Raw genomic sequence first — 57671 nt, 5'->3', positions numbered from 1 at the left:
TGTGCTTCCAATACCTTAGCTTCGTCTTGAAGTTGATTGCGCAGCTTTCTTGCCTTTTCCGCTTTGTCACCATAAACACCCATTATAGGAACCGCGACCAACGGGAACCAAGCGTAAGTAACAGCAGTAGATGCGACTGTTACGTAATGGTTATAATCTTTGTTTAGCTGATTAATACGGTTGTTCAAGTCATTCACGCGCTGTTGAAGTTCGCTGCCATCGTCATCTAAGTAACCACTATGTGTGCTCTTAAGTACTTCTAACTGGAGCTTCTGTTCTTCCATTTTCGCGGCGAATGCAAGTAGATCCTCGCTGGCTTTTTCTACTTTCTTGTGGTTTTCTACAGAAAAGTTCTTGAGAGCACTTAGGTAAGCAATGGAGAGTTGACGAGCTTGATCGACAGCTTGCACATCAGCAGGCAGTGGCGAAAAGGATTTTGACAAGATTGTCGTTAACTGATTGCTTAGTGGCTGAATCATATATTTCTGAATATCGTTGTAGTTAGACAGTGACAGCGCCAAACCTACAATGCTTGGATAGAGATCTTTTTTCCAGTAAAACGCTTCAGAATGTACTTTGCCATATTGTTCAACAAGTGCTTTAAAATTTGAAAACGGTATATCATCAGAAATGTCGAAAGCAGACTTCATACTTGCTTCCGTAATGGGGAGTGATAGTGCCCCCTCGACGTAAGTTTGAATTTGGAACCACTCTTTCTGATTCAATACAAATTCGTCTGTCTCTAGGTCAATAAATGCACCGTTGTCCCCAATAATAGTGGAGTAACTGATTTGTCCGATTTGTTGTTCAGCCGAATTTGTTACTAGCGATTGACTAGACGTTGAAGCCTGTACTCCAGCAGCGATTAAACTTAAACAAATTGTGGATAAAAGGAGTGGCTTTTTTATGTACTTCATTCTAATACCTTATATTTATTCGCGCTCGCGCCTACCAGTTTATATTGTTTGGTAATGGTGAGGCTTATATTTATAGCAAGCTGTATGGTTTAATAGTTATATATTATTTGTGGTTTTTATAAATTCTCCCAATCAATGTTTTGGCTAAATTTATAGCAATAAAACTGAACTAAATGAGCTGTTCGTCACATAAGGGATAATTTGTTGATCAATATTTAAGCTGCTGATATTTAGTAATATTTAAATTAGTAAAAGTTAAATAAGTCGCAAGGGGCGTGACTAAAAGCTTTTGAGTGATCTTTATAATAAAAATATTATTTTATTTGATAGATTTGTTATTTTTAAATTAATGATGTTTTTTTGGAAAACGCACGTTTTAAATGGCTGTATGAATAAAGATAAACTCGAATGGAATTAAATCGACTTTAGACTTACATGGAGGGAATGACTCAAAACTGCCCCATGTAATATATATAACTATAAATAGCGATTTGAGTTATAGATATACAGGACAAGAGCAGTGAGATTGTTTAGGTCGTTGCGAACCATATTGATCTTTGTTCGCACAAATATGGTGCATTGCTAGGGTTTGTAAAGCCATAACCTATTGAATATAAAGATGAATATAACTGGCATCTTAATTGCTGACATCATTAAGTCTGGTATAACTAGACTACAAAATACATAACAACGTCACAGGCGATGAAGCCTCCTTCACTTATCCAGTGGAGGAGGCTTTTTATTTCAAGGAGTAAGTGATGATAAAGGAATGTACAAAAACAGCCTGTCCGTATTGTGGAGTAGGTTGTGGTGTTGAAGTTAATCAACTGGGCATTAAAGGAGACAAACAACACCCTGCTAATCAAGGTGCTCTGTGTGTAAAAGGTTCCGCATTAGCCCAGAGTTTAGACATGCCATCGAGACTGCTTTACCCGAAACTTGCTGGAAAAGAGGTCAGCTGGGAGCATGCGACCGACGTAATTGCGAATGCTTACAACAGAGCAATTAGACAGCGCGGCCCTAACTCGACAGCTATGTATGTGTCTGGTCAACTGCTTACTGAAGATTATTACGTTGCCAACAAGTTTATGAAGGGTGTTGTTGGTAGCGCTAATATCGACACCAATTCAAGATTATGTATGTCTTCAGCAGTCGTCGCTCACAATCGTGCGTTTGGGGAAGATGTCGTCCCTGTTAACTATGACGATATAGATGATGCGGAGCTAATCGTGATATGCGGAGCGAATACCGCATGGACGCATCCCGTCTTGTTCAGGCGTATTCAGCAGGCCCGAGAACGTAACCCTGAATTGAGGCTAGTGGTGATTGATCCGCGCGAAACTGTGACGGCCGAGCAATCCGACTTACATCTATCTATCCCTAATGACGGTGATATTGCGCTGTTTAATGGGCTGCTGCGTTACAGTGTTGAAAGTGGCTCTCTAGACGAGTCCTATATTGAGTCTCATACATCTGGGTTCGGTGCGTTAGTTGATCTCGTCATGAGCAAAGAGTTCGGCATAGAAGCGCTGTGTGAGCAGCTAGAACTGAGCCAAGAACAACTGAAAACCTTTTATCGCTGGTTTGCCACGACCAGAAAAACCATCACTCTCTTTTGCCAAGGGGTAAACCAATCGCAATATGGTGCAGATAAAGCCAACGCCATCATCAATGCTCATCTTGCAACGGGAAAAATTGGCAAACAAGGTACAGGACCATTCTCTATAACTGGGCAGCCAAACGCTATGGGAGGTCGAGAGGTGGGCGGATTAGCAAACCAGCTTGCCGTCCATCGAGGGTTTGATCAAGAGTCAGTTAAACTCGTTAGTGAATTTTGGCAAACAGACAACCTAGCGACAGAGCCAGGTCTAAAGGCCATCGATATGTTTGAGGCTGTTGAACGTGGCGATATCCAGGTGATTTGGATCATGGCGACTAACCCGGTTGTATCGATGCCAGACAACTCATTTGTAAAGCGTGCGCTAGAAAAGTGTCCATTGGTGATTGTGTCTGATGTTACTGCTGATTCTGATATTGCTAAGTATGCAGACTTGCTGCTTCCTGCCTCTGGTTGGGGTGAAAAACAGGGCATGGTGACCAACTCAGAGCGTATGCTCACTCGTCAGAGGCAGTTTATGCTCGCGAAAGGTGCAGCTAAGCCAGATTGGCAAGCGATCAGTGATGTGGGCGCAAGGCTGTGTGAGTTACAAGGCCGAGAAAATGCCTTTGATTTTGATCGTGAGGCCGACGTGTTTAGAGAATATGCGGCTATGACAGGACTGAATACGGGGAGCTCACTGTTACTTGATCTGTCCGAGTTCGCGAATATCACCGATGAAGAGTACCTAAACTGGCAACCTATTCAGTGGGGAGGAGAACGACCTTTACACAACGGCCAATTTAGCTTTGCCGATCGTAAAGCGAGGTTCGTCATCCCTGCACTGCCACCAAAACAGCAGGACCAATCATGGTGGTTAAATACTGGCAGACAAAGAGATCAGTGGCATACCATGACTCGTACTGGTTACATTTCCCATCTTGCGGCCACCGAACCAGAACCAACCGTGTATATGAGCAGTCGTTCCGCAGCTTATATGGATGTTAAGTCAGGCCAGTTGGTCGCCTTAGCTAGCTCAGAGACAGAGCGAAAGATTATTGCGAGAGTGGCAATTGATGATGGGTTAGGCAAAAGGCAACTGTTTATGTCGATGCACTGGGCAGGAGAGTATGGAGGCGAAAGTCAGGTTAATGCTGTAGTAAGCCGCATTGCTGACCCTTCTTCTGGACAACCAGCATTTAAATCTCAACCAGTAGAGTTGTTCCCGGTAAAAGCACAAACCTATGGCCTTTACCTCGGTGAGCGATTTGTTGAGCACGATTTTATTTACCAATCATTTCAATCTGAAGAGCGAATTGGCGTCTGGCGTTTTGCAGATAGGCAACGTTATGACAAGTCATTTGCGACAGAGCTTGGTGAAACTCCGCACAAACGCAAAGTCGTTTTAGAGCTTGCTGGTGGCTGGCTAACAGTTTGTTATGACGAAGTGGGAGAAGACAAAATCATTCGTTCTTTACTCATGATCTCTCAGCTCCCTATTGAGGTCGATGTGGCAAATCTTGCCAGTTTAATCGGTAAACCTCTAACTTTTTCAGCTTTGCTGTCTTTCTCTAGTCAGCAAGAAGCCAGTGAGCTGATCTGTAGTTGTTTTAGAGTGAGCGACAAGCAGATTCTCCGTGAATTGGAGAGTGGAGATTGCACAAGCGTCAATCAACTAAAAACTAAACTCAAGTGCGGCACTAACTGTGGCTCATGCTTGCCCCAAGTTGAGCGTCTTGTCACAAGCCACGAACAAACCATACTGATTGCGAAATAGGAGCGTGCTATGAAATTAGACAAGAGGGTTAAAGAGGGTTCGCAATTAGGGCTACGCGGCGCAGGTTTCATTGCTCATCAATATGTAAAACAGCCGATTCTTACAGGTAGTGATGGTGATTCAGAAGGCATCAAACGCGGAAAGGTGCAATTGGTTGGCGCAGGCCCCAATGACCCAGAGCTGTTGACAATAAAAGCGCTGAAAGCGATTCAACAGGCTGATGTGATTGTATTTGATCGTCTGGTAAACAGGGAAATTTTGGATTTTGCTGCAGATAAATGCCAACAAATTTATGTGGGCAAGCGCTGCGGTCAGCCGAGCTTAAAGCAAGAAGCGATTAGTCAAATACTGGTCGAGCTGGCGAAATTAGGTAAACGTGTCGTTAGGCTAAAAGGCGGTGACCCCTTCATATTTGGTCGCGGTGGTGAAGAAGGATTACTACTCGCAAAGCACAACATTGAGTTTGAGGTTATTCCTGGTATCACTGCTGCTATAGGTTGCGCGGCGTCTTCCTATATCCCTTTAACTCATAGAAAAATCGCTAGAAGTGTTACCTTTGTGACAGGGCAGGTGGTGACGGGAGCGTTGCCTGCTTGGTCTGAGCTTGTTAGGGCAGGACAGACTCTGGTTTTTTATATGGGGCTGGAGAAAGCGCAAGAGATTCAGCAAGGACTGGTCGAGCAAGGTCTAAATGCAGACTTTCCGCTTGCCATCATTACTCATGGCTGTAGCCGCCAGCAAAAGGTGCATGTGTCATGTTTAGACTCATTAGCTTCTAAAGCGAGAGAGTTAAAAGGGGTTAGTCCAGCATTGATTATCTTAGGCGAAGTCGTCAAACTGCGAGAAGAACTAAACATGACCATAGAGTCAGTGATCTCACAAGAGGAAGTATGAGCTCAATTTTAGAATGTATCCGAACGGTTGGACGAGGAGAGCGAGGACGCAAGCCGCTTACTTTCGATCAGGCTTACCAAATCATGGACGAGTATCTTGATGGTCAGTGCGGTGACGACCAGATGGCGATGCTACTGATGTTGATTCGAGTACAAAACGAAACCAAACAGGAAATTGCAGGCTTCGTAAAAGCGTTTCAGTCTCGTGCCCCTAGCTTAGGCGCTGATATTGACTGGCCGTGCTATGCGGGTAAACGCAAAAGTGCAGGGCAACCTTGGCATCTGTTAGCAGCTAAGATCCTTGCAGACAGTGGCTACAAAGTACTGTTACATGGTTATCATGATAGGCCCGCCGGACGATTACATGCTGAAGATTATCTCGATGCCTTTGGTATTGAGGTTGCCCAGTCACCGCAACAGGCGAAACAGCTACTAGAGACCAAGCGCATTGCTTATTTACCTCTTAAGCATTTTGCTCCACAAGCTGAAACCATGATTGGCTGGAAGAATCGCTATGGATTGCGTACACCGATCAACACGGTCGTCAGAGCTTTAAACCCGGGAGGCGCAAAACTGGGGTTGCGCGGTAGTTTCCATCCAGGCTTCCAACAACTGCATGCTGAAGTCGAAAGCGAGATAGGATTAACCCGGCACGCCGTGGTCTCTTTTAAAGGACAATCTGGCGAATCAGAATACAACCCTAAAGTCAGCCAAACCGTTTGGGTGAGCACACCGACAGGCGTTGAATCGCATTATTGGACCGAACGTATGCTGACTGACATTCCTTTACCTAAGAAGTGCCTGTTTGGTACGACAGATAGTGATCTTAATATGATGGCCAATACAGTGGTTTCGACAATGGCGGCGACACTGTTTGCTGAGTCAAACGATCTAGAAAAGTCATTTGAAAAGGCCTATTTACTCTGGTCTGGTTACTGTGATAGTTAGTAAATAGAACAATTGGCACATTCCTTGTTATGTCTGTTTTAGATAGAGAGCAAAACAAGGAATGTTCATGCACAAAAATCTCTCCAAAAATCCGCTCATCATTTGCAGTGATCGTGTTGAAGAATTAGCACGATTATCGACGCTGCTCGCTCAAGAATTTGACAACATCATCAGTTGCCAACTTAATCAGTTTGAACAAATGTTAGACCGGGAACCCAACGCTTATGTTGTTGTGGGCTGGTTGCAACCGAGTGCTGAACTACGCGTAGTTATTGAAGAATGCCGCGTTAGAAGGCACCCACTCTTGGTTGTGTTGAAGCAACTAGATGCTAATGATATCAGTCGTTTACCGGAAAGAATGGATTATGTCCTCGTTCCGGCAGATACCGAATTTTGTTTGACTCCTTGGATAGCCAATGCGTGCCAGATTCGCCGTTCAGTGGTTGCTCTTGAAGATGAAATCGAACAGCTTGAGCTGCGATTAGAAGAAAGAAAGATCATCGAGCGAGCAAAAGGGCTATTGATGAAAATGCACCAAGTCGATGAAGATGCGGCTTACAAAGCGATGAGAAAATCAGCGATGCAATCGAGTCAAACCTTGGCGCAAGTGGCGAAAAATCTACTGCAAACTTTAGAGGCGCTTAAGTAGTTTAACTACCACTTTGGGGTTATAGGAAAAATTCCGCATTGGTGCGAAGTGCACTAATACTAAGCAAGCATAAGGTAAGATTGAAAGGGGCTGGTGGTAAGTTATTGAATATAAAGTGTTAAATAAGTTGGCACGCAACTTGGAATACTTAGGTTAGAAACAATCTGTTCAATCGTAACCTTACATTATCAACGGCGGTAATCGACAAGGATGCAATGGCGCTACGACTCCTCGGAGGCGTAGCGCCTTTTTTATTGGAGAAAAGTTATGAAATGGAAGTCAGCAATCAAGCGTACTCTGGTGGGTGCAGCGCTAACCACCACCTTTTATGTACCTAGCACCTTAGCCGAGTTGGGTGAGCCGGAACTCGAAGACCTTAAATTTGGCTTTATCAAACTTACCGATATGGCGCCACTCGCTGTTGCCTATGAGAAAGGCTATTTTGAAGATGAAGGCTTGTACGTCACGTTAGAAGCGCAAGCGAACTGGAAAGTCTTGCTCGATAGAGTGATTGACGGTGAGCTTGATGGGGCCCACATGCTGTCAGGTCAACCGTTAGGCGCGACAATTGGCATTGGCACCCAAGCGGAAGTGATTACCGCATTCAGTATGGATCTCAACGGTAATGCGATTACGGTTTCAAACAAAACATGGCAGCAGATGAAACCCAATATTCCGACCGAGGCAGATGGAAAGTTAGTTCACCCAATTAAGGCTGACGCACTTAAGCCTGTTGTCGAGAGTTATCTTGATGAAGGTAAGCCGTTCAATATGGGAATGGTATTTCCTGTCTCTACTCACAACTATGAACTGCGTTATTGGCTTGCTGCGGGCGGCATACATCCTGGTTACTACGCGCCCAAGTCAGGTGATAACAGTGGACAACTCAACGCAGACGTACTGCTTAGTGTGACTCCTCCACCACAAATGCCTGCGACGATGGAAGCAGGAACGATCGAAGGTTACTGCGTTGGTGAACCTTGGAATCAGCAGGCAGTATTTAAAGGTATTGGCGCTCCAGTTGTAACCGACTATGAGATCTGGAAAAACAACCCTGAAAAAGTGTTTGGTGTCTCCAAGTCGTGGGCAGAAAAATACCCCAATACCCACATTCGTGTCGTGAAAGCGCTGATCCGAGCAGCGCATTGGTTGGATGAAAACAACAACGCCAACCGTGTTGAAGCGGTCAAATTGTTGGCAAAAAGCGAATATGTTGGCGCAGATTTCGAAGTGATAGCGAACTCCATGACAGGGACTTTTGAGTACGAAAAAGGCAATGTCCGTGAGGTGCCAGATTTCAACGTATTCTTCCGTCACAACGCCACTTACCCTTATTACAGCGATGCGATTTGGTATCTGACCCAAATGCGCCGTTGGGGACAAATTCCTGAAGAAAAATCTGATGATTGGTATATGGATGTCGCGAAAGAGGTTTATCGCCCAGATATCTACCAACAAGCTGCACAAGCGCTGATTGAAGATGGGGTACTCACCAGCAAAGACTTCCCAGATTTTGCCACTGAAGATGGTTTCCGCACTCCACAAACACATTTTATCGACAACATCGTCTATGACGGCCGTTCACCTAACGCGTATCTAGAGAAGTTCTCAATCGGTCTTAAAGGCAAAGACAAAGTTTAAAACAAATGGAGGAGGGGCGAGTCCCCTCAAACAAAACAATAACAAGGATGTATAGGAGTTGTTATGTCGAGCAATGTAATCTCACTTATTCCGAGTAAGCAGTTGGTGGCGAACAAGAGCAAAGCTTTTTTGTTACCTGTGATTGGAATCTTGATGTTCTTGATGATGTGGCATTTCAGTGCACGTCAGGTAGAAACTTCACTAGGAACACTTCCTGGCCCGGCTCAAACCTACCAGCAATTCAGTAACTTAGTGGTAGAGCATTGGAATGAAAGAAAAAAAGAAGTCGCCTTTATCGAGCGACAAGAAAAACGTAATGCTGCAAAGCTAGCAAAAAATCCTGATGCTAAGGTCAAGATTAGACCTTACACGGGGAAGCCCACATTCTTTGATCAAATCGTGACTAGCCTGATAACGGTCGCCAGTGGATTTTTATTGGCCACTTTGATTGCTATACCGCTAGGTATTGTCCTTGGCTTAAACCAAGGTGCGTATCAGGCATTTAACCCCATTATTCAGTTGCTTAAACCTGTCTCTCCTCTGGCGTGGCTACCGATAGTCACCATGGTGGTGAGCGCAACTTACGTCAGTGATGACCCAATGTTCGCTAAATCTTTTGTTAACTCGTTGCTGACAGTTGCCCTGTGTAGTTTGTGGCCAACGCTGATTAACACGGCAGTCGGCGTCACTAGCGTGGATAAAGACCTCATCAACGTCAGCAAAGTGCTGCAGTTATCTTGGTGGCAACATATCAGAGTCATTGTGCTTCCGTCTGCAATTCCGATGATCTTTACCGGGTTGCGTTTATCGCTCGGTATCGCATGGATGGTACTCATCGCCGCAGAGATGCTGGCACAAAACCCGGGACTAGGAAAGTTTGTTTGGGACGAATTCCAGAATGGCAGCTCGGCTTCACTGGGGCGCATTATGGTCGCGGTCATCACGATTGGTTTCATTGGTTTACTGCTAGACCGAGGCATGTTGCAACTACAGAAGTGGTTGTCTTGGAATAAGCAACAGGCATTGCGATAAAAGGAGTTTCCTATGTCTAAAGCACTACTCGATTTAACTCAGTTGGGGATGAGATTCCCAACCCCGAATGGCGAATTTATCGCCTTAAAAAACGTCAATCTTCAGATTAATAAAGGCGAATTTGTTTCGCTGATTGGACACTCAGGTTGCGGTAAATCGACAGTACTTAATCTAGTGGCGGGTCTTCACCTACCTACGGATGGTGGGGTGATTGTTGATGGTCGTGAGGTAAGTGGACCAGGGCCAGAGCGTGCAGTCGTGTTTCAAAATCATTCGTTATTGCCTTGGTTAACGGTTTATCAAAATGTAGAGCTGGCAGTAAAGCAGATTGCACAAAGCCAGCTAACTCAAAACACCACTTCTGAACAAAGCTCTAAACAGTGGATCAAAGAGCAGGTCGAACATTATCTCGACTTGATTCAAATGTCTCACGCTGCGGATAAAAAGCCTGATGAAATCTCTGGCGGTATGAAGCAGCGAGTCGGCATTGCCCGCGCGCTTGCCCTTCAGCCCAAAGTCCTTTTGATGGACGAACCCTTTGGCGCGCTTGATGCACTGACTCGCGCTCATCTGCAAGACTCACTGATGAAAATCCAAGCCGAGTTGAACAATACTGTCATTATGATTACCCATGATGTGGATGAAGCGGTACTGCTTTCAGACAAGATCGTGATGATGACTAATGGCCCAGCGGCAACTATTGGTGAGGTGTTGAATATTGAATTGCCCCGCCCACGTAACCGTGTTGCGCTTGCCGATGACCCGCAGTATCAGAAATACCGCCAGTCAGTGCTGCGCTTCTTGTATGAAAAGCAGTCTAAACCAAGTACTCAACCTAAAAGTACCGAGCAGAAAGAGCTCGAAGTACCCGCTAAGACGGCATAAAGGAGTCAGACAATGGAACATGTAGTAATCGTCGGTAACGGTATGGTTGGGCATCACCTTGTTGCTCAGCTTGTTGAACGAGGTGCCCACCTTGAGAAGCGCATTACGGTGATTGGTGAAGAGCGTTTCATCGCCTATGATCGAGTTCAACTCTCATCGCTATTCTCTGGTAACAGCCATCAAGATCTGATGTTAAGCAGTGAAGAGTGGTACAGCAAACATGGCATTGAACTGATGCTAGGTAGCCAAGTAACCAAAATTGAACGGGACAACAAACGCTTGGTTTTAGATGAGGACAGTGTCATAGGATACGATCAGCTCGTGCTCGCAACCGGATCTTATCCATTCGTACCGCCTATTGAAGGTCACGATAGAGACAACATTTTTGTTTATCGAACATTAGATGATCTTTCTGAAATAAAAACAGCGTGTCAGGGAGCGAAAACCGGTGCCGTCATCGGAGGTGGATTATTAGGTTTGGAAGCCGCGAACGCCTTGAAGCTGCTAGGAGTGCAAACCCATGTTGTCGAATTCGCGCCGCGCTTGATGCCTGTTCAACTTGATGATGGTGCGGGCTTAGTTCTGAAAGAGAAGATACAAGAGCTAGGTCTAACGGTTCATACCTCAACGGCTACCGAAAAAATCTGTGATGGCGAAGGTGCTACACATCGGATGGTGTTTAAAGACGCTGACCCTCTTGAAGTAGACGTCATTGTCTTCTCTGCAGGTATTAGGCCGCAAGACGCACTGGCTAGGCAGGCGGGCATAGATATTGGTGAGCGCGGCGGTATTGTCATTGATGATCAATGCCGAACCAGTGATGAGAGCATTTTTGCTATTGGAGAGTGTGCTCTTTGGCAAGAGAAGATATTTGGCTTGGTGGCCCCCGGTTATACCATGGCTCGTGTTGTTGCAGATAAGCTTGTTGGTCGTGAAAACGCAGGCTTTACCGGTGCAGATATGAGCACCAAGTTGAAGCTACTCGGTGTCGATGTCGCTTCGATTGGTGATGCGCATAAAGCGACGGATGGCGCGCAGGAGATGGTATTGCAAGATGCGGTTGCTGGCGTCTACAAAAAACTCGTGGTTGATCAGAGCGGAACCAAGCTGCTAGGCGCCATTCTTGTTGGGGATAACTCAGACTATGACGCTTTACTGCAATGCTATTTAAATGAAACGACCCTTCCTGACCATGCGGCAAACCTACTTTTTGATACGGGAATGCTTAATGGCGAAATGGCAGATACCGCTATTATTTGTTCGTGTCACAACGTGAGTAAAGGTGATCTAGTTAATGCAATACAAGCTGGCGCTCATGATCTTGACACCCTCAAGGCCGAAACCAAGGCAGGCACAGGTTGTGGCGGCTGTAGCAACATGGTGAAAAGTGTCTTAGATGCTCAGCTGACTGCGATGGGCGTCGAGGTGAACAATCATATCTGTGAGCATTTTGAGTTGTCGCGCCAAGAGCTATTCCATATTTGCCAAGTCGAAGAGATTAAAGACTTTGATACATTGATAGAGAAGCACGGTAAAGGTCACGGCTGTGATCTTTGTAAACCCACCGCTGCATCAGTGTTTGCCTCGTTATGGAATGAGCACATCATGGAGCCACAGCACAGCTCGCTGCAAGATTCTAACGACGCCTTTATGGCGAACCTGCAAAAAGATGGCTCTTACTCGGTTGTTCCTAGAGTGGCAGGGGGAGAAATTACGCCTGACAAGTTGATCGCATTAGGTGAAGTGGCGAAGAAGTATGACCTATACACCAAGATAACGGGTGGTCAGCGTGTTGATTTGTTTGGTGCGCAAGTCGAACAGTTACCGGATATCTGGCAAGCGCTAATTGATGCTGGATTTGAAACGGGCCACGCCTATGGTAAGTCACTGAGAACGGTTAAATCCTGCGTTGGTTCGACTTGGTGTCGCTATGGCGTCGATGACTCGGTTGGCTTAGCAATCGAATTGGAAAACCGTTACAAAGGGCTGCGCGCACCGCACAAAATCAAGTTCGCAGTATCTGGGTGTACCCGTGAATGTGCTGAAGCACAAAGTAAAGATATTGGCGTCATTGCCACTGAGAACGGCTGGAATCTGTATGTGTGTGGTAACGGAGGGATGAGGCCAAGACATGCTGACTTAATTGCCTCTGACCTGTCTAGAGCAGAACTGGTCGCGTTAATCGACCGTGTATTGATGTTCTACGTTCGAACGGCGGATCGTTTACAAAGAACCTCGGTATGGATGGAAAATCTAGAAGGTGGTTTAGACTACTTAAAACAAGTGGTGATTGAAGACTCATTGAGTATTGCTGATTCGCTTGAAACGCAGATGCAACATGTCGTTGATACCTATCAATGTGAATGGAAGAGCACACTAGAAAACAGTGACAAACTGGCTAAGTTCAAACCGTTTATTAATGCAGAAGAAGCCAGTCAAGTACTTCCATATCAGAGAGTACGCGGGCAACGCATTCCAGTGAAGGAGGAAGTCTAATGGAAATCGCTGAGAAACTAAAAATATGCAGACTATCGGATCTTTCACCCTACCAAGGTAGAGGCGCTCTGATAGACGGTGAGCAGGTCGCACTGTTCCATATTCCGAACCAAGGCGTTTTCGCTATCCAGAATTGGGACCCAATTGGTAAAGCCTTTGTGCTTTGTCGAGGGATAGTCGGGGATATTGATGGCGAGTTATGTGTTGCTTCTCCACTTTACAAGCAGCACTTCAATCTCATTACTGGCGTGTGTGTGGAAGAGCCGACAATAAAGTTAACGGTTTACCCGGTTGAAGTAGAGCAGGGCGTCGTAACACTATCACTTTAATAAAACCATCGCGCTGATAAAACCACCGCATTGACGGTATGTTGGTCGATGCGGTGTTCTTTTTAACCATTTGAACAAAAATAGAAATTAATTGATTGACCGGAAAATTTATTCCGTTAAAGTACACCTCGTTCTCACGACATTGCTTGTGGGAATGGTGGTGTACCATCGCTTTTAGCGTTGCCCTGGTGGTGGAATTGGTAGACACAAGGGATTTAAAATCCCTCGGCGTTCGCGCTGTGCCGGTTCAAGTCCGGCCCGGGGCACCATCTACTTTTCTGGCTAAGCTAGTTAGGTAAAAAGCACAATTTGAGGCGCGTTGGCAGAGTGGCTATGCAGCGGATTGCAAATCCGTGGACCTCGGTTCGACTCCGGGACGCGCCTCCATTCTCTTAAGAGAAAGTAACCAGCTTAGGCTGGTTTTTTTGTATCTTCAGTAAATCGCTAAGCAGAACAAGGGCTGACTTTCTTCGCCATTTCATAGCGTCGCATCGGCATCACGTCGATGGTTTGTTTCACATGCTCCCAGTCTGTTTGTTTTCCCCAACGAAGCTTTTCTCCGCCATCTTTACCAATTAATACAGCAGTGTGAGAGCCAGGCTCAACATCATACATATTAAACAGTGCTTTGAGGTTAAACTCATGCTTTACCCATTTAGGCATACTAAAGCCGTCTTCAGTGACCACCAGAGTGATTAGGTCTCTGTCTTGAAGCTCACATTCATTAATCAGTGTTTCTAACAGAAACTGTTTTACGTGCTCGTCATTGGTAGGGGCAAAGTAGATCACGCTGCGGTGTGACCATTCAGCGGAATAAGAAGGGTAGGCCCAGCTCATGGTTGAGTTGAGTAGCGCAACGGTGAATAGCAGTGCAGCACGCATAACGACAATCCTCCGGTGATGGCCTATAAAAATGTGCTTGTTACACATGTTCTACGTTAATTGTAGGTGGTAAGCTCAAGCCTCGGACAAAAATAGACGGAAATTTTGCCATGCGTACACTGCAATCTGAGCGTCTGACGCTGAGAATGGTTGAACTTAAAGATGCCCCATTTATTCATGAACTCTACAACAGCGAAGACTTTTTGCAGTTTATTGGTGACAAGAACATCCGCAGTGAAAGCGACGCCAAAGTGTACATTGAGGAAAAAATACTGGGCATGCATAGAGAGTTTGGCGTTTGTCTATTGCTAGTGGAAGTCACAGAGAGTGGTGAAAAGATTGGCGTATGTGGCTTAATCAAACGGCCCGAACTTGACGCTTACGACATCGGTTATGGGTTTATGCCATGCTCATACGGCAAAGGCTATGGGTATGAGGCGGGAAAAGCGGTCATCAATTACGCGTGTGAAACCAATATAATTGAAGATTTGATCGCGATTACCACTTCTGACAATCAGGGAAGTCGAGCCTTACTATCTAAACTTGGTTTTACCTATGTCAAAGTTCAAGATACGTTGAGTGATACAGTAGACTTATTATTGTACCAACTGAGTCTTTGCCGAGAATAACTATGGCTGTTTCAAATATTCTACGTGGTGAACTGCTGACCGAATTCACAACGGTTCGCGCAATGATGCTTATTTATTGCCGTGCGCACCATGGCACCAAGAATGGACTGTGCGTTGAGTGCCAAAGCTTGCTTGAATACGCTGAAACTAAATTAGATCGTTGTCCCTATGGACAGAGAAAGCCCACCTGTAATCAATGCCCGATTCATTGTTATAAAGCCGAGCAGAAAGAGCAGATGCGCCAAGTCATGAGATATTCCGGACCAAGAATGTTGCTGCCGCATCCGATTTTAGCCATTCGCCATCTACTCCATGAACACAAACCTGTTCCTGAAAAGCCAGAAGCAGGAGCATCAAACAGACACCAAAGAAAGCTCGAAGAAAAAGGGACGCAATAAGCGTCCCTTAAATGAGTAGGCTATTCCCCTGCGATTGCTTGATGCTTGGTCTTGATGCTGGCGATTAGCATGTAGATGCAAGTAGCAAGAAGTGCCGCAAATAGGTAACCCATTAAACCTAGAGAGCCAGCCATAAACCAGTCCGCTGCTACTGGGCCAGCGACAGAGCCAATACTGTAGCTAAACAACATTACCTGAGTGGCTGACACTATGTAGTTAGCATCAAGCTTGTCGCACCCAAGGTTGATCGCGACTGGATACAGAGCGAAAGTCGCCATACCTAAAAGAAAGAGCCCCATTCCCAAAGCTTGTAGCCCAGTGACCATTGAGGTAAACGTAATGGCTGCTACTCCTAGCAGACAGAACAAAGCCATAAGTAGCGTGCGTCCTAGGAATTTAGACAACCAAGGTACGATTGGTTGAACGGCCATACCACCAAGTATGACGACCGCCATTAGTCCACCAATGTCACTATGTTCAATACCACGATTTTGCAGCTCAACTGGCATCAGCCCGTAAATGGCACCTAGAGTAAGACCAGAAACCACGCAACCGATAATCGCCGCATGATTTAGCTTACTGATCTGTTTTAGTGACAGTGGCGTGCTATGCTCACTTTCTGGTTGGTCGCTGTCACCAAATACAAGTACCACAACCGCGAGTAGCAATAAGGTAACGATGGCGATAAATGGCACACCACCAGAGATCCCAATAATGCCAATACCCAACTGACCGATTGCGCTACCACCGTAAAGAGAGCCCATATACAGCCCAAGTCTTCTCGCTCGCGCGCTTTCGTCGCCGTGCAGTAACCAAGATTCAACAATGACAAACATGCCTGCGACAGCAACACCCGCGATAAAACGAGCAACAAGCCAAACTGTGGTATGAGCGACCATTGGTAAAATCATAATGGTGGCAATAAACGTCACTAAGCACCAGACAAAGGCGTTACGGTGGCCCACTTTTTTAACCAAAGGTTCGATGCCAGCCGCGCCAATTAATAGCCCCGCGTAGAAAACACTGGCGAGCCAACTAGCCAACGATGAATCCAAGTTATACTCAGAAAGCATCAAAGGAATTAAACTCATCAAATATCCCGACGCGACCGCATAAAGAGCAAGCGCAATAACCGGTACAGAAATGCGAGCTTTTGGAGCAGGTTGAAGGGTATTTTCCAATGTCGTGGCCTCTTTGGTTGTAGTAAAACTGAACAAATTTCGGCGCGACTATGGGGTGAAACAGGTGAAAGGTAAAACGAAAACTTTTGACCATGACGATAAAGAATATTTATCGTCATATTTGATGAATAAATCAAACAAAAAAGCGAGTAAATGTACACATTTCCCCGCTTTAAACTAGATAAATATGAAGGCCTTTATTTGGCTAGAGCTTGATTAAGCCATTGAGCAAACTGGCCTTTGGGAAGTGCGCCATTTATCACATCGACTCTTTTGCCATTTTTGAAGACCATAATGGCAGGAATGCTTCTAATTTGATATTTGGCAGCGAGATTTTGCTGGCTTTCAGTGTCAATTTTTACAAATCGAACGTGTTTTGTTCGTTCCGCCGCAACATCGGAAAATACGGGGGCAAACCCCACACAAGGATTGCACCAAGGAGCCCAGAAATCGACCACAACTGGTGTATCGCTATTTAGGATTGCCTCGAAATTACTTTCAGTGCCCTCAACGGGCGCTCCATCTAAAAGCAGGTTTTTGCATTTTCCACAAGTTGGCGCTTCTGAAATGCGTTCCGACGGCACACGGTTAACGCCTGAGCAAGATGGGCAACGTGTATTGAAGGTGGACATGATATCTCTCTCGTTATTATTTCTAGTAGATGACAGTGACTGTCGCTGCTAGTTATACTCTGTTTATACCAAGAGATACAAATAACTAAATTAAAGGCTCTAAATGAAAAATTTCTATGCAGAAATTACTGGTTGGGGAAAATGCCTACCTCCTGCAACGCTTTCTAATGAAGACCTAAGTACTTTCCTCGATACTTCTGATGAGTGGATCCGCACTCGTACAGGAATTGAAAATCGTCGTATTAGCCATGTAAACACGTCTGATATGGCCACGGTCGCGGCAAAGCATGCGCTGGCTTGTGCGGGCAAGCGTGCTGACGAGATTGATCTGATCATATTAGCGACATGCTCGCCTGATTCACTGATTCCAAATGCGGCGTCAAAAGTAGCGCAAAACTTGGGTATTACCGCAGCCGCAGCGTTTGATTTAAATGCGGCGTGTACAGGCTTTGTCTATGGCTTAGAAACTGCTACTCGCTTAATTCAAGCAGGCAACTACAGAAACGCAATCGTCATTGGCGCGGAGCGCTTATCTTTCTTTATCGATTGGACAATGCGTGATACCGCAGTCTTGTTTGGTGATGGTGCAGGAGCGGTTGTCTTAACCAGAACAGAAGAGCAAGTTGGCCTACAAAACGCGCAGCTTGGCTGTGATTCCGCAGGGCGTGATATTTTGGCCGTACCTAAATTTGGTACCTGCATGGATAGGTTTGCTGCTGATAATGGTCATTGGGATTTCAATTTCGTCGGTAAAGAGATCTTCAAGCGCGCAGTAAAAGGGATGGGCGCGGCTGCTCAGAGCGTGCTAGCGCGCTCTGAGCTTTCTACTGATGATGTTGATGTGGTTATTCCACACCAAGCCAATATCCGCATTATTCAAACCTTGTGTGACTTGTCAGGCATCAGCCAAGATAAGGCGTTTGTAAACATTCAAAAATACGGCAACACCTCGGCTGCTACTGTGCCTATCGCCTTATGTGAATCGTTAGAGCAGGGCGTCGTTAAACCGGGGGATAATTTGCTTCTTGCCGCATTCGGTGCGGGATTAACGTGGGGAGCAAGCCACTTAAAATGGGGTGAGCGAGTCACACCACTTGGTGAGAGCGATGCATGTCTACCAGAATGTGGACAATCGGCGTTGGAACTTGTAAAAGATGCAGTTGAACACTGTAAGAATCGCCCATAACTCGATAATTTAAGTACAAAAGTCGCACTCTCGGTGCGACTTTTTATCTCGAACAAAATTTAACCGCAAAAGGTCAACAGACCCTAGGAACACGCTGGGCTTACATGAAATTCCTCCACACTTCTGACTGGCACCTCGGCCGTCAATTTCACAATGTTTCTCTTTTAGATGATCAAAAAGTCGTTCTCGAACAGATTATTGAATACATTCAATCCAACAAGGTTGATGCACTGGTTATTGCGGGTGATGTCTACGATCGTTCAGTACCTCCGACAGCAGCAATTGAATTGATGAATCAGTTTGTAAGTCGAGTGTGTGGTGAACTTAAGCTACCTATTATTCTTATTCCCGGGAACCACGATGGAGCCGAGCGTTTAGGCTTTGCCGCGCAGCAAATGAAAGATTCGGGACTGCATATTGTTTCGAATTTTAATGACATGCTAAAACCCGTTGAATTGGATACGGATATCGGCAAAGTACGGTTTTATGGCATGCCTTATAATGATCCGGAGATCGTACGCCATCATTTTAAGCAACTAGTCTCGACTCACGATGACGCTCATCAACTACTCTGCAGTGAAATTGTCTCGACCTTTGAACAAGGGTCAAAAAATGTGCTCATTTCTCATTGCTTTGTTGATGGCGCGATTGAGTCAGAGTCAGAAAGACCGCTGTCTATTGGCGGCTCGGATCGTGTGAGCCACGAGCACTTTACTCCGTTTGATTATGTTGCCCTTGGGCATCTTCATCAGCCGCAAAAGAAGGGTGAAGAGTACATCCGCTACTCAGGCTCGTTAATGAAATACAGCTTTTCAGAGCAGCACCAAAAGAAAGGCATGACGTTAGTTGAGCTTGATGAATCGGGTTTTAAGTCAGCAACCCATATTGACCTCAGTGCCCCCCACGAAATGCGCATAATCGAAGGGGAGTTGGATGAAATCATTGCCCAAGGTAAAACCGATCCTAACAGTCATGACTACTTACTGGTTCGGTTAATGGACAGGCACGCAATCTTAAACCCTATGGAGAAGCTTAGAGCTGTCTACCCCAACGTATTGCACCTAGAAAAACCAGGCATGCTGGTGGGCGTTGAACAGCAGATGGCAGCGGCCAAATTAGCGCGCAGTGAAGTCGATATGTTTCGCGATTTCTTTGTTGAAGCACAGGATAGCCAGCTCAGTGAAGAGCAAGACAAAGCCATCACAGACATCATCAAGCAACTCAGTGAGCAATAGGCCATATCATGAAACCAATTAAATTAACAATGCAGGCTTTCGGCCCTTTTGCTAAAACAGAGCAAATCGATTTCACTCAGTTAGGCTCTAATCCACTTTTTCTTATCAATGGTCCAACGGGCTCCGGAAAAACGTCAATACTCGATGCGATTTGCTTTGCCTTGTATGGCGAAACAACGGGCAATGAGCGTCAGGGCATTCAAATGCGCTGCGATCAAGCTGCAACCAATTTACTGACAGAAGTGACTCTGGAATTCTCATTAAACGGCAAACAGTATCGAGTTACCCGCGCGCCTGAGCAAGAAGCACCGAAAGCACGTGGCGAAGGCATGACAACGCGTAAACACACCGCTTCTTTGTATGAAATTACTGATGATGAAGTATTGTTCACCAGTAAAACGGCACAAGTGAAAAATGAAGTTGCTCTTCTACTCGGACTAAATGAAACCCAGTTCCGACAGGTTATGGTGTTACCTCAGGGCAAGTTTCGAGAGCTGTTGCTCGCTTCATCGAAAGAAAGAGAAGCAATATTCGGCCAGCTATTCCAAACAGATGTGTACAAGAAAATCGAATTTGCGTTGAAAGACAAAGCCAGTGCGATTAGCAAGGCAAAAGATGAATTCGACAATCAAATTCGCGGCGCTCTGCAAGTGGCAGAAGTTTCTACCGAGCAGGAGTTGCAAGAACGACTGATTCATTCTCGTAACGAACTCGAGCAAGCGAGAAGCGTTGAGGCGAAGGAGTTAGAGACTCTCAATTGCTTAAAGAGTGAGCTAAACAAAGCAAAATCGCTCAATGAGTTGTTTACTAAGCGTGCTTCGACAGTTGCGGCTCAGCAATCACATCTGGAGAACAAAGCGCAGATTACCGAGCTGGAGTCAAAGTTAAAGCTGGCTAAGAGTGCGAGCCATCTAGAAGTGGCGTACGCTAGCATGCAGTCAAGTGCGAAACAGGTGGTTGGTCTAGAAAGCAAACTAGACGCACTAACGGCTCAACATATAGTGGCAGAAAAGACATCCCATCAAGAAGAACAACGAGTTAAGACGGCTGAGGAGAATGCTAAACAAATCCCAATGCTGACTGAAGAGTTGTTCAAATTAGAGCAAGTCAAAGTAAAACTTGTTGAGAAATCGGAACTAGAGAAAAGCATTAGCGCGCTAAATGTCACTCGAGTTGATTACGATAAAAAGCTCATTCAATACAACGAGCTCAAACAGCAACTGCAACAAGAGGCTGACTTAGGTGCCAAATCTCTCGAACAAGCGCGCAGAGATCTGACCGAGAAATCAAACTTAGAAACCGGTTTAATAAATAATCAGCGTCTGCTTGACGATCTCAACAAGCTTGCAGCCCAAACCGCCGAGCTTGCTCGCCTGCAGCAGAAGCTTGTCCCGATAGCAGAACAAGTCGAGAAAGCGAAAAACGGTGTTGCAGAGAAGCAAAAATACGCCGATGAACAAGAATTGAGTTGGCACAATTCTCAAGCTGCGTTTCTGGCGCAAAAGTTGGAAAAAGGTTCGCCGTGTCCTGTGTGTGGTAGCCAAGAACATCCAACACCTGCCATGTTTCAAGGTGATCCAATCTCTAAAGAGTCGGTTCAAGCCGCTCGGCAGCAAGAGCGCAGTGCGATTGAAGAGTTAAACCGACAAACTAATGTACTGGAACAACAGCAAGCGACAATAGTGGCCCAAGAGAAGCACATTGAAGAGTTACGCCGCGAGTTAGGTGAAGGCGCAGCCGTGAGTGCTCAGCAGCTACAGCAAGAGATAGTCCAACAGAAGGCTAGGTTAGACGTGTTGGCGGCAATTGATCTCGATAAGATGGAAAAGGCCGTTCAAGATTTGACTCAGCGCTGCGTTAATGGTGAAGCGAAAATCAATGAGCTAAAGTCACTAGTTTCTGCAAATGACTCAGCGATAAACGTCCAAAGCCAGCAATTTGAGAAAGTATCCTCTGGCATTGATCCACAGTACTCATCAGCTGACATTGTCGAGCGCCAATACCTTGTTCAAAAAGCTAACATTACACAGCTTAATCAGACGTTAGAAAAGGCTCAACAATCTGCGAAACAGGCGAAATTAGCGCTTGTTGCTATTGAAACGGAAAGAAGCTCAACGACTCAGTTACTCGAAGATGGAAAAGTAAAAAGTCAGCAAGCGAGCAAAGAGTGGCAGTCTCAGCTAGAACTTTCTGCATTAGATTCGCAACAGCAGTTTCTTCAAGCTCGCATAGAGCCGCAACTATATGATCAATGGCAAGCGCAAATTAATGAGTATGTTCAGACTGCTACTCAGTTAGAACAGTCTGTTAAAGACCTTAATGAGCAGTTAAATGACATTGAAAAGCCAGATCTTGATAAAAAACAAACTGAATTGGATGCCGCAGAGATAAAATACCGCGAACGTCGAAGTTTGTTAGACACAGTACTCTCCGTGACTGAGCGCCTTGAAAAAGTACAGAATGATATCAATACACTGCATGAGAAAAATCAGCAATTAGAAGCCGAATATAAGGTCTACGGAACGCTTTATGACGTTGCGAGCGGTAAGACAGGGAGTAGAATTAGTCTCCATCGATTTGTTCTTGGTGTGTTACTTGATGACGTTCTTATCCAAGCCTCGCAGCGCTTAAGCATGATGAGCAAAGGGCGTTATCAACTAGTACGTAAGACGGAAGGCTTCAAAGGTGCAGCGGGACGCGGGCTCGATCTGAGTGTCGAAGATGGCTATACCGGAAAAACCCGTGATGTTGCGACCTTATCGGGTGGTGAGTCATTTATGGCGGCATTGGCACTGGCTCTTGGCTTGTCTGATGTTGTCCAGTCATACAGTGGTGGTATTAAGCTCGATACACTGTTTATCGACGAAGGATTTGGCAGCCTTGATCCTGAATCACTCGACTTAGCCATTCAGACCTTGATCGATTTGCAACAATCAGGTCGTATGATTGGTTTAATCTCTCATGTGACGGAACTCAAAGAACAAATGCAACTTAGGGTTGATGTCAAGGCATCGCGAGTGGGCAGTCGAGTACATTTGATTGGTACACAAGTTTAGAGCGAGCTAGAATTTACATAGTTCACTATGTTGCGTATGCTCACTTTATACATGTTAATTATGTGAAGAGCATCTAAACAAAGGAAGCTGGCAAGTATTTATACCGAGCATGTTAACTGACTGAGTGCACTAGATGCATTGAGTTTGCGAGGTAAGATGGAGCTTATGCTCAGTGGTTTAATGCATGAATGTAGTAAAAAAAATATATCAATACGCAGACCCAAACCTAGAACTCGTCGGATGGATGGGGTTCTTTGGTTTTCCTGCGTACTTCTACATTTGGTCTTATGTTTACCCTCAACCTTATGAGAATGGCCCGCTAAGGTTTTTCTGCGCGTTGATTCTGCTAGGTCTTGCACTTAGAAAGCATGTGCCTGCATCACTTAAACGTTACTTACCGTATTACTACTTAGCAACCATAACGATCTGCTTACCCTTCTTCTTCTCGTTTATGATGTTTATGAATGAATGGTCCACGGTATGGGCGATGTCTTTCATGTCTTCGATCTTTCTCCATATTCTTTTGGTTCATGAAACTCGTGTGATGCTGTTGCAAGCAATCGGTTCTATCATTGTTGCCTATTTACTGAGCTATGGGTTAGGCCATGCGCCGAGTAAGGTGGAAACGGAAGTCATTGTCATATGGCCATATATCCCAATATTTCTGTTCACCTATGTATTCGGCAATCTGTTTTATTTTCGTAACCAAGTCGAACATGAATCGAAAGTCTCGATCGCAAAATCATTTGGGGCAGGGATCGCTCATGAAATGAGGAATCCGCTTAGTGCACTCAAGGCTTCGATAGACGTTCTTGATTCTTCTTTACCTTCGATTAAGACGATACAAGGTGATAAAGCTGAGATTGACAAAGTGGATGTTGAGCGGATGAAGGAGGTACTTGTCGGTGCAGATGAAGTGATTCGCAATGGTAATGAAGCAATCGATCTATTGCTGACATCGATTGACCAGAGTCGAGTATCGCATTCAACCTTCAGATCTTATTCTGTCGAGCAGATTGTTCGAGAATCTCTCTCTAGTTTCTCTTATCCAAGTGAACATGCGAAACAAGTCGTCAGTTTGCATGTAGAAGAAGATTATGACTATTTTGGTAGTGATACATTATTAAAATATGCGCTCTATAATCTGCTGAAGAACTCTCTTTACTATCAAAATGGTGAAGAGTTCAAAATAGCAATATCGATAAACAAACAGGGCGAGTACAACTATTTGTACTTCGAAGACAATGGCATTGGTATAGACAAAGATAAGCTTGGGTATGTGTTCAAAGATTTCTATACGTCTGGAAAGTCATCGAGTTATGGTCTTGGTCTTCCGTTTTGTAAACGCGTAATGCAGGCGTTCGGCGGCAAAATTAAGTGTGAGTCAGAACTCGGCCAATGGACACGATTTACTCTTAAATTTCCACAATATGAGTCTCAACAGGTGTCTACAATTAAGCAAGAAATATTAAGAACTAAAACGATACTTTACATCGGAAACGACGCTACAGTGCAACGCAAACTGAATGAGTTTACCTTTTATACTGGGGCGTTATGTGACGTTGTCGATTTTGACCAAGCTCGTGGTAAAGAAGAGTTCGAGTTTGAATACGATTTGATATTGCTGGACCTGGAAACATGCAGTGAACAAGAGTACTTGATGTTGGAGCCAAAGCTGCATTTTACTGAAGCCAAAATCGTAATGCTTTATGCTCAAGATGGGAAATACCATAATCGATTCAGCCGTTTCCTTACTTTCTATCCCAAAGAAAAAGCGCTATTTTTTGCCGATGTTACTAAGTCTGTGGATGCACTTATGTTCGGCAGTATCGAGCCGAATCGAAATCTTATCCCTAAACAGGAGTCAAGTGTTTCAGGCAAACGTATCTTGATTGCGGATGACAACGAATCAATGAGAAAACTTACGAGTATTCTGCTTAACAAACAGGGCTATCAAGTTTCTCAGGCTGGTGACGGTAATGAAGTACTCAATGTCTTAAATAGTGAGTCTGTTGATTTGATTTTGATGGACCTTGAGATGCCGATGCTTGATGGGTTGGAGACAACGATCGTAATTCGTGAATCGGAAGAGGGCTATGCAAACGTACCTATCTTAGGTCATACCGGGGACAACCGAAAAGAGACTTTAACCAAAATCGAACAAGTGGGAATGAATGGTTATTTAATCAAGCCAGTGGATAAGGTGAGATTGCTTGATAAGGTATCTGACTATATATAGCGGGCTATAAATGTGCAGTCATCACTCCGGTATGAAAATTAATTTATCAAGCGCCTCTTTTTTGAGGCGCTTTATTATTTAAACGAAATATAAATCCTTATTGTAGTAGGCTTTGCGTGCGACAGATAGAACCTTATCTATATCATTGTTAGTTAAGGAGCTATTTAATGAAAGTCGCAAGATGTTTTTATTATCTGGGGTGGCAGGTGTACAGAATACTGATCCGAATACGCCATTATCTTCAAAGAAATCACGCACTTTGCGCGTATTGGTTTTTTCTCCGGTTTCTAAGCCTATGATCTGAGACTCACTCCGTATATCAAACCCAATATCTTTTAGGCCAGAGACAACTTGTTCTGCGCAGTATGTCAGTTGTGTTCGTGCTTGTTCACTGTCTTTAATCACGCTTAATGTAGCGTCAATTCTATCTAACTCGAACGCCATCATTGCTGAGCTAAAAATAGAAGGGAACGACACATAGGGAACCACCTGGCCTGTTAGATTGTTGCACCACACAGCCCCCGCTCGGTAGGCAAAGGTTTTGGCAAGACTTGCAGTCATGAAGTCGACTTGGCTAGTTAAATTGAGCGCCTCAAGCAAGCCTGCCCCACGACTACCGTGCGTTCCCAACGAATGAGACTCGTCAACGACGACTGCACAGCCAAGTTCTTTGGCGATGTCAACGATCTCTTGTAATGGTGCGATTGTCCCTATGGTGCTGTAAATAGAGTCAACTAAGACAACGCCTGGGCCGTTTCGTTTGATGGTACGCTTAAGGTGGCGGGCATTGTTATGCATGAAGGGGTGGATATTCGCCCCCGCAATTCTCGCGCCTTCCCACAGCGACATATGAGCAAAGAAATCAATATAGACATTGGTGTCTGAGTCACAGATAGTCTGCAGTAAACCTATGTTCGCAATCCAACCTGAAGGAGCAATGGTACAAGTTTGAAAGCCAGTATAGTCAGCAAGGCGGTGCTCAACCGTCTTGTCTAATCCATCACTGTGCAAAAACACATTCGACATAAACGCCGTGTCCTTATGGGAGAGCAGTGAACTAACTTGAGCGTCTATGATTTTAGGGTGATGTGTCAGCGCAAGGTAGTCGTTACTTTGCAAAATGATATCACCAGTGTGTGGCTTCTTACCTAATACTAAGTTTCTGCCGTTATCTTTTGTATTTATTAGGTCGGAAACATAGTAGTTGATTCGTCTGTCGATAAACTCAGGTAGACGAGAGCGAGTCGTTAACATATTCATAATACATAGCCTTAATTAAATGGTTTTATGCGCCAGCTGACATAGCTATGTATAAATACAGTTGAATAAGAAATCTAATAGGAAATGTGATTTTCTTGCGTATACTAACAGATAAAATTATAATCAATGTTATATTGAATAAAAATAATTACCCTATAGGGAATCTATCTTAATTAATATTTAATGGTTAATTTATTACATGTCATTTTTAATTATTGTGAATTGACTTTAATATTCGTTCGGAAGAATTCTGGCCAGTACATCTTTAAATAACCAGCTGCCACCCATGCGACCAACCCAGTTGCCACTGACAACTCAAACAGCCCAAAGTTGTGTAACCAATACCAATGAGGGTGGCTTTCGGAAAAAAATGACGTCAATCTGTGCATTGCAATGGCACTGATAACCGAGGGAAAGGTCACCGCCGCAATCGATGGCTGAAATTTTAGTCTCATTAATCTGATGTAGCACAAGTAGATCAATAAGGTCATCGTGATGGCTATTCCCGCTAGGGCCCCAGTCAGGATTGGATCTGGCTGTGGGAAATTCACTAAATAGGTTGCGAGCGTAAGGTTAATTGGTGCAGCCATTATCGCTAGCGTAGGCTTTGCTCTTTTAGGTAGCATCCCTTCAAAAACAAGGCGATAAAGTACCAAGGGCAGCATAAAGAAATAGATGGTAATACAAATAGTGACTAAGGTTTCTGAAAAAACAGTGTGCCCAAATTGTGTACCCGCCAAAGAGCTACTTATGACCCCAACAGGATAAAGAAACCAACTTGGAACTATGTTGGACATTTTGAAATTCAATAGTTGAAACGAGAAGAACAATGTCATCATAGTTAGGTGTAAAAGCAGCGCGGCAAACCACAATGGGTAAGCGATAATCGGTGATATCACGGCGAGGTAATCACATAATATCAACAAAGCCATACTCATCGGTGCCATCAGGCTTCCGCTGAGAGGGTGGCGAATATCATTCATGAAGGCGCTGTAGCTTGATAGGTACTTCACAAGCACAGGAAACAACAAGATTGCACCTAAGCCAGCAAAATAAGGCCTAATGATCTCTCCAACTTCAGGAATGTACAATGCCCAAGCATGACCAAGCCCAATGACTCCTAATGCCAGCGAAGCCTGAGAAGGCGGGACACTCTGGAATTGAGTAAAGCGTCTCCAGTTCAACTGCTGCTATCCTTATTTGGTTAACGCTACTCCTGTCGATGGGGATTTGCCGTTAACTTCCGATGATGTGGGGTTAATTGCCGCGATCATAACAAGCCAAACGGTTGCGACGCAAACCTCATTGTTCATTGGTCGGAAGATCTTTCTGCCTCAACTTCTCATTTTTCAGAGTTCGGTGGAGCAATTGGCTATAGATAGGCTGACCACCAAGTAGTTGAGCAAAAATAACCGCGCCTAAACTGGTGATGATAAGTGGAAGGATTAAATAGTAGTTATTGGTCATTTCGATCACGAGCAAAATCCCCGTAATTGGAGCGCGCACGGTGGCAGCAAACAGCGCTCCCATCCCTGCAATAGCGAACATTCCAGGGGTGATGTTTAAGTCAGGCAGAAGGCCTTGGGCGATTAAACCGAATGCGTAACCAAATAAGGTTCCCAGAGCAAGCATGGGGGCGAAAATTCCTCCAGGAGCGCCAGAGCCAAAACAAATCAGCGTTGTCGCGATACGTGCCGCAAACAGCAGAAGTAGAATTTGCGCGCTATAACCACCATTAGTAATGGTAGGTATTAAGCCTATACCACCACCCGTGACTGAAGGGAAGTAGAGCAACATAATGCCGAAACAGCCGCCGATCAGTGAACCCGTAATCAAATAGCGTTTTCTATCATTGCGATGGAGTTTGACAAACAGGTCTTGAGACAGCGTGACTAGTTGGTTGAAAATGACACCGAAAATACCAAACAAAGCACCAAGAAGTAAGAACAACCATAGAACTGGAAGCTCTGGTGCCTCATATTGTGGCATGGTAATCACGGCATGCTGGCCATTAATGTATCGAAAGACAATATTGGCTGATATAGCTGAAATGATCACCGCTCGAATCGAAATCAAAGAGTAGCGAAATTGCGGGCGCATTTCCTCGACCACAAACATGATGCCGGCCAATGGTGCATTAAATGCAGCCGCAAGACCACCAGCCGCCCCCGAGGCGAGTAATGAATGGCGTGTATCGTCATCTTTGACTTTAAAAATATCGGTCACCATGCGCCCGATCGCCCCGCCCATTTGAACGGTAGGCCCTTCACGACCAAGCACCATTCCTGAACCAAGAGCGCCCATTCCGCCAAAGAATTTCACTGGAATCACTCTCCACCAGCGTACAGGACGAATACCATCCATTGCCCCTTCTATTTCAGGTATACCTGAACCTGCCGCTTCAGGAGCGAATCGATGAACAAGGAAGTAACCGATAAAGGCAAGAGTAGCACTGATAAGAAAAGCGGCGAGCCACAAGGGGAGCACACTACCGATTTTACTTATTAGCCAATCGGTACGAGTTTCAGAAACGAAATGGACAGCAATTTCAAAGTAAGTTCCCACTAAACCAGCAAGAACGCCAACAATTAATGACAGAGCGAGCACCGATAATGGTGTTTTGTCCCTTGAGAGAAATTGATTTACCGCATCCTTGGGTACTTTGGCGAGTAAGGATAGCTTAAATTTTTCTCTCTTGGTCATGAAGATGAGGCTCCGGTATGATAGGAAATTTTGATGTTTATCATAAGAATTATACTCGTGAGCGCCACTAACTATAGCAATAAGAATGGAATATTGATTTTCAAAATTGATATAACGGCGATGGTGGAAGAAAAGTATGGAAATTACTGGAGGGAAATCACAATATCGACACAAGCATAGGGGATTAGAGCTTGCATAATCGTTGTTTTGAACCATAGTTAAAGGGTAAGGCTATTTGAACCGACCCGCATGGAGGAAATCTCGCCTTACCTACAATTTGGATGGATTCAACAGTAAAATTGAAAGCCTCGTTTTTTATCAGGTCGCAACATAATGACTTCCTGATTCGCAAACTCACGATTGAGTAACGAGGGATAGGGCGCACTGATTGGTGCGCCTCTTGTCGTTTAGAGGAAGAGTTATTTCTCTAAATTGGAGATTTGTTTTAAGACATTCTCAAGTTGGTCCCAAGGAAGCAATTGGTTATCTATTACCTCTAAGCGACTTTCAAACCCTTCTAATGACATCTCATTCACTGAGACAACGCCGTTACTTACGTTAAATGCAAAGCAGCCATTTGACGTATTTAAAACACCTTTAACCCTTTCCGCTGTTATGTCTGACAGCACTGAAAAAAGGTCATCGAAATCAAATATGATTTCTGCACCAAAGATCCATCCGCAGCTATAATAACCTTGGCCTTTATTCTCTTTGCGAGCATAGGACTGATTCGGAGCTAGGTCAAACTGTGGTTCTAGCTCGGCATGTTCGTGGTGATATTCAGCTACGTCTGAGGATGGTGAGCTGTCGCGGCGAGGTGAATCAAGCAGTTCGATCGGAAAATTACCATGTTTGACCAACTGGCTGAATATCTTAGGAGGTGTTTGGTCTGTGACCCAGTCATTGAAAGCGTCAACATCGCTGACGTGGCACTGATCGACTTTGTTACCAATGATAATGTCAGAGATAGCCAATTGATCAGTAAAGTTTTGGTTTTGCAGATACTTGTCTTTAAGCAGATTTCTTGGATCAACCAGACCAATAGTCGCTCTTAGGTCGATATAGTCAGAGAACTGGCTAGAGGTGAGTGTTGCCAGTACTTTGTGTGCGTGTCCAAGCCCTGTTGGTTCAACAATAAGTCGGTCAGGGTTGGTTCTAAGTAGTGCGGTAATTGCCACAGACATAGGCACGCCTGCTGCGCAGCACATACAGCCGCCAGGAACTTCTTTAATAAGGGCTCCTTGATCGGTCAGTATGGCGCCATCAATACCGATTTCGCCAAACTCATTGACCAATACTGCCCAGCGTTCGCCTACGGGCTTTTCTTGTAGCAGATTAAGGATTGCGGTAGTTTTACCTGTTCCTAAGAATCCTGTGATGATGTTAGTAGGTATGCTCATCAATATATCTCATGTTCTTTTTGTTACACTATAACAATAGGTCACAAAAAAGGGCAGTGTAATCACTGCCCTTAGTCAAATTAGCGTTTGTTTTTAAGATAACGCTTGCGACGTTCTTCTTTCTTCTTCGCTTTCTCTTCTGCTTTTCGAGTTGCTTCAAGTTCAACTTCGATAAGCTCTTGGGTAATCATTTCAGGCAGCTCTAATGTGATTTGCCCAAGCGTACCGTTACGTAACTCGTGGAGTAGAATCTCCGAACATTTGTGCAAATCCACCCGACCACCTGAGCGCAGTGCGCCACGCCGACGGCCAATTTCTTCCATTAGCTCAATGTCGCTTTCCGGAAGATCTTCTATCTCATAACGCTCTTGTAGGCGCTGAGGGTACGCTTTGGCAAGGTATTCAACTGTATAAAACGCGACTTCATCGTATTCCATTGCAGTATCTTTTACCGCGCCAGTCGCAGCAAGGCGGAAGCCACTGTGCGGGTTTTCAACTTTCGGCCACAGAATTCCCGGAGTGTCGGAAAGCACGATACCATTTTGCAAGTTAATGCGTTGCTGACGGCGAGTTACCGCAGGTTGGTTGCCTGTTACAGCGATGGTACGACCGGCCAGTGAATTGATGATGGTCGACTTACCTACATTCGGGATGCCCATAATCATGGTGCGAATGTTTTTACCGATCTCTTCACGGTGTGGCGCAAGCTTACGGACCAACTCCATGATCTTCTGCACTTCGTGTGGCTGTGATGTGGTAATCGCAATCGCTTTTACGTTGTGCTCTTTCTCAAAATGGTCAATCCACAGTTGAGTCAGTTCTGGATCAGCGAGATCACGTTTATTGAGCACTTTTACAACTGGCTTATCTTCCTTTAACTCTGCAATCATAGGGTTTTCGCTACTAAAAGGGATACGTGCGTCAAGCACCTCAATAATCACATCGATCTGAGGGATCGCTTCAGCAATCTCTTTTTGAGCCTTGTGCATATGGCCCGGGAACCATTGGATAGACATAGAACTAACCTTGAAATTCAAACTTGGCACAATTGTAAGGGTAAATGAGGGAGAGTAAAGGGCAAAGTCAATATTGAAGCTTACGGCAAAACGAACTGTGTTCAGTTCACTTTGCATGTATTTGTTCGCGGCTAACTACGCTTTCGCCAAAGCATCGCTTGGTTGTAGCAACAGGGTCGCTAACCCTGACAGGGCTTAAATTACAGGTGGCAATGGCTCTTTGGTATATTCCGCTAGCTGCACGTATAACGAAAACAAGGTACTACCAGAGAATATGAAAGCCATTTCGGCCATTATTTTTTGCTTCGTATAGTGCTTGATCCGCTTTTTGGAACCAGTGGGATAGTTGACTGTAAGAATCTAACTCACCTGATGTCGCTCCTACACTAATGGTTAGCGTGTCGCTTGTTGGAGAGTGTTCATGCTTTATACCCAGTTCATCGACGCAATTGACCAGTATTTTCAGGTAGCCATCTAATACAAGTGGATGATCTCCAGCCAGAAGGATACAAAATTCCTCTCCGCCATACCTTGACACGAGCTTTTCATATCGGGTGTCAACAGATTGAAGTGCTTTAGCAACTCTACGTAACGCTTCATCCCCCTCTAAGTGCCCATAGTTGTCATTGAAAAGCTTGAAATGGTCGACATCTATTAGGATAACGGCAATGTACTTGTATTCTAGCGTTTCTATTAAGTCATGAGCGGTTTCATACAGTAATCTTCTATTGGCAATTTGGGTCAGGCTATCTATCGTCGACTGCTTTCTTAAGATTGCCCGTTTATCTTCAAGCTCATTGATTAAATCATTGATTTGTCTTGCGAAGCTGCGCATTTCTTTCGAAATGAATGTATCTTCACTCGGGAGTCGGTCACCGGACTTTTGAAACTGTTTTAGGTATTGTTGAGCGGCTTTTAAGGGCTTGACTAAGTTTGTCACTACGTAAAGATTCACTGCAAAGGTAATCAGAGCAAACAAAGACAACGCAGCAATCTCAGCTTTAGGTAGGAACTCGGGCAGGATTTCATTGTGCGAGACGTTAATTGCAATTTTAAGCGCATCGTCAATCACGTCATCTCGATAAAGGATAGTGCTATTTGATTCGATATTTTTCACTTCTCCATAAGAAGGAAGTATATAAATTCCTACTCCTGTTGAAGCCTCAATCTGCTTGATGAATTCTTCTCTGATTTTTCTAATAAACAGCAAGTAACCATGCTCACACTCTTTGCCGTCGCTAAGGCAAATTCTTGAAGAGGCAACCATAAATACCGAATCATTATAGACAGCGTAATCAACGAAAGACTGGACGGTATCTTGCTGAGCGTTGACGGCATTAGACAAAACTTTATCAATGACAGCGCGCTTTTCCAAAGCTAGAAAAGACATATTTACAATGGCCTCACCATTGTAAACGCCACTCCAAACGGTATTGACGTCCGGATCAAATATGACAATGGCATCAATATGCTTTGAGGAAAATGCATGTGGGCCAATGCTTTCATTGATGAACAAGTCATTTGGCTGGTCAACATACCGAGCCATTGTTGTCCACGCAGCATAATCTTCAATTGATGCGCGAAGTTCTAATTCCTCCATACTTAGCACCGTTTCTACGCGCTCTAGTTCGAACTGTTGTCGATTTTTAGACTGTTCGAGTGCTTGGTCGTGACTCCAAAGCAACTTGAAAGAAAGGTAGAAAAACAGAAATAACACCGCCGCTATCATAGAGACAAAGATAGTGATCTGGCGAATACTTAAGTGTTTGAAGTTATACAACAATGATGAGTCACCTGTAGCGCTGTCGATATTTTGCAATTTGTATTTGTACGTAAGTATAAGTGTAGAGTGATTGTAGAAAAGTAGTGAACTAATCGCTTAGAAAGGCGTAGTTATCGGTGCTGGGGCTGAAAATAGCGCTAGCATCAAGTGCAAGTCGACTTTGTTGGTGATTAATTCTACAAGTTGGGTGTATTCTCTTTGAAAGTGAGGCACTTATCAATAGTAACCGCGTGTGTTAAGCGAGCGCGAGACAGAGTATCTTGAGTTCCAACTCTACCTAACTTAATGGGTCTCTATTCACCAGAAAGGACTATTATGTGGAACCAAGGCTTTAAGTAAGAGTTCCGTATTTGTCGGGGCGCTAAAATGTCCTAACTGTCTAGTGAAATACTTCAAAGTTTTACAACTGGGTAGGATTAATATTTTGTCACATTTTGATTAATTGTTTATATTCGCGGCAACATAATTACTACAAAAGTACTAGATCATGTCAGCCCAGTCTTCATCATCACGCGAAACGTTTTTGGAAAGCAAAGAACAACTTGTCTCTACCACCGATTTAAGGGGGGTTATTACTTACAGTAACGACGCTTTCGCTCGAATCGCGGAGTTTAGCCAGCAAGAGCTAATCGGACAGCATCACAATATTGTTCGCCATAGTGATATGCCCAAAGCGGCTTTTTCTGATATGTGGCGTAATCTAAAGCAAGGTAAAGCATGGCGCGGTATCGTAAAAAATCGTACTAAGTCAGATGGTTATTACTGGGTGGATGCCTATGTGACGCCAATCTACCAGGATAATGAAATGGTGGGCTATCAGTCGGTACGGGTAAAGCCAAAGCGTGAATGGGTTGAAATTGCGGACAAAGCTTATAAAGGCTTACTTAGTGCAGAAAAGTCGGGCCGGGTATGGTCATTAAAGATAAGTGATAGCCTTCGCTATGCCATTCTACTTGGAGCATTGGGTGCCCCTTTGATTTCAAGTTTGAGTCATATACAAGGGTTGCCAAGCTTCTTATTGAGTGTAGCGCCAGTTGCGGTGCTATTTACATTGTTCAGACAAGAACTGATTGATACGCCGAAACACCTGAGTAAGCTGCAATCTGAGTATGACAGTGTCAGCCGGTTGATATTCTCTGGCGGTAAGAAGTTTTCAATCGCTGATTTCCATCTAAAATTGCTTTCAGCTCGAATCCGTACTGTGCTTGGCCGAATGACGGATTCGGCTAAACCATTGCAAGACCTAGCAGACAACTTAAGCGCTACGTCATACCAAGTGACCGAAGCGTTAGATCAACAAACAAAAGATATTCTTCAGGTGCGTGAAGCGACAGAAGAGGTGGAAGTAACGGCCAATGAGGTTTCAGCTAGCACCCAAGACGCGCACAAAATTGTTGAAGTGACGATGAATACTTGTGCTGATGCAAAACAGAGCATTACACAAACCCACCAAAATCTCACTCGCTTAAGTGCACAAGCAGAAAAAGCGACGCAAACGACTTATCAATTGAGTGAACAGGCACAAAATGTTAACAAAATGATGGAAGAGATTGGAGGTATCGCAGAGCAGACAAATCTATTGGCATTAAATGCGGCGATAGAGGCAGCCCGAGCAGGAGAGCAGGGGCGTGGCTTTGCTGTTGTAGCCGATGAGGTTCGCGCACTTTCTGGAAGAACGTCGAATGCGACTGTTCAGATCAAAGACAGTATTGAAACCATGCTTAGTACTATTGAAAGTTGGCAACAGGATATTATTGCCAATCAGAAACAGACCAATACTTGTGGCGAAGTCGCGAGCGTCAGTGCAGAAAGATTGTCTGAAGTAGAAACCTTAATGCATTCAATGAGCGACTTAATGCAATCGGTCGACAGTTCAGCCATTAAGCAGCGAGAATTGTCGAGTGAAGTCAATCTGCATATCCATTCCATTGCCTCAACGGCAGAGCAAAACCTAGCGGCAACACACACGGTTAAAGAGAACGCCAATGATCTCAAAGGGCAGGTTAACGAGTTCTATCAGCTTGCTAAACGGTTTGAAGATAAGTAATCAATTTGGTTGATGCTAATGGCCCTCGATCTTCTCGAGGGCTATTTTTTTGCTTCACAGAAAAGAGTTTGGGAATCTATACTGATCCAAGTAGTTGAATTATTAATAATAATTAATACTATAGTTATTAGAACGATTGGATTACCAAGGAAGGAAGAGCATATGAAGATGCTGACTCGTCTTGCGCTGAGCGGATTGATTGCCGCGAGTGCGAGCTTTGCAGCTTACGCCAAAACTATCGAAACGACGACATTGGTAGGGTTTGGCGAAGCTAAGTACCCAGAAAATTTTGCTCACTTCGATTATGTCAATCCTAATGCGCCCAAGTATGGCAAAGTGACTTATGGTCAGATGGGAACTTACGACAACTTTAACCGTTATGCATCACGTGGTGTGCCTGCCGCAGGAAGTGGCCAGCTTTACGATACGCTGATGTATTCCCCGAGTGACGAGATTGATGCGTACTACCCATTAATCGCAAGTAATGTGCGCTATTCCGACGATTTCATGTGGCTTGAACTGGATATTAACCCCAAAGCGCGTTTTCAAGATGGGGTGCCCATCACCGCTCATGATGTGGCATTTACCTTCGAAAAATTTATGACGGAAGGTGTCCCTCAGTATCGTTCTTATTACAAAGCGATTAAATCGGTGACGGCGAAGTCGGATTATGTGGTTCGGATTGAGATGTCTGAACCTGACAGAGAAAAGCTATTTAGTTTCGCCCAGTCTACTCGTGTGTTGCCTAAGCACTTTTGGCAAGATAAGAAGTTTTCTGAGCCACTGAATAAGCCTCCGGTAGGAAGCAGTGCGTATAAAATCACCGATTACAAGCCGGGCCAGAGTGTCACTTATACTCTTGACAAGAATTACTGGGCAAAAGATCTTCCTGTCAATATTGGTCGTAACAACTTTGAACAGGTTCAATACGACTATTATCGTGATGATACCGTGATGCTAGAGGCGTTCAAAGCGGGTGAGTTTGACCTTCGTATTGAGAGCGAACCAAAGTTTTGGGAGAACTCCTACACTGGAGTGAACTTCGATAAGGGTTACATCAAGAAAGAAGAGATTTCACATCAACAACCGCAGCAGGCCAATGGTTTTGTCTTTAACATTCAAACTGAAGTATTCAAGGACCCGAAAGTTCGCGAAGCCATTAATTATGCCCTCGATTTTGAATGGATGAATAAGAACCTGTTTTATAGCGAGAATAGCCGGACGCGTAGCTATTTCCAAAATACCACATATGAGTCAGTAGGCTTACCGTCAGAAGCTGAACTTACAGTGCTGGAGCCGATTAAAGATAAAATTCCACCTCGCGTATTTACCGAAGAGTATCAACCCCCTGTAACAGATGGCTCTGGTCGGATTCGTAGCCAGATGCGCACGGCGTTCAAACTTTTTAAGCAAGCAGGTTGGGAATTGAAAAATAAGGTTATGACGAACGTTAAAACGGGTGAAGCAATGAGCTTTGAGCTGTTGATATTCAACCCTAATGTCGAGACCTATGCGATTCCATTTCAGAAGAACCTTAGGTCGATGGGGATTGATATGAAAATCCGCACGGTTGACCGTACTCAATACATAAAAAGGTTGCGCGATCGTGATTTTGACATGGTCTCATCGAGATATTTTGCCAACCCATACCCAAGTTCGAGTCTGATGATAGTTTGGAACTCTCAATTTATCGATTCAACCTACAATACCGCAGGCGTTATCGACCCTGCTGTGGACTATTTAACGCAGGCGATTGCGGATAATCAGCAAAACCCAGACAAGTTGTTAGCCCTTGGCCGCGCATTCGATCGAGTTTTGCAATGGAGCTTCTATATGGTTCCACAGTGGCATTACAGCAAATATCGAGTCGCGACATGGGATAAGTTTGAACGACCAGAGATTCGCCCCGAATATGACTTGGGCGTTGATACGTGGTGGGTGTCAAAAGAGAAAGCTGCCATGCTACCTGAGAAACGACGTTAACAGAGGCTCTGATGGCTGCATATATTTTTAGACGACTACTGTTGGTTATTCCCACCTTGTGGGCGATCATCACTATCAACTTTTTTATTATCCAGGTCGCACCGGGTGGTCCAGTTGAACAAGCTATTGCTCAAATGGAAGGGCTAGAGTCGGGCTTGATGAGCCGAATTACAGGGGGCGGCAACTCAGCAGATACCGCTGCCGTAGAGGAAGCATCGGCAACAGGCTACAAAGGCTCACGAGGCTTAGATCCAGAAGTCGTTGAAGAGATAAAAAAGCAGTTTGGTTTCGATAAACCGTTGCATGAGCGATATTTTGACATGTTGAAGAACTATGTCACCTTTAATTTTGGCGATAGCCTTTTTAAGGGGGGCAGTGTGATCGACCTGATTGTAGAGCGATTGCCGGTCTCTATTTCTCTCGGGCTGTGGAGCACATTGATCATCTACTTGATTTCAATTCCTTTGGGAATTTTAAAAGCGATTCATCACGGTAGTCGATTTGATATTTGGTCGAGCGCTGTCATTATTGTCGGTTATGCGATTCCAGGTTTTTTGTTTGCCATCATTTTGATCATACTATTTGCAAGCGGGAACTATTTTAGTTGGTTCCCGTTGCGTGGCTTAGTCTCTAATAACTTTGAGCAACTGACATGGTATCAGCAGGTCGTTGACTATTTTTGGCATTTAACATTGCCAATACTAGCAATGGTTATTGGTGGTTTTGCCACTCTAAGCATGCTGACTAAAAACTCCTTCCTTGATGAAGTGAACAAGCAGTATGTTGTAACGGCACGAGCAAAAGGGTTAGACGAGCGAGACATTCTCTATAAGCACGTTTTTCGTAACGCTATGTTGATTATTATTGCTGGCTTTCCGGCGGCATTCATCAGTATTTTCTTTACTGGCTCAATGCTAATCGAAGTGATGTTTTCTCTTGAAGGTATTGGGTTACTGGGTTTTGAATCGACGATACAACGAGACTACCCCGTTGTGTTTAGCTCGCTCTATATCATGACGTTACTTGGCCTGATCCTGAGTATTATTTCTGATCTTACCTACACTTGGGTGGATCCGCGAATCGACTTTGAGGCGCGTTAATGTTGTTCAAGAAAAAAAGAGCCAACCCTCTTAACGAAGCTCGCTGGCTAAGATTTAAAGCCAACAAACGTGGATATTGGTCCATGTGGCTATTTGGTTTGCTGTTTATAATGAGCTTGTTCGCCGAACTGATTGCGAATGACAAACCAATGTTAGTGGAATTTGACAACCAATGGTATTTCCCGGTAGTCACGCAATATGCTGAAACTGAGTTTGGTGGCGAATTTGAAACGGAAGCCGATTATACGGACCCTTATGTTATTGAGCTTATCGAGGAGAAAGGTTATATCGTTTGGCCGTTGATTCGATTTAGCTACGATACTATTAATTACAACATCGGTGGCGCAGTGCCTTCTCCACCCGATGACGTTAACTGGCTTGGAACTGATGATAAAGGCCGAGATGTCCTTGCGCGTGTTATTTACGGCTTTCGTATTTCAGTGCTATTTGGGTTCGTGTTAACCATTGTCTCAAGTGTGATTGGTGTAGCGGTCGGTGCAACGCAAGGTTACTATGGAGGTTGGTTAGACTTATTTGGTCAGCGATTTATAGAGGTCTGGTCAGGGATGCCAACACTGTTTTTGCTCATCATTTTGTCGAGTTTTGTTGAGCCCAACTTTTGGTGGCTGCTGGGTATTATGGTGGCGTTTAGCTGGATGAGCTTAGTGGGCATCGTCCGAGCGGAATTCTTACGTTGTCGCAATTTTGATTATGTCCGCGCAGCACAAGCGATGGGTGTGGCTGATAAACGTATTATGCTCCGTCATATGTTACCAAATGCTATGGTTGCTTCGTTGACTATGATGCCGTTTATCTTATCAGGTTCGGTTACCACTTTAACCTCGCTTGATTTCTTGGGTTTTGGCTTACCTGCTGGATCACCATCTTTGGGTGAATTACTTGCGCAAGGCAAAGCTAATCTACAGGCCCCTTGGCTTGGCTTCTCGGCATTTTTCGTCCTCTCTGTGATGCTTACTTTACTGGTGTTTATCGGTGAAGCCGTGCGCGATGCATTTGACCCTCACCACCAAGGAAGATAGCCATGTCAGAAACTGTACTTACCATTAACGGCTTATCAGTGGGCTTTGGCCGTCAAACACAAGTCGAGCAAGTAACTAATGATGTGTCGCTGTCGATAAAAAAAGGCGAGACGCTCGCTCTAGTCGGAGAGAGCGGCTCTGGCAAATCGGTAACCGCAAACTCAATTCTAAAATTACTGCCTAAAGGCGCATCCCATTATTTGTCTGGTAGCATCGATTTTGATGGCGTTGATATTCTTCAATGCTCTGAAAGGCAGCTGAGAGGGATTCGTGGTAGGCGTATTGGTATGATTTTCCAAGAGCCGATGGTATCGCTCAATCCGCTGCACAAGATTGGTAAACAGTTGGTTGAAACGTTAGCAATTCACCGCGGGCTGCGACAACGAGCCGCCGAACAACTTGCGATTGAATGGCTAGCTAAAGTTGGCATTCGCAACCCAGAGCATAAAGTTGTCGCTTACCCACATGAATTGTCGGGCGGTGAAAGGCAGAGAGTCATGATCGCTATGGCGTTAATTAACGAGCCGGAACTGCTGATTGCTGACGAACCAACAACTGCGCTAGATGTGTCTGTTCAAGCCCAAATACTCGATTTGTTGAAAGACCTGCAACAAGAAATGGGTATGGCGATGCTGTTCATTACCCATGATTTGAGCATAGTGAAACGTATCGCTGACCGTGTTGCAGTAATGCAGAATGGCAGTTTGGTTGAAACGGGAAGTTGTCAGCAGATATTTAACTCTCCGGTCCACGACTATACACACAAGCTGATTAACTCTGACCCTAGAGGATTACCTGTCAAAGTCAGTGAGCAAACGTCGCCTTTACTTGATGTGAGTAACCTACGTGTTTGGTTTCCCATTACTGGCGGTATATTCAAACGTGTTGTGTCCCATATCAAAGCCGTTACCAACATGAACTTTGAGTTGAATAAAGGGCATTCCATCGGCTTGGTTGGTGAAAGTGGGTCGGGTAAATCTACTACAGGTATGGCTATTTTGCGACTGGTCAAATCCGAGGGCTCTATTGCTTATCAAAACAATGAACTACAAGGTTTAGACAGAAAAGCTATGTTGCCCTACCGGAGTAAGATGCAAGTGGTGTTTCAAGACCCATTTTCAGCGCTCAATCCTCGTATGTCTGTTGCTCAGGTGATTGGTGAAGGACTTAGGGTACACCAAACTTTAAGTGAACAAGAAGTTGATCAACGCATCTGCGAAGTGATGGTGGAAGTTGACCTCGACCCAGAAACAAGACACAGATATCCGAACGAGTTTTCAGGAGGACAAAGGCAGCGAATTGCCATAGCACGTGCCCTTATTCTAAAACCCGAATTTATACTACTTGATGAACCGACCTCGTCGTTAGACAGAACAGTCCAAGCTCAAGTATTGGATTTGCTAAAGTCCTTGCAAGCAAAATATCAGCTCACTTACCTGTTTATCAGCCACGATTTGAATGTAGTGCGCTCTTTGTGTCACTACACAATTGTGATGAAACAAGGTGAGATCGTGGAACAGGGTGAAACTCAACAAATGTTTGCTGATCCGCAACAGAGTTATACCCAACACTTAGTGAGTCTTTCTACCTTTTAGCTTATACAAAACAAAAAACCAGTCACTAATCGACTGGTTTTTTTGCCTTAGGATGAGCGAAAATTACAAAAATACGCTCTTTTCCGCAGACCAAGTTTTCTCGAACTCTTTACTCACATCGTACTCGTTTAGGTGAGCAACGTGGAAGTTAAGCAAATCGAGATCATAAGATGGCTCTGTATAAACTGTGCCTAAACTGATCGCTGCTACTAGGCGGTCTGCCTGCTCAGCTGCGTAATGCTCACTACCTTGACGAGTTTGACGCTGGAGTTGTTCGCGCAGTTGGCTAACCACCATTTCATATTCAACTTGAGTGAATCCGGTCGCAATAGCGCGTTTGATTTCTGTCTCGACCAGCTTCTCGGCATCTGATTTCTCATCGGCAGACATTTCGGTCACACGGACTTGAGACAGCAAACGGTGATCGAAAAGCACTTCATTGTCGACTGTCACTTTTGCTTGGGAGTGCTGTTGCTCAAGCGCCTTCTGGATACGTTGCTCTAGTAGTTTGTTTGCGACAGTAGTGAGTAGTATCTCTTTGCGGTGAAGTTTACTGTCTTGCTCGTCTGCCAGCGTTTTCAACGTTCTCACGGCGAAGCTAGTGTCATTGGCTGACTTTGACTGAAGATAAGAATCTAAGTCAACACCGTGCCCTTGAGCTTTGAGTGAAACTGGAGTTTTCACCCAATCGGAGAACTGGCGTTGGATCAGTTTGATTGTTTGCCTAGTGTTTACGCCACCAGTAACAATGACTGTCGTATTCTGAGGGACATAAAATTTGCTTTTGAATTCATTAATGTTTAATTGGCGAATTAAGCCTTGTCGAATTGCAGCAAGATTAGTTTCAATAGATTTTTCATCAGCATGCGTTAGATCTAAGCTAAATACAGTCTGTTCTAGTTCGGTTGAAGCTTTCCAGTCGCTACTTTCAACACAAGACTGCGCCGCGAGGCGAGCCGAAGCGTCGTGTTCAACTGACTGTTGCGCTGAGCCCGAACCAATACGGACGCGTAGAGACACTTCATCTGAGTTGCGGGTGGTCGGTAATACAACAAATCGCAGACCGTTATTTAGCTGAGCAACTTTGGTGCTGGTCGGCATCTGAATATCAGTATGCTCAAACCACAACGCAGAATTACTAGAAGCGTTAACAACGGGTGAAAAAATCAGACTAGCAGAGAGTGCTGCACCGATCAAACTACGTAATGAATAAGACACTTTGTACTCCAGAAACAAGAAAAACAAATATTTCCGTGTTCAACAATAACGATAATCTATAACGTTATCAGTGTGTTACCTTTCCTTGAATAAGAAGAATGGCTTCTTAGTACACCAAAGCCTTGTTTCGCGAACCTTGCGAGGCCTATGAACTGGTTTATAAATTTGTATGAATTCTCTACAACTAAAGTTAATTAGTCAAATAGAATTATGAATTGGGTGAATGAGTCTCAGAAATAAGATGGCGTGGTATTAGATTTTTGTATAGTGGCTAGCGCTGGCCACTGAAAGAGGTTTTGCGAACCAATAACCTTGAAGGTAAGCGGCTCCCATGTCTGTGAAAACGCGTTGCATCGCTGCGTCCTCAATCCCTTCAATGACAATATCGATATTGTAAGAGTTGCAAAGTTTAGTAATAAAAGAGAGGTATTCAAAGGTTACCGGGTTTTCAAGTGAACGCCACGCGATCGATTTGTCGATTTTAATCTGCGAAAGTGGGAGGTCAAAAAAGCTGTTGAGCGAACTATAACCTGCACCAAAATCATCTAACGATAATTGAAACCCTAGCTGTTTAAGTCTATTAAGTTGTGCTATTGCGTCTTTATTATCATCAAGGATAATGGTTTCAGTCAGTTCAAGTACAATCGCATTGGCGTTAACACCATACTCTTGGGTCATTTTCTTCACATTGTCTGGGAATTGCTGACTAAGAAGTTGGAGCACAGAGACGTTGACGTTGACTTTGATAGAGTCACTGTGGGTTTGCTGGTATTTGTTGATAAAACGGCAGGCTCGCTCAAAAACAAAATAACCCAGTTCACTAATGAGGCCTTTTTTTTCTGCAACGGTGATAAATTCGTCGGGGTAGATCTCTCCGATTGTTTCACTGCGCCAACGAACTAAGCTTTCAAAACTGGCCACTTTTTCAGATCTGCAGCAAACAATGGGTTGAAACTTGACAGACAACTTACGATTACGGATAGCATTGCCCAGTTCTTGTTCAATATAAAAGTGTCGGTCTACTTGAGTTTTAGTGGTCGTAGTGTAAACGCGAATGTGCGGTTCTGGTTGTGTGGTGGCGAACTGGCATGTTTGCGCGGCGACTTTAACAATTTCATCGGTAGCTGTTTCAGATGGAATATTCGGGTAGATCCCAATACTAATTTCATCTGCGTACAGAAACTCTATGCTTTTTACGGCGTCCGCATAGGCTTGACTAATACGTTTTGCCAATTTGCCTAGCGACGCTTCGTCGTATTCACCACGAACAATGATTGCAAAATCATGCGATTGAATACGGTACATGTCGACAAACTGCTCAGGAAACTCGCCGAGAATCTTCGTTAAATGAGAGAGAAGGTTGCGCATTATTTGCGAACCGTAAAGTGTTTGGTAAGATCGTGTTACCCCAGGTTGGATATACATCAAATGATGAGCTTCATCGGTGATCAACTTGAGATTATCGAGATCCATTGCAAGCTTTTGTTCGTTTGACAACCCAGATGAGCCATCGCGAAAAGAGGACTGCTGTACGTAAGACTCCATCAATTTTCTATCAGAAATATCTCTATGACAGCCGATCATGAAGCGTTGTCCATTGACGGTTTTAGTGACAGCAGTGCCTTCTAACCATATATATTGACCATTGGTACAACGAATACGATATTGGACTGTAACGCGTGACTCATCTTCTTGAATATGCTCGCCGACTCGTGTTCCCAACGATAACTGATCTTGAGGGTGCACAAGGTCTAACCATGTTTGTAAGTTAGTCTGTCCGGACTCAATGCCAAAACGAGAGTAGAAAGAAGGGTTATAAAAGCAGACGTTGTCGCTATCCGTCATATAAAATATGCCATCGTTGAGGACATCAATCATATGACGAAAATGGTTATTCATAAGATCATCTAGCTCAGCACCAGTTAGGCCGAGAGCCGAGGACTCTATCTTATCTACAATTTCTTCCTCAATCTCGGAAACTAAGGACAGATTTGGATGTAAGGCAACGCTGTCAATCGAATGAGCCATTGAAGATGTACTTACCTGATTAGCCAATGATTTATTTTTATTGCGTGATCTTTAATGTTCTTATAATCACTTATCATGCTAGTAATACAGCAATTGAGTTTTGATCTCTAGCCGCTAAATCGCGTTTTTAACGCGTCGTATGAAAATTTTTAACGATTGCTCACAGAGTGCACAAACTTTTGTCGATTTACTTGAAAATCTTGCAATACATACTTGAGCTAAGAAGCCTCTGATCTAGTGGCGAACAGGAGATGCCTATTCAGATCTAACGGTGAAATCAACTTAACGGATTACTTTCGACCAATGAGAGGTAAGCTTTTATTCTTGATTTTGAAGATAGTTAGACATAATTTGCTCGACCGTGCCATCGTTTTTAAGTTCTTCTAAAGTCTGATTGAATTGCTTGATAAAATCATCTTTGTAGGGGTAGCGATTTGTTGTGATGTTGGTAAATCCTAAATAGCCTTGTTCGCCACCGACTGATGTCCCCAAGGTGAGCGTCCAGTTTGGTCTAACCATTCCCTCTTCAGTAAGAAGTTTGATCTCCCACAGAATAGACAGCCTATCATTGATATAACAATCAATGCGGTTTTTATATAAGTTGAGGAGGTTAGCACGATTGCCTTTTGCTTCTTTTAAGAAGATTTTTCCCTGCTTAACCGCGTCCCAGAATTCTGTGCCTCCAAGGGCAAACGCTTCATTGATACCGATCGTTAATCCTAAGTAGTCTGAAGGCCAACGCTCTAATGAGCGATTCATTACGCTATCTGGCTGACAATATACAACCACCTCTTCATTTAAGATTGGAATTGAGTAGGGAAAAATGTACGGGCGTTTGTCGGTGTAGTAATAAGGGGGATAAAGAGCAAAGCCTTCTCCCACCTCTAAGAGTTTTAGTCCGCGTTTCCAAGGGACAAGGGTTATCTTGATTCGATAGCTTGGCATTTCTTTAAATACTGCATTAAGGATGTCGGTATAAATACCTTTTGCCTCTCCGTTTTCTATATAGCTATAAGGTGGGTAGGCGTCATCTCCATACACAACGACACCGGTGGGCGGATGATAAGCCCCTACGGTACTGCTAAGAAAAACCAAAAGAAGAAACGGCCATCTCACCACGTTCAAACCTTACCTGTATCTTATACTTATTGTTAACTTTAGTTTATTTATCGAGATATTGAGATTAGACTCTCTGTTTAGTTAAGAAATGACCATAAGGCATCGTAATGGATCAAGACTACGAACATGGCGAAGAGATTGAAATTGAAGCGATTGGCATTGAGGTGTCTTCGCAACCAATTGAATTATATAAAGTATTTAAAATAGCCAATCTAGTCGGTGGGGGTGGTGAGGCAAAGCACCTTATTGCTGAGGGCTACGTTGCGGTAAACGGAGAGTTGGAGACTCGTAAACGTCGTAAGCTATACGATGGCGATTTTTTTGAGTTTAACCAAGAGTATTACGTGGTTGTATGTGATGCGCCTGTAACGGAACCAGAAGAGAAGCCCAAAAAGCCTGATAAAGTGGTTGAGCAGGCTCCAGCTAAAAGTCGCAAACAGTCAGCGGGTAAAGTGAAACAGAACAAGAACAACGAAGAAAAGGCAACCCCAAAAGCAGGTAATGGCCGCTCATCGATAGACTTCTTCTAGGGCACAATAAATTTAACACCAAAGGAGCGATGTTCGCTCCTTTTGTGTTTGCAGCTACTTGAAATCTTCTTCACATCAATTCTAACTGTGTAAATAACGTAAATTAGCGATGACACAACTATAAATCTAAATGATAATGGATTTCATTAGTGATTATGGAGTGACACGATGAAGTTGTCTGCACTGGCATTAGCCACAGGATTATTAGCATTGGGCGCTAATGCGAGAATGGTGGAAATTGAACACGCCCAAGGTACAACCAAGTTAGAATCAAGCCCTGAGCGAGTGGTCGTGATTGGGTTGGGCGCATTAGATACTGTAAAGGCGTTTGGTATTGAGCCAGTCGCGCTATCAACAGTGAGCATGTTCCCAGACTACCTTGCCCAATACCGTGATTACAAGTTCGTTTCTGCAGGTAGCCTGCATGAACCAGACTTTGAGACCATCTATACTCAAAAACCAGACTTGATCATTGTGGGTTCTCGAGCAGCACCAAAGTACAAAGAGCTGTCTGAAATCGCTCCAACCATCGTATTCGCCGCTGATTCCAATAAAGGCTACTGGGAAAGTACTCAAGAACAATGGCGTAATCTTGGTGAAGTATTTGATAAGCAAGAGTTTGTTGAATCGAAGATCGAACAGTTAGATAAAGAGTTCACGGCAATTCGTGCATTCAACCAAGCGAATAAAGTTGATGCGCTTACTGTAATGAGTGCTGGAGGTAACATCACGACCTTTGGTGCGCAATCGCGTTTTTCTGCAATATACAAAGATTTCGGCTTCAAAGAGACGGTAAAAGGGATTAAAGAAAGTCGTCACGGCGATCTCGTTTCTTACGAGTTTATCCGAGAAAAGAATCCGTCAGCCTTACTTGTTATCGATAAAGATGTTCTGATTAATAAAGGTAAGGGGAGTACGGTTAAACGAGACTTTGAAAATGACCTCGTTAAAGCAACCAACGCTTATCAGGAAAAAAAATTGGCTTACTTAGATATTAACGCTTGGTACCTTTCAATTGCAGGTATGCGTGCTACAGAGCAAATGATAGTTGATGTGAACTTAGCCACAACGTCTAACTGAACAAGATAAGAATTATAAACATAGGCCTCAAGCACATGTTGCTTGAGGCTTTTGCGCTGAAGAGAAAAGTAAGTGAAGAAATTATTGCTGGCGCTAATTGTACTGAGTATTGCGTCACTGTTTGTTGGAGTAGGGCAGCTAAACCTTGCGTCTTTATTGGCAGGTGAACCTGATAGTTGGCAGTTGTTTTGGGCCAGTCGAATTCCTCGACTTGTTGCTGTGCTACTTGCGGGGGCTGGTTTGAGCATTGCAGGTTTGATTATGCAGCAAATCAGCCAGAACCGATTTGCTTCTCCTTCGACTTCCGGCACGATTGAATGTGCGATGCTGGGATATGTGTTGAGCCTTGTCGTGTTTGGTAATGGCCAGCAACTATGGCTGATCTTTGGCGTGTCAATGGCAGGCACGCTGTTGTTTGTTCAGTTTATTAATCGGATTCAGTTTAAGAACGCCATTTTCGTCCCCTTGATCGGCATTATTTTTGGTAATGTTGTTGACTCCCTAGCTACCTTTATCGCTTACAAATACGATGCTTTGCAAAACCTGTCTAGCTGGACAGTAGCTAACTTTGCCAACTTATTACAGGGTGACTATGAGTTACTCTATATTGCCATCCCAGTGGCAATTTTCAGCTACCTGTATGCGGCAAGGATATCGGCAGTAGGTTTAGGTAAAGACTTTGCCACGAACCTTGGATTGAACTACCAACAAGTGTTAGTTATTGGTGTTTTACTGGTTTCGGTAATGTCTGCAACGGTGGTAATGATTGTTGGCATGTTACCTTTCTTGGGCTTGATTGTTCCCAATCTTGTTAGCCGCTTCTTTGGCGACAACCTGCGTAAAAACATACCCTTGACAGCCATTCTAGGGGCGTTAATTGTGCTGTGCTGCGATTTAGTCGGGCGCCTAATTATATACCCATACGAAATCCCTATCTCTACCATCATCAGTATCTTAGGTGGTACGGTGTTTATCTTCTTTATTCTTAAGGGACAAAAGCATGCTTGATAGGACCAAACTTATTGGGCTTGCCGTTATCGCAATTGCGTTTTGCTTTCTATTCATTGGTATTGGCCTCAACGCTGATAACTACCAGTACTTTTTATCCCGTCGGGTGCCCAAAGTACTTGCTATGGTGATTGCGGGTATAGCCATTGGACAGTCTTCACTTGTTTTTCAAACCATTACTCATAATCGTATACTAACGCCAAGCATCATGGGGTTTGATTCTCTGTACATGTTTACCCAAGTGCTGGTGGTGGTAATATTTGGCGGAATGAGTAGTCTTGCTCTGAACGCTTATTTTAACTTCAGTGTTTCTATTGTCGTGATGTTGGCTTTCTCAATACTTTTGTTTGGCTTCTACTTTAGAAGTGAGCATCAGAACCTTATGGTTTTGCTGCTGCTTGGGGTCATACTTGGGCAGTTATTTGGCAGTATTTCTTCTTTTTTTGTTATGTTGATGGATCCAAATGACTTTGCGTCTGTTCAGGCCAACATGTTTGCCAGTTTTAACAATGTCAAGGTAGAGTTAGTGTACTACTGCGCCCCCATATTAATCGTAATAAGCATTGTCTTGTATCGTTTACATCGCGTTCTGGATGTTTTCTGGCTTGATAAAGACAACGCAACAAGCCTGGGTATCGACGTCCAAAAAATTACCCTACAAGTGTTAGTGCTTAGCGCGGCGTTAATTGCTATTTCGACAGCATTGATCGGGCCGATAATGTTTTTTGGCCTGCTTGTCACTAATCTCACGCGCGAACTGTTCAAATCGTATCAGCATCAAGTGCTACTTATTGGTGTTTCACTGATTTCGGTGGCGTCTTTGCTCAGTAGTCAATGGATAGTCGAGAACGTATTTGGCTTCTCAACCACCATTAGCGTGGTGATCAACTTCGTTGGCGGTATTTACTTTTTAACCATGCTGCTGCGCAACAAAATCGTGTAGGTCTATTATGATTTTAATGAAAAACCTGACCAAAGTATTCGGTCAAACCAAGGTGGTTGATGGAGCCAGTGCAGAGTTCGAAAAAGGCAAAGTGACATCAATTATTGGCCCCAATGGAGCGGGCAAGAGTACCCTACTTTCTATGGCGAGCCGTTTGGTCAGTAAAGATGCTGGAGAGGTTCTGATTGATTGTAAAGCACTTAGTCAGTGGGATACCAAAGCGCTAGCGAAAAAGTTGGCTGTTCTTCGTCAAGCAAACAACATCACTATGCGTTTTACGGTTAGAGAATTGATTGCCTTTGGCCGTTTTCCTTATTCACAAGGTAAGCTAACCGAGCAAGATCACCTTGTCATCAATAAGGCGATTGAGTACCTAGATTTGGTAGAGATTCAGCACAAATTTTTAGATGAGCTGAGTGGTGGTCAAAGACAGTTATCTTTCATTGCAATGGTAATGGCGCAAGACACTGATTATGTCTTTTTGGATGAGCCATTAAATAACCTCGATATCAAGCACTCTTTGCAAATCATGCGCAATGTTGGGCGATTGGCCCATGAGATGAATAAAGCGGTTGTGGTGGTCATTCATGACATTAACTTTGCCGCGTGCTATTCAGACAAAATTATCGCCCTTAAAAAGGGGAAGGTGGTTGCTCAGGGGCGTGTTGATGAGGTGATTCAATCCGACATTCTTGAGAGTATCTACGAAACACCATTTAATGTTATTGAGGTGGGTGGTAAGCGAATGTGTACCTACCATTAATCTTAGTTCGAACAATAAGAGCTCTAATGCTAAGGTTTTTTCACGATTAAGTTCATGATTCTTTTTTGATCAGGTCTTCAATAATCGGACAATCACTTCCTGCATCACCCGGGCAGGCAGTTACCCAGCTTTTGAGCTGTTTTTCGATCTCTTTCAACTCACGGATTTTAACTTTTACTTCTTGGAGCTTTTCTTTGGCTTTGGCTTTGACTTCGCTGCTCTTACGGTTTGGATTAGAAGCCAAATGGACGAATTCTTTACACTCTAGTAATGAAAATCCGGCATTTTTTGCGCGAGAGATAAGATTCAGCTGTTGCACGTGCTGTTGTGAGTATTCACGGTACCCTGACTCACTGCGTAGTGGAGCAGTAATCAAGCCCTTATCTTCATAGAGGCGGATTGATTTACTCGATAATCCGGTAAGTTTAGAGACCGCGCCAATATTCATAGCTATTCCTTAAAACAGAGTCGTTACGCTAGTACGGAGATGCGTAGGATCTTTTTACTACTTTTGCCCCTTAATTTAAAGCACTCGCAACAAAAAAAGCCCACCATTAAAAAAGGTGGGCAGCGCTGAAATGAAGTCAGCAGTTTGGACAGCTTTTAAAGCTTATAGATAGTAACGAGCACCAATCAGCCACTTGTTATCTGTATCGCGGTTATTTTTATCGTTTAAGTCAAACTGATAAGCTGTGTAGCCGATAAACTTAGGAGAGAAGTTGTACTCTGCTTGTAGAGCCGCCTCTTCACGTGCAATACCTTTATCAGATGTTTTAGTTTCTTTACCTTCTACCTTCTCGTAGTTCACAATCAGGTTTAGGCTGTTTTCGAACGCGTAAGAGACTAGACCTTCGTATGCTGTGCTCTCTTCTAGAAGTTTAGCTGTCGTACTTCCATCATTGTTCATGTACTCGTTAGATGCATATACACCCGCTACATAGATGCCTTTACCGTAAGTACCGTATTTGGCAGAAACTAGGTGAGATTTAGCCTGCTCTTTCTTGGTTGAGTTGTCTTGAACAAAGTCACCTGTGTTATAGGTGTAACCAAGTTGAGCGCCGGCAATTGCATAGGTTAAAGCAGCTTGTACACGGTCATCGTATTTGATACCAGACTTAGCGCCGTTAATTTCAACTTGTTCGTCGTTAGTACCTTGCCAACCAAGGCCGAAAGACAGTTCACCCGCTTGGTCAAAGTCGAATCCGTTGCGGTAGCTGACCATTTTGTCAGCACGACCTGTACCTAGTGCACCGTGGTTGTCGTAGATAAAGTCGTTTGCGAACGCAATTGGCATATCTGCCACGCCTGCTACGTCGTAGTATGGTGCCCACTGAGTACCGACCACCGCGCGGCCGTAAGAGTCATGAGTCAGGCCAACGTAACCTAGTCGAGTCGTGAATGCATTTTCACCACCGTTAAGGTAGTTTAGTGCCCATTCACCTTTAGCGTCAGCAGTAAAACCGTTACCTAGAGCTTGGGTTGCATTGAAGTTGATACGTGGAGAGTTAGTACCAACATCCGCATCACCTTTTTCAGAATCGTTTACGTTTACCGAAACGTGACCACCGATAGAGAAAGTTGTGCCGTCGTTGTTGTAAAGCTCAACCGCAAAAGAAGAAGCAGAAACTGATGCGATAACAACCGCTAAAATCGTTTTTTTCATAATAAAGTCCATATCATTGAGCCTTAAATCGGCTTTTTTACTCGTGTTTGTACGATAAGAAGACTTTAAATTGAAAGTTCAAAATGTGTTTGAAAAAGAAACTAAAATGTTAAAACTGAGATATGCTCAATAATATCAATAAGATATTGGTGTAATGGCTTGTTACATTAGCTTTTTTTATTTGTGTGTCTTGCCATGAATTGGAATAGTCTATATGACCGCGCTAAGTAATTGATTTTATATATTACTCTGTGCTCAGACCATGAAAGAAGCGCGACGCGGGCTGTTGCTATCTAGTGTGTTAGTTGACTTTGGCTAGCTCAGAAATAACGGGGGGATTATGCTGTAAAGTCCAATTAATCACGCTGTGAAGATCTAGAGGAGGGCTAAAGTAGAAGCCTTGAACAAAGTCACAATCGTGGCCTTTTAAGATATCAAGTACTTGCTGATCTTCTACACCCTCTGCAACGACGGTATAACCTAGTCCATGAGCAAGGGAAATAGCGTTAGATACTATCGATATGTTCCGTTCGTTCATTGCTAACTTGTACAAAAACGAACGATCGATTTTAATCTGGTCTACAGGAAGATCACGAAGTAGTGACAGAGAAGAATAACCTGTACCGAAGTCGTCTAAACTAATCTTAAATCCAAGCTTACGAATACTCTCTAATAGCGCTTCAGGGCTTCTCAAACGGTTTATAGCGGTGCTTTCTGTGATCTCAAGCACGATGTGTTGCGTGATGCTTTTGTTGGATTCAATCAATTTTAAGAGCTTTTCTTGAAGCTTGGAGCCCATTAAGTCTTTTGCTGATAGATTAACGTGAACCGGATATTGGAGTCCTTGGGCTTTAAATATTTGTATATCTTTCGTTACTTGTTCTAAAACCCAAGAAGTGATTGAGGTTATTTTATTGCTGTGTTCGGCGACAGGAATAAAATCTATCGGACTGACAGTGGCCCCATCTTTTGTGATCCAACGAATTAACGCTTCATAGCCACATACGACACCATGCGTAGCGGAGAGGATGGGTTGGTAGTAGAGCTGAAACTCATGGTCACTTAACGCTTTGTCGATATTTCTCGAAATCTCCAATTTGCGCCTAGCACCTTGGCTCATTTTATCGTTATAGATTGCGAATTGTCGCCCAGATTTTTTTGCCCAGTACATGGCAATATCAGCAGCGTTAATCATTTGCTCAGCATCTAAGCCGTGCGAAGGAAACTGGCTAATACCGATACTGGCACTGGTGGTTAACTCAAAGCCATCGACTGAAAAGGGAGGATGTAGTTCTTGGTTGATTCTTTTGGCCGCATATTTTATGTCTAACTCTTCCCTGTGAGGTACTATGACAATAAATTCATCTCCTCCTATACGAGCGATAAAATCTCCTTTTTCAAGAAGAGACCTAATTCGTTGACCAATTTGTACCAAAAGCTGGTCACCACAGAAATGCCCCATTCCATCATTGACTTGCTTGAAGTTCACTATATCGAGCAGCATTAGATCAAAAGGTTTGTTGTGCTCAATGAGCAAGTCTAGTGTCTCAATGCAATGCTTACGGTTGGGCAAGTTGGTTAAAGGATCATGTAGAGCATTATACTTTTCTTTTCTGACAATGGTTTTTAGTTGAACAATAGTGGTGAGACTGTAAGAGACTACAGTGTAAACAAAGATGCTGCCGCAGAAAAGTATCAAACTCAAGCCGAGCAAGATTGGGCTGATGGTTTGCTCTGTGAGTAACGAGAGCAGTACGATTGAATAACCAACGACAAAACTAAGAATTAGGCCATACAACCAGCGCCAACCAGCATGTTTGGTTTGTTTACAGATCTTTGTCGCTGTTTTTAAGCCTGCAACAAGCAAACAAAGGCCAATGAGTACAAAACTGATTGCTAGCGTAAACAAATCTACCTCTCAATGAGTATTTTTGAACCTTTTATTCGCCCAGTTTGATTATGCCAACGACGACTAGACGTAACTAAAGTGTAGTGCGTTCTGCTTAGTAATAAAAATAACATTAATTTTTTAGGGTGAAATAAATCCACTATTGCGATAGATCAACAAAAGTTTGTTTGATTTGTTGAAAAAGACTAATAAAAGTTGAAAGATTCAAAAAATATTGAATAATGAGTGCAACAACAATATAGAAGCGTAGCGCTTAAAACTCACAGTCTGAAACAGGAACAAATCCATGTCGAACTCGTTTGTGTTGGTCATTAACTCTGGTAGCTCTTCATTAAAATTTGCTGTAATTGACTCTAAGTCTGGTGATGCAATCGTCAGTGGCTTAGGTGAATGCTTTGGTTTGCCTGAAGCAGTCATTAGCTGGAAATACAACGGTGAAAAAACCGAAGAGTTAATTGATGCTCCAGATAACCATCATCAGCACGCGATCAACCGCATTGTTGCATTGATGGATACTCTTGGTTTCACCAAAGATTTAGTTGCCGTGGGTCACCGTATCGTACATGGCGGGGAGAAGTTTACTTCTACTGTTCGTATCAATGATGAAGTGTTAGCTGAAATTGAAAATCTGTCTGATCTGGCACCGCTCCACAACCCTGCAGGCGCCAAAGGCATTGAAGCTTCTATGCAAGCTTTCCCAAGCCTTCCTCAGTTCGCTGTTTTTGACACTGCATTTCACCAAACAATGCCACAAAAAGCATTCACTGGTGCTATTTCAAACGAACTGTACAAAGAATATGGTATCCGTCGATACGGTTTCCACGGCACTAGCCACTATTTTGTAAGCCGTGAAGCGGCAAAAATGCTTGGTAAGCGAGTGGAAGATTCAAGCTTTATCTCTGTGCATTTAGGGAATGGCGCTTCTGTATGTGCGATTGCGAATGGTCAATCGGTTGATACGTCAATGGGCTTTACCCCACTCGCAGGCCTAATGATGGGTACGCGCTCTGGTGACCTAGATCCAGGCATTATCGAGTTCTTAATGAAGAAAGGCTGGAGCCAAGAGAAAGTATTCGAAACGCTTAATAAGAAATCTGGTTTCTTAGGTGTTTCAGGCTTAACTTCAGATGCACGTGGTATTCTTGAAGCGATGGCTGAAGGCCATGAAGGTGCTAAGCTAGCATTCGACGTTTTCACCTACCGCGTAGCAAAATACATTGGCTCTTACATGATTCCACTAAGTAGTCTAGATGCCGTTATCTTTACTGGTGGCATTGGTGAGAATTCGTTAGATATCCGCCGTGAAATCTTAAGCAACCTTAAACTATTAGGTTTTGTTGAAGATGAAAAAGGCAACGAAGATGCGCGCTTTGGTAACGCCGGTATTATTGCTAAGTCTGAATTGCTAGGAGCGGTCGCTATGGTTGTCCCAACCAACGAAGAATTCGTAATCGCTCAACAGTCGGTAGAACTGCTGTAATCAAAATCGAAATCAGATAAAAAAAGCGAGCCTAAGTGCTCGCTTTTTCGATCAAATCAACTTTAATACTAGCTATTTAGCTGAGAAGATTTGAAAGCGGACTCTTAACACCATTTGCTCCTCTATCAATAATATGGGTATAGATCTGAGTGGTTTTAACATCTGAGTGCCCTAATTGTTCTTGGACGGTCCTTATGTCTGCCCCGCTTTCGAGAAGGTGGGTTGCAAAAGAGTGTCGTAGCGTGTGGCAAGATATGTCTTTTTCGATCCCAGCTTGTTTTGCGGCTAACTTAATGTGTTTTTGTAGGGAAGTATGGTGGATATGGTGTCGGCGTACGCTTTCTTTACGTGGGTCTGAAGATAATCTTTCAGAAGGAAACAGGTACTGCCAATTCAAGCTCATTTCTGCATTTGGGTATTTCCTTGCCAGAGATTCTGGCAGGTAACAGCCCGAGAAAGCATGGTTACACATATCTTGCTGATAAAATTCAGAGGAAATTCGCTGCTGTAGTTTTATCGCTGAAAATAGTTCGGGCGCTAAAGTAACAATTCGGTTTTTACCTCCTTTACCTTGCCAAACTCGCAGCGATTTATACTCGAAATCTATATCATGTATCCTTAGGCGAACGCACTCCATTAATCGTAGTCCAGAACCATACATTAACTGGTAGGGGAGTTTATACTTGGGTGCACAGTGTGAGAGCAGTTTTCTTATTTCTGATGGAGTTAAGACTGTAGGGAGCTTGCGAGATTTGTCTGACCGCCTAAATTGCATATCGAGATCAACAGGTTGCTGGATGATTTCCTTGTATAGGAAAACCAATGAATTTAGTGCTAGGCTCTGTGTTTTTTTCGCGATACTTTTCTGTGCAACTAAGTGGCTTAAGAAGTCTTCTACATGTTTGGTGTTCAGCTCTTTGGGGTGTTGTTTGTCGTGAAACAGTACGTATTGATGAATCCAGTAGACATATGCATCTACGGTTCGAAGCGCATAGTTTCTACCCAGCATATACTCACGAACGTAGGTTAAAAAAGGTGAATTGGACATCCCTTGTTACCTGTTTAAATATACATACCCCTTAGTTTGCCATAGAGCTTTCTACTATATAGATATGTTCTATATTTTGCGCATCAGGCGAAAGGAATACCAAGCTAAGTTACTGTTAGTTTTCAAATAAATGAGATATGGTTACACTTAAACAAAGGCTATATAGATAGAATCTGTAACAGTTTACAGACTTTTTCTGGCTAATAGCTGTTAACTGATATATCAGCAAGTGGACTATTAGCCGTTTGCGATTTGGCCAATAAGATTGAAATCGCGCCAGAAGCCTTAAATTTTCTAATTTGAACGTTCAGAATTTCATGAATATTGGAAAAGGGGTGATAGGCTGCAAGATACAACCTAATTACTTTAGTCTGTGGGCAGGAAAGATTGCAGTTTACATTATGTAAGTATTAGGTTTCGCTACTTGGAGCGTGCAGTCGATTTCTTGGTGAGAATGGACGTATTCAGGTTTTTAATAAGCTAGGCTAATGCTTAAAAAGTTAATGTCGAGATTAGAGGCATTCAGTTAACAAAGCGTTTAAGACGGATTCCCAACGCTCGGCATTTTCGGCTTACTTTGGGTTAAGTGTTTATGTCACAATGGTTTAGGTAGGGTGGTAGGCGTTGCTCACCACTTAACGCGGCGTTAAACCTAATGAGGAGAGTTTTGAATTCAATGAAGTTTAATGCAACACTCAATGACTATTTTAGAGAGGTGCACTGCATATGCCCTAAGTGTAAGGGGCATGCAATTATTACTGCCGAGTCTAAATATGCTTTGCCCTGGCGTCCTTCAAATGTTTCGTTGGTCTGCCATGGTTGTGCATACAGAGAAACATGGCCAATACCAAGTTGGAAAAGTGATTTTGTCAATTACAATCCGGGAAGTGGTATCGAACCTTATTTTGGTTACTCTTTGTTTTTTGGTGTGACTATTAAAGGCAAAACGTTGGGGATATTAAGCCCTAAGCATGCGAACGATATTTCGGAATATATTGCATATGCTCTTAGGCCTTCACCAATAAATTCAAAGTGGAGTATGGTCAATAGATTACCGAAATGGGTAATATCGGCAAAAAATAGGTCCCTTGTTTTGAAAGCTTTGTCCAAAATTCGCAATTAGGTTTAACAATCTGCTTAAGACGGACTATCAACGCTCGGCGATTTTAGTTCAAATCAGGTATAGTGTTTACGGTGGTTTGCTTAAGTATCGTGGTATGCGTTGCTAGCCACTTAGCAGGGCGTTAGGTTGCTTTAAAGAATGTAGGCTTGGTGGTTTTGTACTAAGCCACTTCAAGAATCGTATTTATCGACAGTTTAGCGGCAATGTGGCTCAACCATCGATAAGTGAAAGCTTAGTTTGGTAGGCACATATCAGCTTCAGCGGCTCACCGTTTTCAAGTCCGTCCTGTTTTAGACTTGTGCTTGATTTCAATATTGTCCCGAATAGTTCATCGAATCGGTGTTTTCAGGTTTAGTGGTCTTGGGGTTTAGTGAACCACCGCAGGTTACTAGGGCGCGCGATTCGAAGTTCAGTGGTCATTGCGGTGCACTCAGCATGGTTGGTTAGTAGGTTAACCTTTGCATTCCAAATCAGCAAAGGCACTCGTAATAAGCATCCCTAACAATCTGCTAAAGACGGACTGTCAACGCGGGGCAATTTTGGTTCGAGTCGGGTATAGTGTTTACGGTGGTTTTGTTAAGTGCGGTGTTCGCGTTGTCAGCCACTTAGCAGGGCGTTATGTGCCTAGTCATCTTTTAGCTTCTTAGCTTCAATACATTTTCCATTATTATCGTATATGGCGCATTTCCATGTATATCCCTCAATTTCAATAAACTTGGGTGCTTGGTTCAGGTTGAAGACACAATACAATGGAGACGTATTATTAGAGCAAGGATCTATCTCTGTTTGCTTAGAGTTTAGTAGTGCTACTGACTCGCAAGTACCATCATCGTTGTATTTAGAACAGTGCCATTCTTCATTATTCCATACGATTTTTTCTGGATTCCACATACGGTTTTTATTAAACACACATGTACATGGTATGTCATCGGGAGTCTCTCCCATTTTACGAGACACTTTGCGTTCTGAGTCTGCAAATGCTATTGGTATGGAAGTAAAGATTAATAATAATGTACTTATTGCATACTTCATATGGATTTCCTTCTTCCGTTAGAGTGGGTAATTATATCGTTCTATTGTTCATTGCACTTGAATCCAAGGCACTTAGTATCAAGTTTGAAGTGCGACACTTGCTACAGATGCGCATGAATATACTCCGTTGGTGTCCTATACCCAAGTCTTTTGCGTGGGCGCGTATTTAATTTGTGTGCAATTTCATTGCAGAGCTTC

Annotated in this window: 45 protein-coding genes and 2 tRNA genes (1 of these 47 running past the window's edge); 29 read left to right on the top strand and 18 right to left on the bottom strand. The window is 43.8% G+C overall.

Annotated features, from left to right (window positions below):
• Window positions 1-917: the 5' portion of an alpha-xenorhabdolysin family binary toxin subunit A gene (locus ZX61_RS02140; RefSeq protein WP_049843074.1), read on the bottom strand. It extends 319 nt beyond the left edge of the window; only the first 917 of its 1236 coding nucleotides appear in the window; its start codon is at window positions 915-917; the stop codon falls past the left edge of the window.
• Between the two features lie 758 nt (window positions 918-1675).
• Between ZX61_RS02140 and ZX61_RS02135 the strand changes: the two genes are divergently transcribed.
• The 11 genes from ZX61_RS02135 (at window position 1676) to ZX61_RS02085 (ending at window position 13551) form a co-directional block, all read left to right on the top strand.
• A complete protein-coding gene (locus ZX61_RS02135) occupies window positions 1676-4291 on the top strand; it encodes a nitrate reductase (protein ID WP_049843073.1) in 2616 nt (871 codons plus the stop codon).
• A 9-nt stretch (window positions 4292-4300) separates the two neighbouring features.
• On the top strand, window positions 4301-5185 hold the full coding sequence (gene cobA, locus ZX61_RS02130) for a uroporphyrinogen-III C-methyltransferase (RefSeq protein ID WP_049843072.1): 885 nt from the start codon (window positions 4301-4303) through the stop codon (window positions 5183-5185).
• On the top strand, window positions 5182-6132 hold the full coding sequence (locus tag ZX61_RS02125) for a glycosyl transferase family protein (RefSeq protein WP_049843071.1): 951 nt from the start codon (window positions 5182-5184) through the stop codon (window positions 6130-6132). The genes cobA and ZX61_RS02125 overlap by 4 nt, the downstream gene beginning before the upstream one ends.
• 67 nt (window positions 6133-6199) lie before the next feature.
• On the top strand, window positions 6200-6781 hold the full coding sequence (locus ZX61_RS02120) for an ANTAR domain-containing response regulator (RefSeq protein WP_049843070.1): 582 nt from the start codon (window positions 6200-6202) through the stop codon (window positions 6779-6781).
• Between the two features lie 267 nt (window positions 6782-7048).
• Window positions 7049-8422 (top strand): CmpA/NrtA family ABC transporter substrate-binding protein, encoded by a 1374-nt coding sequence (locus tag ZX61_RS02115; protein ID WP_049843069.1) that lies wholly within the window; start codon window positions 7049-7051, stop codon window positions 8420-8422.
• Between the two features lie 63 nt (window positions 8423-8485).
• Window positions 8486-9454: an ABC transporter permease gene (locus ZX61_RS02110; protein ID WP_049843068.1), complete on the top strand. Its 969-nt coding sequence runs from the start codon at window positions 8486-8488 to the stop codon at window positions 9452-9454.
• 12 nt (window positions 9455-9466) lie between these two features.
• A complete protein-coding gene (locus ZX61_RS02105; RefSeq protein ID WP_049843067.1) occupies window positions 9467-10339 on the top strand; it encodes an ABC transporter ATP-binding protein in 873 nt (290 codons plus the stop codon).
• A gap of 12 nt (window positions 10340-10351) precedes the next feature.
• Window positions 10352-12835 carry a nitrite reductase large subunit NirB gene (gene nirB / locus ZX61_RS02100; RefSeq protein ID WP_049843066.1) on the top strand — a complete coding sequence of 828 codons (2484 nt, stop codon included), beginning with the start codon at window positions 10352-10354 and terminating at the stop codon, window positions 12833-12835.
• Window positions 12835-13164 carry a nitrite reductase small subunit NirD gene (nirD, locus tag ZX61_RS02095; protein ID WP_049843065.1) on the top strand — a complete coding sequence of 110 codons (330 nt, stop codon included), beginning with the start codon at window positions 12835-12837 and terminating at the stop codon, window positions 13162-13164. The genes nirB and nirD overlap by 1 nt, the downstream gene beginning before the upstream one ends.
• Before the next feature lie 182 nt (window positions 13165-13346).
• Window positions 13347-13433: transfer RNA gene (locus ZX61_RS02090), tRNA-Leu, on the top strand.
• A gap of 44 nt (window positions 13434-13477) precedes the next feature.
• Window positions 13478-13551 (top strand) — tRNA-Cys (locus ZX61_RS02085).
• 57 nt (window positions 13552-13608) lie between these two features.
• Here the strand turns inward: ZX61_RS02085 and ZX61_RS02080 are convergent.
• On the bottom strand, window positions 13609-14046 hold the full coding sequence (locus tag ZX61_RS02080) for a DUF4174 domain-containing protein (RefSeq protein WP_049843064.1): 438 nt from the start codon (window positions 14044-14046) through the stop codon (window positions 13609-13611).
• Window positions 14047-14156: 110 nt separating this feature from the next.
• On the opposite strand from ZX61_RS02080, the gene ZX61_RS02075 reads away from it, so the two are divergent.
• Both ZX61_RS02075 and ZX61_RS02070 read left to right on the top strand, forming a co-directional pair.
• Complete coding sequence (locus ZX61_RS02075; RefSeq protein ID WP_049843063.1) at window positions 14157-14675, top strand: GNAT family N-acetyltransferase; 519 nt, start codon at window positions 14157-14159, stop codon at window positions 14673-14675.
• 2 nt (window positions 14676-14677) lie between these two features.
• Entirely contained in the window at window positions 14678-15073 is a 396-nt protein-coding gene (locus tag ZX61_RS02070; protein WP_049843062.1) for a nitrous oxide-stimulated promoter family protein, read from the top strand.
• Between the two features lie 20 nt (window positions 15074-15093).
• On the opposite strand, the gene ZX61_RS02065 is transcribed toward ZX61_RS02070, so the two are convergent.
• Both ZX61_RS02065 and trxC read right to left on the bottom strand, forming a co-directional pair.
• A complete protein-coding gene (locus ZX61_RS02065; RefSeq protein ID WP_049843061.1) occupies window positions 15094-16254 on the bottom strand; it encodes an MFS transporter in 1161 nt (386 codons plus the stop codon).
• Window positions 16255-16451: 197 nt separating this feature from the next.
• A complete protein-coding gene (gene trxC, locus ZX61_RS02060) occupies window positions 16452-16886 on the bottom strand; it encodes a thioredoxin TrxC (protein WP_049843060.1) in 435 nt (144 codons plus the stop codon).
• Window positions 16887-16989: 103 nt separating this feature from the next.
• Here trxC and ZX61_RS02055 point away from each other — a divergent pair, with 103 nt between their 5' ends.
• The 4 genes from ZX61_RS02055 to ZX61_RS02040 all read left to right on the top strand — a co-directional run bounded on the left by ZX61_RS02055 (window position 16990) and on the right by ZX61_RS02040 (window position 24602).
• Window positions 16990-18072 carry a ketoacyl-ACP synthase III gene (locus ZX61_RS02055; protein WP_049843059.1) on the top strand — a complete coding sequence of 361 codons (1083 nt, stop codon included), beginning with the start codon at window positions 16990-16992 and terminating at the stop codon, window positions 18070-18072.
• 104 nt (window positions 18073-18176) lie between these two features.
• Complete coding sequence (locus tag ZX61_RS02050; RefSeq protein ID WP_049843058.1) at window positions 18177-19307, top strand: exonuclease SbcCD subunit D; 1131 nt, start codon at window positions 18177-18179, stop codon at window positions 19305-19307.
• Window positions 19308-19315: 8 nt separating this feature from the next.
• Window positions 19316-22363, top strand: a complete 3048-nt coding sequence (locus ZX61_RS02045) for an AAA family ATPase (protein WP_049843057.1) — start codon at window positions 19316-19318, stop codon at window positions 22361-22363.
• A gap of 184 nt (window positions 22364-22547) precedes the next feature.
• Window positions 22548-24602 carry a hybrid sensor histidine kinase/response regulator gene (locus ZX61_RS02040; RefSeq protein WP_049843056.1) on the top strand — a complete coding sequence of 685 codons (2055 nt, stop codon included), beginning with the start codon at window positions 22548-22550 and terminating at the stop codon, window positions 24600-24602.
• 78 nt (window positions 24603-24680) lie between these two features.
• Here ZX61_RS02040 and cqsA read toward each other — a convergent pair whose 3' ends face one another.
• From cqsA to ZX61_RS02010, 6 genes are all read right to left on the bottom strand, one after another.
• Window positions 24681-25862, bottom strand: coding sequence for an alpha-hydroxyketone-type quorum-sensing autoinducer synthase (gene cqsA / locus ZX61_RS02035; RefSeq protein WP_049843055.1), 1182 nt, complete (start codon window positions 25860-25862; stop codon window positions 24681-24683).
• 212 nt (window positions 25863-26074) lie between these two features.
• Window positions 26075-27046: a TDT family transporter gene (locus tag ZX61_RS02030; protein WP_049843054.1), complete on the bottom strand. Its 972-nt coding sequence runs from the start codon at window positions 27044-27046 to the stop codon at window positions 26075-26077.
• A gap of 118 nt (window positions 27047-27164) precedes the next feature.
• Window positions 27165-28565 (bottom strand): H(+)/Cl(-) exchange transporter ClcA, encoded by a 1401-nt coding sequence (gene clcA, locus ZX61_RS02025; RefSeq protein WP_049843053.1) that lies wholly within the window; start codon window positions 28563-28565, stop codon window positions 27165-27167.
• A gap of 419 nt (window positions 28566-28984) precedes the next feature.
• Window positions 28985-29965: a CobW family GTP-binding protein gene (locus tag ZX61_RS02020; RefSeq protein WP_049843052.1), complete on the bottom strand. Its 981-nt coding sequence runs from the start codon at window positions 29963-29965 to the stop codon at window positions 28985-28987.
• A gap of 80 nt (window positions 29966-30045) precedes the next feature.
• Window positions 30046-30981: a ribosome biogenesis GTPase YlqF gene (gene ylqF / locus ZX61_RS02015; RefSeq protein WP_049843435.1), complete on the bottom strand. Its 936-nt coding sequence runs from the start codon at window positions 30979-30981 to the stop codon at window positions 30046-30048.
• 262 nt (window positions 30982-31243) lie between these two features.
• Complete coding sequence (locus ZX61_RS02010; RefSeq protein WP_049843051.1) at window positions 31244-32764, bottom strand: sensor domain-containing diguanylate cyclase; 1521 nt, start codon at window positions 32762-32764, stop codon at window positions 31244-31246.
• A gap of 487 nt (window positions 32765-33251) precedes the next feature.
• Between ZX61_RS02010 and ZX61_RS02005 the strand changes: the two genes are divergently transcribed.
• From ZX61_RS02005 to yejF, 5 genes are all read left to right on the top strand, one after another.
• Window positions 33252-34811, top strand: a complete 1560-nt coding sequence (locus ZX61_RS02005; protein WP_049843050.1) for a methyl-accepting chemotaxis protein — start codon at window positions 33252-33254, stop codon at window positions 34809-34811.
• 168 nt (window positions 34812-34979) lie between these two features.
• Window positions 34980-36794: an extracellular solute-binding protein gene (locus ZX61_RS02000; RefSeq protein ID WP_443083314.1), complete on the top strand. Its 1815-nt coding sequence runs from the start codon at window positions 34980-34982 to the stop codon at window positions 36792-36794.
• Between the two features lie 11 nt (window positions 36795-36805).
• Window positions 36806-37894: a microcin C ABC transporter permease YejB gene (locus ZX61_RS01995; protein WP_049843048.1), complete on the top strand. Its 1089-nt coding sequence runs from the start codon at window positions 36806-36808 to the stop codon at window positions 37892-37894.
• Complete coding sequence (locus ZX61_RS01990; protein ID WP_049843047.1) at window positions 37894-38934, top strand: ABC transporter permease; 1041 nt, start codon at window positions 37894-37896, stop codon at window positions 38932-38934. The genes ZX61_RS01995 and ZX61_RS01990 overlap by 1 nt, the downstream gene beginning before the upstream one ends.
• A gap of 2 nt (window positions 38935-38936) precedes the next feature.
• Complete coding sequence (gene yejF / locus ZX61_RS01985; protein ID WP_049843046.1) at window positions 38937-40529, top strand: microcin C ABC transporter ATP-binding protein YejF; 1593 nt, start codon at window positions 38937-38939, stop codon at window positions 40527-40529.
• Window positions 40530-40592: 63 nt separating this feature from the next.
• Here yejF and ZX61_RS01980 read toward each other — a convergent pair whose 3' ends face one another.
• From ZX61_RS01980 to ZX61_RS01970, 3 genes are all read right to left on the bottom strand, one after another.
• A complete protein-coding gene (locus tag ZX61_RS01980; protein ID WP_049843045.1) occupies window positions 40593-41747 on the bottom strand; it encodes an insulinase family protein in 1155 nt (384 codons plus the stop codon).
• A gap of 252 nt (window positions 41748-41999) precedes the next feature.
• Entirely contained in the window at window positions 42000-43775 is a 1776-nt protein-coding gene (locus ZX61_RS01975; protein ID WP_049843044.1) for an EAL domain-containing protein, read from the bottom strand.
• Window positions 43776-44093: 318 nt separating this feature from the next.
• On the bottom strand, window positions 44094-44891 hold the full coding sequence (locus ZX61_RS01970) for a transporter substrate-binding domain-containing protein (RefSeq protein ID WP_082173366.1): 798 nt from the start codon (window positions 44889-44891) through the stop codon (window positions 44094-44096).
• 110 nt (window positions 44892-45001) lie between these two features.
• Here ZX61_RS01970 and ZX61_RS01965 point away from each other — a divergent pair, with 110 nt between their 5' ends.
• The 5 genes from ZX61_RS01965 to vctC all read left to right on the top strand — a co-directional run bounded on the left by ZX61_RS01965 (window position 45002) and on the right by vctC (window position 49218).
• The gene (locus ZX61_RS01965; RefSeq protein WP_049843042.1) at window positions 45002-45424 is read left to right on the top strand and encodes an RNA-binding S4 domain-containing protein; all 423 of its coding nucleotides are present in this window, start codon (window positions 45002-45004) and stop codon (window positions 45422-45424) included.
• Between the two features lie 168 nt (window positions 45425-45592).
• Window positions 45593-46504: a siderophore ABC transporter substrate-binding protein gene (locus tag ZX61_RS01960; RefSeq protein WP_049843041.1), complete on the top strand. Its 912-nt coding sequence runs from the start codon at window positions 45593-45595 to the stop codon at window positions 46502-46504.
• A gap of 72 nt (window positions 46505-46576) precedes the next feature.
• Window positions 46577-47512 (top strand): iron chelate uptake ABC transporter permease subunit VctD, encoded by a 936-nt coding sequence (gene vctD, locus ZX61_RS01955; protein WP_049843040.1) that lies wholly within the window; start codon window positions 46577-46579, stop codon window positions 47510-47512.
• Entirely contained in the window at window positions 47505-48455 is a 951-nt protein-coding gene (vctG, locus tag ZX61_RS01950; RefSeq protein ID WP_049843039.1) for an iron chelate uptake ABC transporter permease subunit VctG, read from the top strand. Before vctD ends, vctG begins: the two co-directional genes overlap by 8 nt.
• A gap of 7 nt (window positions 48456-48462) precedes the next feature.
• A complete protein-coding gene (vctC, locus tag ZX61_RS01945) occupies window positions 48463-49218 on the top strand; it encodes an iron chelate ABC transporter ATP-binding protein VctC (protein ID WP_049843038.1) in 756 nt (251 codons plus the stop codon).
• A 52-nt stretch (window positions 49219-49270) separates the two neighbouring features.
• Here the strand turns inward: vctC and cueR are convergent, their stop codons facing one another.
• The 3 genes from cueR to ZX61_RS01930 form a co-directional block, all read right to left on the bottom strand.
• Window positions 49271-49666: a Cu(I)-responsive transcriptional regulator gene (gene cueR, locus ZX61_RS01940; protein WP_049843037.1), complete on the bottom strand. Its 396-nt coding sequence runs from the start codon at window positions 49664-49666 to the stop codon at window positions 49271-49273.
• Window positions 49667-49828: 162 nt separating this feature from the next.
• Window positions 49829-50881, bottom strand: coding sequence for a porin (locus ZX61_RS01935; RefSeq protein ID WP_049843434.1), 1053 nt, complete (start codon window positions 50879-50881; stop codon window positions 49829-49831).
• Window positions 50882-51182: 301 nt separating this feature from the next.
• On the bottom strand, window positions 51183-52790 hold the full coding sequence (locus ZX61_RS01930; RefSeq protein WP_049843036.1) for a putative bifunctional diguanylate cyclase/phosphodiesterase: 1608 nt from the start codon (window positions 52788-52790) through the stop codon (window positions 51183-51185).
• Between the two features lie 286 nt (window positions 52791-53076).
• Here ZX61_RS01930 and ZX61_RS01925 point away from each other — a divergent pair, with 286 nt between their 5' ends.
• Entirely contained in the window at window positions 53077-54270 is a 1194-nt protein-coding gene (locus tag ZX61_RS01925) for an acetate/propionate family kinase (protein ID WP_049843035.1), read from the top strand.
• A gap of 76 nt (window positions 54271-54346) precedes the next feature.
• On the opposite strand, the gene ZX61_RS01920 is transcribed toward ZX61_RS01925, so the two are convergent.
• Window positions 54347-55318, bottom strand: a complete 972-nt coding sequence (locus ZX61_RS01920; protein WP_049843034.1) for an integron integrase — start codon at window positions 55316-55318, stop codon at window positions 54347-54349.
• Between the two features lie 676 nt (window positions 55319-55994).
• Between ZX61_RS01920 and ZX61_RS24215 the strand changes: the two genes are divergently transcribed.
• Entirely contained in the window at window positions 55995-56441 is a 447-nt protein-coding gene (locus ZX61_RS24215) for a hypothetical protein (protein ID WP_054963072.1), read from the top strand.
• 624 nt (window positions 56442-57065) lie between these two features.
• On the opposite strand, the gene ZX61_RS01910 is transcribed toward ZX61_RS24215, so the two are convergent.
• Window positions 57066-57473 (bottom strand): hypothetical protein, encoded by a 408-nt coding sequence (locus ZX61_RS01910; protein WP_049843032.1) that lies wholly within the window; start codon window positions 57471-57473, stop codon window positions 57066-57068.
• Window positions 57474-57671: the final 198 nt, after the last annotated feature.

It is taken from the genome of Vibrio sp. VPAP30 (assembly GCF_001188205.1).
In the GTDB taxonomy this organism is placed as follows: Bacteria; Pseudomonadota; Gammaproteobacteria; order Enterobacterales; family Vibrionaceae; genus Vibrio; species Vibrio bivalvicida.
This window is presented reverse-complemented; position numbering and strand designations above follow the sequence as displayed.

Coding starts and splice junctions, on each gene's coding strand:
- ZX61_RS02135 (WP_049843073.1), top strand. CDS start 1,676: ATGATAAAGGAATGTACAAAAACAGCCTGTCCGTATTGTGGAGTAGGT.
- cobA (WP_049843072.1), top strand. CDS start 4,301: ATGAAATTAGACAAGAGGGTTAAAGAGGGTTCGCAATTAGGGCTACGC.
- ZX61_RS02125 (WP_049843071.1), top strand. CDS start 5,182: ATGAGCTCAATTTTAGAATGTATCCGAACGGTTGGACGAGGAGAGCGA.
- ZX61_RS02120 (WP_049843070.1), top strand. CDS start 6,200: ATGCACAAAAATCTCTCCAAAAATCCGCTCATCATTTGCAGTGATCGT.
- ZX61_RS02115 (WP_049843069.1), top strand. CDS start 7,049: ATGAAATGGAAGTCAGCAATCAAGCGTACTCTGGTGGGTGCAGCGCTA.
- ZX61_RS02110 (WP_049843068.1), top strand. CDS start 8,486: ATGTCGAGCAATGTAATCTCACTTATTCCGAGTAAGCAGTTGGTGGCG.
- ZX61_RS02105 (WP_049843067.1), top strand. CDS start 9,467: ATGTCTAAAGCACTACTCGATTTAACTCAGTTGGGGATGAGATTCCCA.
- nirB (WP_049843066.1), top strand. CDS start 10,352: ATGGAACATGTAGTAATCGTCGGTAACGGTATGGTTGGGCATCACCTT.
- nirD (WP_049843065.1), top strand. CDS start 12,835: ATGGAAATCGCTGAGAAACTAAAAATATGCAGACTATCGGATCTTTCA.
- ZX61_RS02080 (WP_049843064.1), bottom strand. CDS start 14,046: ATGCGTGCTGCACTGCTATTCACCGTTGCGCTACTCAACTCAACCATG.
- ZX61_RS02075 (WP_049843063.1), top strand. CDS start 14,157: ATGCGTACACTGCAATCTGAGCGTCTGACGCTGAGAATGGTTGAACTT.
- ZX61_RS02070 (WP_049843062.1), top strand. CDS start 14,678: ATGGCTGTTTCAAATATTCTACGTGGTGAACTGCTGACCGAATTCACA.
- trxC (WP_049843060.1), bottom strand. CDS start 16,886: ATGTCCACCTTCAATACACGTTGCCCATCTTGCTCAGGCGTTAACCGT.
- ZX61_RS02055 (WP_049843059.1), top strand. CDS start 16,990: ATGAAAAATTTCTATGCAGAAATTACTGGTTGGGGAAAATGCCTACCT.
- ZX61_RS02050 (WP_049843058.1), top strand. CDS start 18,177: ATGAAATTCCTCCACACTTCTGACTGGCACCTCGGCCGTCAATTTCAC.
- ZX61_RS02045 (WP_049843057.1), top strand. CDS start 19,316: ATGAAACCAATTAAATTAACAATGCAGGCTTTCGGCCCTTTTGCTAAA.
- ZX61_RS02040 (WP_049843056.1), top strand. CDS start 22,548: ATGAATGTAGTAAAAAAAATATATCAATACGCAGACCCAAACCTAGAA.
- cqsA (WP_049843055.1), bottom strand. CDS start 25,862: ATGAATATGTTAACGACTCGCTCTCGTCTACCTGAGTTTATCGACAGA.
- clcA (WP_049843053.1), bottom strand. CDS start 28,565: ATGACCAAGAGAGAAAAATTTAAGCTATCCTTACTCGCCAAAGTACCC.
- ZX61_RS02020 (WP_049843052.1), bottom strand. CDS start 29,965: ATGAGCATACCTACTAACATCATCACAGGATTCTTAGGAACAGGTAAA.
- ylqF (WP_049843435.1), bottom strand. CDS start 30,981: ATGTCTATCCAATGGTTCCCGGGCCATATGCACAAGGCTCAAAAAGAG.
- ZX61_RS02005 (WP_049843050.1), top strand. CDS start 33,252: ATGTCAGCCCAGTCTTCATCATCACGCGAAACGTTTTTGGAAAGCAAA.
- ZX61_RS02000 (WP_443083314.1), top strand. CDS start 34,980: ATGCTGACTCGTCTTGCGCTGAGCGGATTGATTGCCGCGAGTGCGAGC.
- ZX61_RS01995 (WP_049843048.1), top strand. CDS start 36,806: ATGGCTGCATATATTTTTAGACGACTACTGTTGGTTATTCCCACCTTG.
- ZX61_RS01990 (WP_049843047.1), top strand. CDS start 37,894: ATGTTGTTCAAGAAAAAAAGAGCCAACCCTCTTAACGAAGCTCGCTGG.
- yejF (WP_049843046.1), top strand. CDS start 38,937: ATGTCAGAAACTGTACTTACCATTAACGGCTTATCAGTGGGCTTTGGC.
- ZX61_RS01975 (WP_049843044.1), bottom strand. CDS start 43,775: ATGGCTCATTCGATTGACAGCGTTGCCTTACATCCAAATCTGTCCTTA.
- ZX61_RS01965 (WP_049843042.1), top strand. CDS start 45,002: ATGGATCAAGACTACGAACATGGCGAAGAGATTGAAATTGAAGCGATT.
- ZX61_RS01960 (WP_049843041.1), top strand. CDS start 45,593: ATGAAGTTGTCTGCACTGGCATTAGCCACAGGATTATTAGCATTGGGC.
- vctG (WP_049843039.1), top strand. CDS start 47,505: ATGCTTGATAGGACCAAACTTATTGGGCTTGCCGTTATCGCAATTGCG.
- vctC (WP_049843038.1), top strand. CDS start 48,463: ATGATTTTAATGAAAAACCTGACCAAAGTATTCGGTCAAACCAAGGTG.
- cueR (WP_049843037.1), bottom strand. CDS start 49,666: ATGAATATTGGCGCGGTCTCTAAACTTACCGGATTATCGAGTAAATCA.
- ZX61_RS01935 (WP_049843434.1), bottom strand. CDS start 50,881: ATGAAAAAAACGATTTTAGCGGTTGTTATCGCATCAGTTTCTGCTTCT.
- ZX61_RS01925 (WP_049843035.1), top strand. CDS start 53,077: ATGTCGAACTCGTTTGTGTTGGTCATTAACTCTGGTAGCTCTTCATTA.
- ZX61_RS01920 (WP_049843034.1), bottom strand. CDS start 55,318: ATGTCCAATTCACCTTTTTTAACCTACGTTCGTGAGTATATGCTGGGT.
- ZX61_RS24215 (WP_054963072.1), top strand. CDS start 55,995: ATGAAGTTTAATGCAACACTCAATGACTATTTTAGAGAGGTGCACTGC.
- ZX61_RS01910 (WP_049843032.1), bottom strand. CDS start 57,473: ATGAAGTATGCAATAAGTACATTATTATTAATCTTTACTTCCATACCA.